This is a genomic window from Actinoplanes ianthinogenes, assembly GCF_018324205.1.
GTDB lineage: Bacteria > Actinomycetota > Actinomycetes > Mycobacteriales > Micromonosporaceae > Actinoplanes > Actinoplanes ianthinogenes.
In genome coordinates this window covers 5442512-5500182 of sequence record NZ_AP023356.1, presented here as the reverse complement: position 1 = coordinate 5500182, position 57671 = coordinate 5442512, and the positions used below count along the sequence as shown (strand labels likewise).

50 protein-coding genes and 1 riboswitch (2 of these 51 running past the window's edge) are annotated in these 57671 nt (G+C 71.6%); of the genes, 15 read left to right on the top strand and 35 right to left on the bottom strand.

Annotated features, from left to right (window positions below):
• The 4 genes from Aiant_RS24955 to Aiant_RS24940 all read right to left on the bottom strand — a co-directional run.
• Positions 1-402: the 5' portion of an NUDIX hydrolase gene (locus Aiant_RS24955; RefSeq protein WP_189329261.1), read on the bottom strand. Its footprint begins 489 nt before the window's first position; 402 of the gene's 891 nt are visible here — the first part of the coding sequence; the start codon lies at positions 400-402; its stop codon lies beyond the left edge, outside the window.
• 5 nt (positions 403-407) lie between these two features.
• Positions 408-1355 (bottom strand): NUDIX hydrolase, encoded by a 948-nt coding sequence (locus Aiant_RS24950; RefSeq protein WP_189329260.1) that lies wholly within the window; start codon positions 1353-1355, stop codon positions 408-410.
• 131 nt (positions 1356-1486) lie between these two features.
• Positions 1487-3034 (bottom strand): glutamine-hydrolyzing GMP synthase, encoded by a 1548-nt coding sequence (guaA, locus tag Aiant_RS24945; RefSeq protein ID WP_189329259.1) that lies wholly within the window; start codon positions 3032-3034, stop codon positions 1487-1489.
• A gap of 83 nt (positions 3035-3117) precedes the next feature.
• A complete protein-coding gene (locus Aiant_RS24940) occupies positions 3118-4950 on the bottom strand; it encodes a S8 family serine peptidase (RefSeq protein WP_189329258.1) in 1833 nt (610 codons plus the stop codon).
• Positions 4951-5094: 144 nt separating this feature from the next.
• Between Aiant_RS24940 and Aiant_RS24935 the strand changes: the two genes are divergently transcribed.
• Positions 5095-6207, top strand: a complete 1113-nt coding sequence (locus Aiant_RS24935) for an LCP family protein (protein WP_189329257.1) — start codon at positions 5095-5097, stop codon at positions 6205-6207.
• A gap of 27 nt (positions 6208-6234) precedes the next feature.
• Positions 6235-7623 (top strand): M1 family metallopeptidase, encoded by a 1389-nt coding sequence (locus Aiant_RS24930; protein WP_189329256.1) that lies wholly within the window; start codon positions 6235-6237, stop codon positions 7621-7623.
• Positions 7624-7780: 157 nt separating this feature from the next.
• Here Aiant_RS24930 and Aiant_RS24925 read toward each other — a convergent pair whose 3' ends face one another.
• Both Aiant_RS24925 and guaB read right to left on the bottom strand, forming a co-directional pair.
• Complete coding sequence (locus tag Aiant_RS24925; RefSeq protein WP_189329255.1) at positions 7781-8902, bottom strand: GuaB3 family IMP dehydrogenase-related protein; 1122 nt, start codon at positions 8900-8902, stop codon at positions 7781-7783.
• A gap of 16 nt (positions 8903-8918) precedes the next feature.
• Positions 8919-10406, bottom strand: coding sequence for an IMP dehydrogenase (gene guaB / locus Aiant_RS24920; protein ID WP_189329254.1), 1488 nt, complete (start codon positions 10404-10406; stop codon positions 8919-8921).
• Between the two features lie 119 nt (positions 10407-10525).
• Between guaB and Aiant_RS24915 the strand changes: the two genes are divergently transcribed.
• Complete coding sequence (locus Aiant_RS24915; RefSeq protein WP_189329253.1) at positions 10526-10924, top strand: DUF5319 domain-containing protein; 399 nt, start codon at positions 10526-10528, stop codon at positions 10922-10924.
• A gap of 279 nt (positions 10925-11203) precedes the next feature.
• Here the strand turns inward: Aiant_RS24915 and Aiant_RS24910 are convergent, their stop codons facing one another.
• Positions 11204-12049: a response regulator transcription factor gene (locus tag Aiant_RS24910; protein ID WP_189329252.1), complete on the bottom strand. Its 846-nt coding sequence runs from the start codon at positions 12047-12049 to the stop codon at positions 11204-11206.
• A gap of 232 nt (positions 12050-12281) precedes the next feature.
• On the opposite strand from Aiant_RS24910, the gene Aiant_RS24905 reads away from it, so the two are divergent.
• Entirely contained in the window at positions 12282-12668 is a 387-nt protein-coding gene (locus Aiant_RS24905) for a WhiB family transcriptional regulator (protein ID WP_185039520.1), read from the top strand.
• A 159-nt stretch (positions 12669-12827) separates the two neighbouring features.
• Here the strand turns inward: Aiant_RS24905 and Aiant_RS24900 are convergent, their stop codons facing one another.
• The 8 genes from Aiant_RS24900 to Aiant_RS24865 all read right to left on the bottom strand — a co-directional run bounded on the left by Aiant_RS24900 (position 12828) and on the right by Aiant_RS24865 (position 22520).
• Entirely contained in the window at positions 12828-14387 is a 1560-nt protein-coding gene (locus Aiant_RS24900; RefSeq protein ID WP_189329251.1) for a molybdopterin-dependent oxidoreductase, read from the bottom strand.
• Positions 14388-14465: 78 nt separating this feature from the next.
• Complete coding sequence (locus tag Aiant_RS24895; RefSeq protein WP_189329250.1) at positions 14466-15950, bottom strand: insulinase family protein; 1485 nt, start codon at positions 15948-15950, stop codon at positions 14466-14468.
• Positions 15951-15994: 44 nt separating this feature from the next.
• Positions 15995-17173 carry an ROK family transcriptional regulator gene (locus tag Aiant_RS24890; protein ID WP_189329249.1) on the bottom strand — a complete coding sequence of 393 codons (1179 nt, stop codon included), beginning with the start codon at positions 17171-17173 and terminating at the stop codon, positions 15995-15997.
• A gap of 2 nt (positions 17174-17175) precedes the next feature.
• Positions 17176-18435, bottom strand: coding sequence for a sugar ABC transporter permease (locus tag Aiant_RS24885; RefSeq protein WP_189329248.1), 1260 nt, complete (start codon positions 18433-18435; stop codon positions 17176-17178).
• Positions 18432-19235: an ATP-binding cassette domain-containing protein gene (locus Aiant_RS24880; RefSeq protein WP_189329247.1), complete on the bottom strand. Its 804-nt coding sequence runs from the start codon at positions 19233-19235 to the stop codon at positions 18432-18434. Before Aiant_RS24880 ends, Aiant_RS24885 begins: the two co-directional genes overlap by 4 nt.
• Positions 19236-19355: 120 nt before the next feature.
• Complete coding sequence (locus Aiant_RS24875; protein WP_189329246.1) at positions 19356-20462, bottom strand: sugar ABC transporter substrate-binding protein; 1107 nt, start codon at positions 20460-20462, stop codon at positions 19356-19358.
• A gap of 322 nt (positions 20463-20784) precedes the next feature.
• Positions 20785-21267: a Cys-tRNA(Pro) deacylase gene (ybaK, locus tag Aiant_RS24870; RefSeq protein WP_189329245.1), complete on the bottom strand. Its 483-nt coding sequence runs from the start codon at positions 21265-21267 to the stop codon at positions 20785-20787.
• Positions 21268-21341: 74 nt separating this feature from the next.
• On the bottom strand, positions 21342-22520 hold the full coding sequence (locus Aiant_RS24865) for a class I SAM-dependent methyltransferase (protein ID WP_189329244.1): 1179 nt from the start codon (positions 22518-22520) through the stop codon (positions 21342-21344).
• A gap of 217 nt (positions 22521-22737) precedes the next feature.
• Between Aiant_RS24865 and groES the strand changes: the two genes are divergently transcribed.
• The gene (gene groES, locus Aiant_RS24860; protein ID WP_014440794.1) at positions 22738-23052 is read left to right on the top strand and encodes a co-chaperone GroES; all 315 of its coding nucleotides are present in this window, start codon (positions 22738-22740) and stop codon (positions 23050-23052) included.
• Between the two features lie 75 nt (positions 23053-23127).
• Positions 23128-24777 carry a chaperonin GroEL gene (gene groL / locus Aiant_RS24855; RefSeq protein WP_189329243.1) on the top strand — a complete coding sequence of 550 codons (1650 nt, stop codon included), beginning with the start codon at positions 23128-23130 and terminating at the stop codon, positions 24775-24777.
• A gap of 11 nt (positions 24778-24788) precedes the next feature.
• Here the strand turns inward: groL and Aiant_RS24850 are convergent, their stop codons facing one another.
• From Aiant_RS24850 to Aiant_RS24795, 12 genes are all read right to left on the bottom strand, one after another.
• Positions 24789-26573 carry an ABC transporter ATP-binding protein gene (locus Aiant_RS24850; RefSeq protein WP_189329242.1) on the bottom strand — a complete coding sequence of 595 codons (1785 nt, stop codon included), beginning with the start codon at positions 26571-26573 and terminating at the stop codon, positions 24789-24791.
• Entirely contained in the window at positions 26570-28255 is a 1686-nt protein-coding gene (locus tag Aiant_RS24845; RefSeq protein WP_189329241.1) for an ABC transporter ATP-binding protein, read from the bottom strand. The genes Aiant_RS24850 and Aiant_RS24845 overlap by 4 nt, the downstream gene beginning before the upstream one ends.
• A gap of 43 nt (positions 28256-28298) precedes the next feature.
• On the bottom strand, positions 28299-28553 hold the full coding sequence (locus Aiant_RS24840; protein ID WP_189329240.1) for a hypothetical protein: 255 nt from the start codon (positions 28551-28553) through the stop codon (positions 28299-28301).
• 9 nt (positions 28554-28562) lie between these two features.
• Positions 28563-29615, bottom strand: a complete 1053-nt coding sequence (tsaD, locus tag Aiant_RS24835; RefSeq protein ID WP_189329239.1) for a tRNA (adenosine(37)-N6)-threonylcarbamoyltransferase complex transferase subunit TsaD — start codon at positions 29613-29615, stop codon at positions 28563-28565.
• On the bottom strand, positions 29608-30045 hold the full coding sequence (gene rimI / locus Aiant_RS24830) for a ribosomal protein S18-alanine N-acetyltransferase (RefSeq protein ID WP_189329238.1): 438 nt from the start codon (positions 30043-30045) through the stop codon (positions 29608-29610). Before rimI ends, tsaD begins: the two co-directional genes overlap by 8 nt.
• A complete protein-coding gene (gene tsaB / locus Aiant_RS24825) occupies positions 30045-30701 on the bottom strand; it encodes a tRNA (adenosine(37)-N6)-threonylcarbamoyltransferase complex dimerization subunit type 1 TsaB (protein ID WP_189329237.1) in 657 nt (218 codons plus the stop codon). The genes rimI and tsaB overlap by 1 nt, the downstream gene beginning before the upstream one ends.
• Positions 30702-30779: 78 nt before the next feature.
• Positions 30780-31463, bottom strand: a complete 684-nt coding sequence (gene ung / locus Aiant_RS24820; RefSeq protein ID WP_189329236.1) for a uracil-DNA glycosylase — start codon at positions 31461-31463, stop codon at positions 30780-30782.
• Positions 31460-31909, bottom strand: a complete 450-nt coding sequence (gene tsaE / locus Aiant_RS24815; RefSeq protein WP_189329235.1) for a tRNA (adenosine(37)-N6)-threonylcarbamoyltransferase complex ATPase subunit type 1 TsaE — start codon at positions 31907-31909, stop codon at positions 31460-31462. The genes ung and tsaE overlap by 4 nt, the downstream gene beginning before the upstream one ends.
• A complete protein-coding gene (locus Aiant_RS24810) occupies positions 31906-33060 on the bottom strand; it encodes an alpha/beta fold hydrolase (protein ID WP_189329234.1) in 1155 nt (384 codons plus the stop codon). Before Aiant_RS24810 ends, tsaE begins: the two co-directional genes overlap by 4 nt.
• 73 nt (positions 33061-33133) lie before the next feature.
• A complete protein-coding gene (alr, locus tag Aiant_RS24805) occupies positions 33134-34252 on the bottom strand; it encodes an alanine racemase (RefSeq protein ID WP_189329233.1) in 1119 nt (372 codons plus the stop codon).
• A 38-nt stretch (positions 34253-34290) separates the two neighbouring features.
• The gene (locus Aiant_RS24800) at positions 34291-35742 is read right to left on the bottom strand and encodes an NAD(P)H-hydrate dehydratase (RefSeq protein WP_189329232.1); all 1452 of its coding nucleotides are present in this window, start codon (positions 35740-35742) and stop codon (positions 34291-34293) included.
• Between the two features lie 16 nt (positions 35743-35758).
• Positions 35759-36127 carry a holo-ACP synthase gene (locus Aiant_RS24795; RefSeq protein ID WP_189329231.1) on the bottom strand — a complete coding sequence of 123 codons (369 nt, stop codon included), beginning with the start codon at positions 36125-36127 and terminating at the stop codon, positions 35759-35761.
• A gap of 131 nt (positions 36128-36258) precedes the next feature.
• Between Aiant_RS24795 and Aiant_RS24790 the strand changes: the two genes are divergently transcribed.
• Together Aiant_RS24790 and Aiant_RS24785 are read left to right on the top strand one after the other, a co-directional pair.
• On the top strand, positions 36259-36543 hold the full coding sequence (locus Aiant_RS24790) for a hypothetical protein (protein ID WP_189329230.1): 285 nt from the start codon (positions 36259-36261) through the stop codon (positions 36541-36543).
• Positions 36540-38036, top strand: a complete 1497-nt coding sequence (locus Aiant_RS24785) for an alpha/beta hydrolase (protein ID WP_189329229.1) — start codon at positions 36540-36542, stop codon at positions 38034-38036. The genes Aiant_RS24790 and Aiant_RS24785 overlap by 4 nt, the downstream gene beginning before the upstream one ends.
• A gap of 14 nt (positions 38037-38050) precedes the next feature.
• Here the strand turns inward: Aiant_RS24785 and glmS are convergent, their stop codons facing one another.
• Positions 38051-39934, bottom strand: coding sequence for a glutamine--fructose-6-phosphate transaminase (isomerizing) (gene glmS, locus Aiant_RS24780; protein ID WP_189329228.1), 1884 nt, complete (start codon positions 39932-39934; stop codon positions 38051-38053).
• 155 nt (positions 39935-40089) lie between these two features.
• On the opposite strand from glmS, the gene Aiant_RS24775 reads away from it, so the two are divergent.
• Both Aiant_RS24775 and Aiant_RS24770 read left to right on the top strand, forming a co-directional pair.
• Complete coding sequence (locus Aiant_RS24775) at positions 40090-40791, top strand: MmpS family transport accessory protein (RefSeq protein ID WP_189329227.1); 702 nt, start codon at positions 40090-40092, stop codon at positions 40789-40791.
• Between the two features lie 59 nt (positions 40792-40850).
• Positions 40851-41990, top strand: coding sequence for a pyridoxal phosphate-dependent aminotransferase (locus Aiant_RS24770; protein ID WP_229829930.1), 1140 nt, complete (start codon positions 40851-40853; stop codon positions 41988-41990).
• A 5-nt stretch (positions 41991-41995) separates the two neighbouring features.
• On the opposite strand, the gene glmM is transcribed toward Aiant_RS24770, so the two are convergent.
• The 3 genes from glmM to rplM all read right to left on the bottom strand — a co-directional run bounded on the left by glmM (position 41996) and on the right by rplM (position 44511).
• Positions 41996-43348, bottom strand: a complete 1353-nt coding sequence (gene glmM, locus Aiant_RS24765) for a phosphoglucosamine mutase (protein ID WP_189329225.1) — start codon at positions 43346-43348, stop codon at positions 41996-41998.
• Positions 43349-43531: 183 nt separating this feature from the next.
• Positions 43532-44047 carry a 30S ribosomal protein S9 gene (rpsI, locus tag Aiant_RS24760; protein ID WP_280528206.1) on the bottom strand — a complete coding sequence of 172 codons (516 nt, stop codon included), beginning with the start codon at positions 44045-44047 and terminating at the stop codon, positions 43532-43534.
• A gap of 20 nt (positions 44048-44067) precedes the next feature.
• Complete coding sequence (rplM, locus tag Aiant_RS24755; RefSeq protein WP_109598659.1) at positions 44068-44511, bottom strand: 50S ribosomal protein L13; 444 nt, start codon at positions 44509-44511, stop codon at positions 44068-44070.
• 637 nt (positions 44512-45148) lie between these two features.
• Here rplM and Aiant_RS24750 point away from each other — a divergent pair.
• Entirely contained in the window at positions 45149-46279 is a 1131-nt protein-coding gene (locus Aiant_RS24750; protein ID WP_189329224.1) for a uroporphyrinogen-III synthase, read from the top strand.
• A gap of 911 nt (positions 46280-47190) precedes the next feature.
• Here the strand turns inward: Aiant_RS24750 and Aiant_RS24745 are convergent.
• The 4 genes from Aiant_RS24745 to Aiant_RS24730 are packed head-to-tail and all read right to left on the bottom strand — an operon-like array spanning position 47191 to position 51296.
• On the bottom strand, positions 47191-47805 hold the full coding sequence (locus Aiant_RS24745; RefSeq protein WP_189329223.1) for a GTP-binding protein: 615 nt from the start codon (positions 47803-47805) through the stop codon (positions 47191-47193).
• A complete protein-coding gene (locus Aiant_RS24740) occupies positions 47786-48148 on the bottom strand; it encodes a DUF742 domain-containing protein (RefSeq protein WP_189329222.1) in 363 nt (120 codons plus the stop codon). Before Aiant_RS24740 ends, Aiant_RS24745 begins: the two co-directional genes overlap by 20 nt.
• A 44-nt stretch (positions 48149-48192) precedes the next feature.
• On the bottom strand, positions 48193-48582 hold the full coding sequence (locus tag Aiant_RS24735; protein ID WP_425322713.1) for a roadblock/LC7 domain-containing protein: 390 nt from the start codon (positions 48580-48582) through the stop codon (positions 48193-48195).
• A gap of 11 nt (positions 48583-48593) precedes the next feature.
• Positions 48594-51296 (bottom strand): sensor histidine kinase, encoded by a 2703-nt coding sequence (locus tag Aiant_RS24730; protein WP_189329220.1) that lies wholly within the window; start codon positions 51294-51296, stop codon positions 48594-48596.
• A gap of 542 nt (positions 51297-51838) precedes the next feature.
• Between Aiant_RS24730 and Aiant_RS24725 the strand changes: the two genes are divergently transcribed.
• The 4 genes from Aiant_RS24725 to Aiant_RS24710 form a co-directional block, all read left to right on the top strand.
• Entirely contained in the window at positions 51839-53248 is a 1410-nt protein-coding gene (locus tag Aiant_RS24725; RefSeq protein WP_189329219.1) for a hypothetical protein, read from the top strand.
• A 112-nt stretch (positions 53249-53360) separates the two neighbouring features.
• Positions 53361-53789, top strand: coding sequence for a ribonuclease domain-containing protein (locus Aiant_RS24720; RefSeq protein WP_189329218.1), 429 nt, complete (start codon positions 53361-53363; stop codon positions 53787-53789).
• Between the two features lie 254 nt (positions 53790-54043).
• Positions 54044-54118, top strand: a riboswitch (cyclic di-GMP riboswitch).
• A gap of 32 nt (positions 54119-54150) precedes the next feature.
• On the top strand, positions 54151-54564 hold the full coding sequence (locus Aiant_RS24715; protein ID WP_189329217.1) for a hypothetical protein: 414 nt from the start codon (positions 54151-54153) through the stop codon (positions 54562-54564).
• 200 nt (positions 54565-54764) lie between these two features.
• Positions 54765-57671, top strand: partial view of a DUF5305 family protein gene (locus Aiant_RS24710; protein WP_229829884.1) — the 5' portion only. 159 nt of this gene lie beyond the right edge of the window; the window shows 2907 of its 3066 coding nt (coding positions 1-2907); its start codon is at positions 54765-54767; its stop codon lies beyond the right edge, outside the window.

The following is a 57671-nucleotide window of genomic DNA, read 5'->3' as shown; positions in this document are numbered from 1 at the left end:
GACACCCAGCGCCCGCGCGGTGAACGGCAGCAGCGGCAGGCCGGCCACCGCGGCGGACGGCACCCACTCGGCCAGGTCGGTGGTGCCGTCCGTCTCCGGGCGCAGCTCACCGCCGGTGATCGTGACGTCGTAGAAGATCCGGTCGGTGTGCTCGGCCGGCCCGTCCGGATGGGCGACGACGTCGGCGGTCACGCCCCGGACACCGGTGACGCCGACGGTCAGGCCGGTCTCCTCGGCGAACTCCCGGACGACCGCGTCGGCCGGGTGCTCGCCGTGCTCCACCCCACCGCCGGGCAGCGACCAGACACCCGGGTACGAGCTGAGGTCCGATCCGCGGGTGAGCAGGACGCTGCCGTCGGCGGCACGGCACACGCCGTACGCCGCCACCCTCCTGATCTTCACGGGCCCTAGATTAGCCCGGCCGCCCGGAGCGCGTCGGCTGTCACCTCGGTGAGCTGGTCGGGGGCGAGCGCGGCGACGTCCTTGAGTGGCATCCAGCGGGCGTCGTCGGTGGATCCGCCGACGTCGTGGATGGTCACCTCGGTGGGGTGGTCCACCACGACCCGGTAGAACGCGCGGACGCCGTGCCAGTCGATCGGGTAGCCCTCCGGGCCCAGCGAGGCGGCGTCGCGGTGGCTGGCCACGCCGAGCAGCTCGATGATCCGGCCCTGCTGCCCGGTCTCCTCGACCAGCTCGCGGATCAGCGCCGGGCCGGGCTGCTCGCCGTAGTCGGTGCCGCCGCCGGGCAGGTGCCAGCGGCCACCGCCGGGGTAACCCGGGGCGATCCGGGTGAGCAGCAGGTTGTCGTGCGGGTCGGTGGCGATCGCGTACGCCGCGAAGCGCTGCGCCCGGTGCAGCCCGTCCGGCCCCTCGTAGGCATAGAAGGACGGGAAGGTCGGCGGCACGTCGGGGCGCAGGTCGGCGGAGGCGGCGCTGAGCCCGAGCGCCTCGGCGGCGAACGGGCGCAGTTTCAGCCGCTCGGCCTCGTCCAGGGTGTGCCAGCGCGCCAGGTCGGTGGGGTGGCCGACCCGGTCGATGAGGTTGCCGCCGCGGACCGACACGGAGTAGATCAGCCGGTCGGTGTGGATGGTGACGCCTCGGTGCGGCAGCGAGCGCATGTCGGCCAGGACGTCACGCAGCCCGGTGACCGCGACGGAGAGGCCGGTCTCCGCCGCGGTCTCGCGGACGACGGTGTGGTTGGGATCTTCGCCGTGGTCGACGGCGCCGCCGGGCAGCGACCAGACTCCGGGGGTCCCGGATTTGGCCGATGCCCGGACCAGGAGGACGCGGCCCTCGTCGTCGGTCGCGACGGCGTAGGCGGCGATCCTGCGGAGCGGTTCCAGTGCGGGGGTCACGAAGCGGCATTCTGCCCGGATTATGTTACTAATCCAGGCCGACTGTCGGGTTCCTGACAGTTGAATCGCGCTAAGTAACCGCAGCTCAGGGCAGATTTAGCCGCCCTGGGCGATTGATCCACTACTGGGCGTCACTCCCACTCGATGGTGCCCGGCGGCTTGCTCGTGACGTCCAGCACCACCCGGTTAATCTCCCGGACCTCGTTGGTGATCCGGTTCGAGATCGTGGCAATCACGTCGTACGGCAAGCGGGACCAGTCGGCGGTCATCGCGTCCTCCGAGGAGACCGGGCGCAGCACCACCGGGTGGCCGTAGGTGCGGCCGTCGCCCTGCACGCCGACGCTGCGCACGTCGGCCAGCAGGACCACCGGGAACTGCCAGACGTCGCGGTCGAGACCGGCGGCGGTCAGCTCCTCACGGGCGATCAGGTCGGCCTGGCGCAGGATGTCCAGCCGATCCCGGTCGACCGCGCCGATGATCCGGATGGCCAGGCCGGGACCCGGGAACGGGTGCCGCTGGACCATCGCCTCGGGCAGGCCGAGCTCGGCGCCGAGCGCGCGCACCTCGTCCTTGAACAGCGTGCGCAGCGGCTCGATCAGCGCGAACTGGAGGTCGTCGGGGAGACCGCCGACGTTGTGGTGCGACTTGATGTTGGCCGTGCCGGTGCCGCCGCCGGACTCCACCACGTCCGGGTACAGGGTGCCCTGCACCAGGAACTCGATGTGCCGCTCGGCGTCCAGGTCACGGGCCGCGGCCTCGAACGTCCGGATGAACTCGCGGCCGATGATCTTCCGCTTCTGCTCCGGGTCGGTGACGTCCTTGAGGTGCCCGAGGAACTGCTCCTCCGCGTCGACGACCACGAGCCGGATGCCGGTGGCGGCGACGTAGTCCTTCTCCACCTGCTCGCGCTCGCCCGCGCGCAGCAGGCCGTGGTCGACGAAGACGCAGGTGAGCTGGTCGCCGATCGCCTTGTGCACCAGGGCCGCGGCGACCGCCGAGTCGACGCCGCCGGAGAGACCGCAGATGACCTGCTTGTCCCCCACCTGCTCGCGGATCAGGGCGACCTGGTCCTCGATGATGTTGCCGGGCGTCCAGGTGGGCTCGATGCCGGCGATGTCGTACAGAAAGCGCTTGAGCATCTCCTGGCCCTGCTCGGTGTGCGCCACCTCGGGGTGGAACTGCACGCCGGCCCGCTTGGCGGTGAGGTCCTCGAAGGCGGCGACCGGGGCGCCCGGGGTGGACGCGGTGACCGCGAAGCCGGCCGGGGCCACCGCGACGCTGTCGCCGTGGCTCATCCAGACCGGCAGGTCGGCCGGGAGGTCGCGGAGCAGGGTGCCGCCCTGGGCGGCGAGCAGGGTCCGCCCGTACTCCCGGGAGCCGGTGTGCGCGACGGTGCCGCCGAGCGCCTGGGCCATCGCCTGGAAGCCGTAGCAGATGCCGAAGACCGGCACGTCGCTGTCGAAAAGCCCGGCCTCGAGCGTGGGCGCGCCCGGCTCGTAGACGCTGGACGGGCCGCCGGACAGGATGATCGCGGCGGGGTTCTTGGCCAGCATCTCGGCCACCGGCATCGAGTGCGGGACGATCTCGGAGTAGACGCGGGCCTCACGGACCCGGCGGGCGATCAGCTGGGCGTACTGGGCGCCGAAGTCGACGACGAGGACGGGACGCGGGGTACTCACCCGGCGAGTTTACCGACGGCCGCCGGGGCCGAATGCGATGAGGGGCCGGTCGTCACCGACCGGCCCCTCGATGTCGCGCAGCGTCAGGCGCGGGTGTACGTACGGATGGAGCTCGTCGTGTAGTTGCCCGCCTTGTCGTACACGCGGACCTTGACCTTCATGGTCTTCTTCTGCTTGCTGACCTTGAAGGTCAGCTTGTAGCCGGCCTTGTAGTCGGTCGCCACCACCTTGCCGTTGACCAGCAGCTGGACCTTGCTGATCCCGGAGGCGTCACTGGCCTTGGCCTTGACCGTGACGGTGCCCTTCACCTTCGCCTTGTTCTTCGGCCACGAGGTGACCGAGACCTTCGGCTTGATGTTGTCGGCCATCAGCGTGCGGGTGCCGGACCAGACGAAGTTGCCGCCCTTGTCCCAGACCCGCAGCTGGACGGTGATCGGACCGTTCTTGCCGGCGGTGTTCAGCTTCGGCGCGAACGACGGGCCGGTGTACGACCAGCTGTGGTACTGGCCACCGACGTAGAGCTGCACCGCGCCGATGCCGGACCAGTCGTCCTTGAGGCCGAGCGGCGTGATCGCGACCGTGCCGTGCACCTTGGCCCACTGCCCCGGCGAGATCCCGGTGACGGTCGGCTTGATGGTGTCGGTGCCGCGGGTCAGCGCGACGGCCGCGTCGACCAGGCCGTACTTCGTCCACTTGGTGCCGGACTGGACGGCCGAGCTGGTGATCGCCCGCTGCAGGCCCCAGCCGGTGTACTCCGGGTGCGCCGACTTGATCAGCCCGGCCACGCCGGCGACCAGCGGCGACGAGAACGAGGTGCCCTGCACCATGTACTGGCTGACGCCGTTGCGGTCGATGAACCGGCACGGGCCGGCGGTGTCGGTGGTGTCGTAGCAGTAGGTGCCGTCGCCCCACATGCCGGCCGTGATGGCCGGAGCCGCCACGTCCACCCAGTCGGTCGAGTAGTTCGAGAAGTAGACCCTCGAGTTGCCGCCGACCCGGGTGTTGGTGCCGCCGACCGAGAGCACGTCCGGGAGCGCCGCCGGGTACGACTTGCGCGCGGTGTTCTCGTTGCCGGCCGAGGCCACCACCAGCACCCCGCGGGCGTTGGCGTAGGCGACCGCGGAGGCGAGCACCTGGTCGTACTGGTAACCGCCGAGCGACATGTTGATGATCTGCGCGCCGTGGTTGACCGCGTACAGGATGCCCTGGGCGATGTCCGAGTCGTAGCCCGAGCCGTCCGCGCCCATCACCTTGACCGGCAGGATCCGGCACTTCCAGCAGACGCCGGCCAGGCCGGTGCCGTTGTCGGCGCTACCCGCGATCAGCGAGGAGACCACGGTGCCGTGCGGGAACTTCCCGTCGTCGGCCGGGTCGTTGTCGTAGTTGAAGAAGTCGAAGCCGGGGAGCACCTTGTCGGCCAGGTCGCCGACCGGGTTCACCCCGCTGTCCACCACCGCGATGGTGACCGCGTCCGAGCCGGTGGTGGCCTGCCAGGCGTCCGGCACCCTGATCTGGGCGAGCTCGGGCTGGTGCCCGTCGGCGTACAGGGTGTCGTTGGGGGCGGCGACCTCGGTGAGGTGCCGCTGGATGTCGACCTGCGCGTACGCCACCGCCGGGTCCCGCCGCAGCGCCGCGAGGGTCAGCTGCACCTGCGCGCTCGGCACGCTGAGGGACTTGGCCCCCAGTTCGGCCAGCAGCGAGTTGCGCGCGTGCCCCTTCGCCTCGGCGCCCTGCAGTCCGAGCTTGGCGAGCGTGGACATCCGGGCGGTGGCGTCATAGCCGGGCTTGAGCCCGACCAGAAGGCGTACCGGAAGGGAATCCGCCGCAGCCTCGGCCGTGCCGGCGACACCACCGGCGACCGTGATCAGAGCAGCGGAGAGAAGTCCGACGGTCCACCGCCGGGCTGTACGGTTCATGAGCAGTGCCTCCCCGTGGGCGATGCCGCGAACCGGCGAATCGCCCGGCCAGCGTACTGGTGATCTTTGATTTCGCAAGACCACTTCCAGTGGGCGAGATCTCGGGGCATTGAGCACGCCACAGCCGTCCTCTAGGGTTCCGCTATGCGGAACAGCAAGATCACATGGGCGGTGATCGCCGGGGTGGTGCTCGCCGTGCTCGCCGGCGTCGGCGTGGCCATCGCGGTCAATCGCGGCTCCACCAGCCCGGAGTCGGCCCCGACCGGCGCGGCCACGCCGTCCGGTTCGGCGCCGGTGCTGGAGACCACGCCCAGCCCGTCGACGCCCCCGGCGCCGTCACCCGGGGCGGACATCGACGGCCCGCTGGACCTGCTGCTGGTCGGGGTGGACACCCGGGTCAGCATCCCGGACTGGCAGACGCACTCCGACGCGATCATGCTGTTGCACGTGGAACCGGGCCTGAAGTCCGGTTACCTCTACTCGCTCCCCCGCGACCTGCGGGTGCAGATCCCGGCCTTCAAGAAGTCCGGCTTCCGCGGCGGCAAGTACAAGATCACCGAGGCGATGGCGTACGGCTCCCGGGTGCCGGGCAAGAAGACCAAGAACATCCCGAACGGGTACGAGCTGCTGGCCAAGACGATCAGCAACTACACCGGGATCAAGACGATCCAGGCCGGCGCCATCCTCAACTTCGGTGGCCTGGACAAGCTGGTCGACAAGCTCGGCGGGATCGACCTCACCATCGACCAGAAGGTGAAGTCGAAGCACCGCCGGCCGGACGGCACGGCGCGCAAGCTGGTCGGCAGCGACTACGTCGGCCCGCAAGCGGTGTACCTGCCGGGCAAGCGGCACCTGACCGGCTGGCAGGCGATCGACTACGCCCGGCAGCGCTACGGCCTGCCGAACGGGGACTACGACCGGCAGAGGCACCAGCGGCAGATGGTCAAGGCGATCCTCGCCAAGGCGCTCAGCGGGAACCTCAGCGACGCGGCCAAGCTGGAGTCGGTGATCACCGCGCTCGGCAAGATGCTGGTCACGGTGGGCGGGCGGCGGCCGGTGGAGTACGCGTACGCCCTGCGTGACCTGCAACCGGCCGGCCTCACCATGGTGCAGCTGAACGGCAGCGGGGTCGGCAGCGGCAGCGGCTACCTCGGTGAGCAGCTCGACGCGGAGGCTCGCGGCTTCCTCAGCGCGATCGCCAAGGGCAAGGCCGCCGCGTACCTGAAGGCACACCCGAAAATGGTCAACAAAGGCTGACCGGCGCGGCCGTCATAACCTCGGCGTATGACACGACGGGGTTTACTGCCGGCGCTCGCCCTGCTGCTGGTCACCGGGGCCTGCACAGCGGACTCCGCGCCGGGCTTCAAGCCCGGCGCGGATGGGGCCGGCGACCCGTATTTCCCCAGGTACGGCAACGGCGGGTACGACGTCGCCGGCTACGACCTCGACCTGCGTTACGACCCGGCGACCGGGCAGCTCGGCGGCCGCGCCACGATCACCGCGACGGCCACCCAGAACCTCTCCCGGCTGAATTTCGACCTGGCCCACCTGACCGCGTCGCGGATCACTGTGGACGGTGCGGCGGCGAGCGGCAGCGCCGACGGCGACGAGCTGGTCGTCACCCCGGCCACCGGCATCCCGGACGGGCGGCGCTTCACCGTCGTGGTGGACTACGCCGGCGTGCCGGGCCAGCTGGAGAACAAGGCGCTCGGCAACGGGGGCTGGATCAAGACCACCGACGGCGGGATCGCGCTCGGCCAGCCCGAGTCGGCCAGCACCTGGTACCCGGTCAACGACCACCCGTCCGACAAGGCCACCCTGAGCCTGGCGATGACCGTCCCGGACGGACTCGAGGTGCTCAGCAACGGGGTCCCCGGCAAGCGCGACACCAGGGACGGCTGGACGACCTGGCGGTGGGCCGAGCGCTCGCCGATGGCCAGCTATCTGTCCACCGTGGTGATCGGCCAGTACCGGATCAGCACCAGCACCCACAACGGCAAGCCGATGATCATCGCGGTGCCCGAGTCGATGCCGGCCACCGGCCCGGCGGCCCGGTCGCTGGCGATGACCGGGCAGATCACCGACTACCTGGCGAGCGTCTTCGGGCCCTACCCGTTCGACGCGAACGGCGGGGTGGTGGTCACCGACAACCGGATCGGGTACGCCCTGGAGACCCAGTCCCGCCCGGTGTACGGCCCCACGTTCTTCAACGGCGACGAGACCAACCCCGGGGTGGTCGCGCACGAGCTGGCCCACCAGTGGTTCGGCGACAGCGTGGCGCTGCACCGGTGGGAGGACATCTGGCTCAACGAGGGGTTCGCGACGTACGCCGAGTGGCTCTGGACCGAGCACTCGGGCGGGGAGAGTGTGCAGCGGCGGTTCGAGCAGTCGTACGCCTCGACCGACTGGCGGCAGCCGGCCGGCGACCCCGGGCCGGAACGCCTTTTCGGCGCGGCCGTCTACGAGCGCGGGGCACTGACCGTGCACGCGCTCCGCAAAACCATCGGCGACGACGCCTTCTTCACGCTGCTCAAGACCTGGACCACCGAACACCGAGACGGCAACGCCGACACCGCCGCCATGATCACCACCGCTGAACAACTGTCCGGAAAGGACCTCAACGACTTCTTCCAGTCCTGGCTCTACGGCACCACCAGGCCGCCGACCCCCTGACCGTCGCCCGGCCACCACGCCTCACCCCGTAGCCCGCAAAACGCCGCCGGTGACGAGGCAAGCGAGTTTCCGACGCCCGCGGGGTTTGCGGGTGGCGGAAACTCGCCTGCCTCGTCACCGGTTATCAGGCGTTTTGCCGCGGAGCGAAGCGGAGCAATTAAGCTCGGTCGAGGACCAGAGCGACCTTCTGGAACTCCTTGACGTCGCGGTAACCGCACTTGGCCATCGCCCGGCGCAGGCCACCGAACAGGTTCAGCTGCCCGTCCGGCCGGTCCGCCGGGCCGTAGAGCAACTGCTCCAGCGACCCGTCCGGCTCACCGGCGATGCAGAAACCACCGCGCGGCAGGGCCGGGTGGCTGGCCGCCGAGTGCCACCAGGCGCCACCGGCCGGCGCGCCCTCGGCCAGCGACAGCGGCTCGCCCAGCATCACCGCGTCGGCGCCGCAGCCGATCGCCTTGGCGATGTCGCCGGAGGTGGCGATGCCGCCGTCGGCGATCAGGTGCACGTAACGCCCACCGGTCTCGTCCAGGTAGTCCCGGCGGGCCGCGGCCGCGTCGGCGATCGCGGTGGCCATCGGCACCCGGATGCCGAGCACCGTGTCGGTGGTCGACCACTCGTCCGCGCCGACGCCGACGATCACGCCGGCCGCGCCGGTGCGCATCAGGTGCAGGGCGGTCTTGTAGTCGGTGCAGCCGCCGACGATGACCGGCAGGTCGAGGTCGGCGATGAACTCCTTGAGGTTCAGCGGCTCGTCGGTGGTGGAGACGTGCTCGGCCGAGACCAGGGTGCCCTGGATGACCAGCAGGTCCACCCCGGCGTCCAGGATCACCGGGGCGAGCGCCAGGGTGTGCTGCGGGGACACCCGGACCGCCACGGTGACACCACCCTCGCGGATCTGGCGGACCCGCTCGCCGATCAGCTCCGGCTTGATCGGCTCGGAGTAGACCTCCTGGAGCCGCTTGGTGGCGTCCGCCTCCTCGTCCAGCGAGGCGAGCTCCTCGAGGATCTTGGTCGGGTCCTCGTAGCGCGTCCACAGGCCCTCGGCGTTGAGCACCCCCAGGCCGCCGAGGCGGCCCAGGGCGATGACCGAGTCCGGGCTCTGGGTGGCATCCGAGGGATGCGCGACGCAGGGGATCTTGAACGGGTACGCGTCGAGCTTCCACTCGGTCGAGACGTCGTCGACGTCCCGGGTCCGGCGGCTCGGCACGATCGCGATGTCATCCAGGTGGTAACCGCGCTGGGCGGTCTTACCGAGGCCGATCTCCACTACGTCACGCATCGGGTTTCCAGGCTCTCTAACGGGAGTGGTAGTTGGGGGCCTCGACCGTCATCTGGATGTCGTGCGGGTGGCTCTCCTTGAGGCCCGCCGCCGTGATCCGAATGAGCTGTCCCCGCTCCTGAAGATCGGGGATGGTCTCCGCACCCACGTAGCCCATGGCCGCGCGCAACCCGCCGATGAGCTGGTGCGCCACCCTGGACAGAGGACCACGATAGGGCACCTGACCCTCGACGCCCTCGGGTACCAGCTTGTCCTCGTTCACATCCTGCTGGAAATAGCGGTCCTTGGAGTACGACTTGGCCTGACCGCGCGACTGCATCGCGCCGAGCGACCCCATCCCCCGGTACGACTTGAACTGCTTGCCGTTCATGAAGATCAGCTCGCCGGGGCTCTCCTCCGAGCCGGCCAGCAGGCTGCCCAGCATCACCGTGCTGGCACCGGCCACGATCGCCTTGGCGATGTCGCCGCTGTACTGGATGCCGCCGTCGCCGATCACCGGAACGCCGGCCGGGGCGCACGCCCGGGCCGCCTCCATGATCGCCGTTATCTGCGGCACACCGACGCCCGCGACGATCCGGGTGGTGCAGATGGCGCCCGGGCCGACACCCACCTTGACCGCGTCGGCGCCCGCCTCGACCAGGGCCTTGGCACCGGCGTAGGTCGCCACGTTGCCACCGACGATGTCGATCGCGACGTCCTTCTTCAGCCGGGCGACCATCTCCAGCACGGCGCGCTGGTGGCCGTGCGCGGTGTCCACGATGACCACGTCCACCCCGGCGTCGACCAGGGCGCGGGCGCGCTTGTAGGAGTCGTCGCCGACACCGACCGCGGCGGCCACCCGGAGCCGGCCCTGGGCGTCCTTGGCCGCGTTCGGGAACTGCTCGCTCTTGGTGAAGTCCTTCACGGTGATCAGGCCGCGCAGGTGGCCGCCCTCGTCGACCAGCGGCAGTTTCTCCACCTTGTGCTTGGCCAGCAGCTCGAGCGCCTGGTCCTTGGAGACGCCGACCGGGGCGGTGATCAGCGGCGCCTTGGTCATCACGTCGCGGACGTGAGCGTCCAAGTCGCTGACGAAGCGCATGTCCCGGTTGGTCACGATGCCGACCAGCACGCCCTGGGCGTCGACCACCGGGGCGCCGGAGATCCGGTAACGCCCGCAGAGCGCGTCGACCTGGCGCAGGGTGTCGTCCGGGCCACAGGTGATCGGGTTGGTGATCATGCCGGACTCGGAGCGTTTCACCAGGTCGACCTGGGTCGCCTGGTCCTCCACCGAGAGGTTGCGGTGCAGCACGCCGATGCCGCCCTGCCGGGCCATGGCGATCGCCATCCGCGCCTCGGTGACGGTGTCCATCCCCGCCGACAGCAGCGGGATGGACAGCTCGACGTTGCGGGTCAGTCGCGTGACCGTGTTGACCCGGCTGGGCACCACGTCGGACTCACCGGGCTGCAACAGCACGTCGTCGAACGTCAGACCGAGGGGAACAGTGCGAGCGCTGTCAGTTTCCACAGATCATCCCTAGAGAAGAGGCGGAGTTCATCATCCTACCCATCCCGGACGGGGCACCCGGGCGGCGGACAGAACGTGCGGGCCAGCACACACACGGAAGAGGTGAGTACGGTATGGGGGTGCAAGAAGAGCCGATCGACCCGTTCAACGGCGACCCCGCCGACCCGGCCGCGGAACTCGACGACCTCAACGAGGACGCCGAGACCGAACCGCTGTCCGAGGACGAGCGGCAGGACGTCCTGGAGGATCTCTCCGACCTGGAGATCTATCAGGCCCTGCTGAGCCCGACCGGCATCCGTGGGCTGGTCATCGAGTGTGAGGACTGCCACGAGCCGCACTACTTCGACTGGGACCTGCTCCGGGGCAACCTGCGCCACCTGTTGAGCAGCGGTCGCCCCCGCGTCCACGAGCCGGCCTACGACCCGGACCCGGATCACTACGTCACCTGGGAATATGCCCGCGGCTACGCCGACGGCGTCCACGACACCCTGACCGAGGGCAGCGACGATTCGGATTGATCGCAACAGCAATGAAGATCAAGTTCTTCATTGCCACGGTCCGCGCTGATAACTGATCGCCGCTCCCGCGGGGACCCTTCCGGGCTTCGCAGGGCGCTGGCGCGCCCAGAACGCGAAGCCCGCAAGGGCGACGTCCGCGGGTGGTTGCGACGTGTCAGATCAACCCCCGACGCGCTCGGAGGGCAGCGTGCTCAGGCCGTACCGAAAACCGGTCTTGAATCTGAATGTGCCTGTCGTCGGATGGATGCGGGGGCAGAAGGCTGCCCCCGCATTTCCGGCTTAAGCGACCAATCCGGCACGGAAACCCGCGGCGACCGCGTGGGCGCGGTCCCGGGCGCCCAATTTGCGGAACAAGCGGCGGGCGTGTGTTTTGACGGTGTCCTCGGAGACGAACAATTCACGCCCGATCTCGGCGTTGCTCTTGCCGTCCGCCATGCCGCGGAGCACCTGCAACTCGCGCTCGGTGAGCGTGAGCCGCCGGCCGGCGGGCTGCGCGTCGGTCATCCCGACCCCGGCCTCGTTGCCCGGCCAGGCCACCATCGGCCGCCCGGTGGCCGGGTCGATCGGTGCGTCGCCGCGCTGCGCCGGCACCATCGGCGAGTTCGGCAGCATGGCCGGCACCGCCGCGGCGTTCGGGGCGCCCATGCCCATCCCGTCGCGGTACTGCCCGCGGGCGGCGGGCGAGTTGTTGTTGCGCATGCCGCCGGCCACCCCGGCCGGCTGCGCGTTGCCGTTGATCGGCATGCCCTGCGGGCGCACCGGCAACAGCAGCAGGAGCAGCGCCTTGGCGACGACGCTGACCAGGTCGTGCTCGACGCCCCGGATCACGCCGCGGGCGCCGGCGGCGACGGCCGCCGCCGCCACCCGGGGATCTTCAGCCCCGAAGAGCACCACTTGCGCCTGGGGGGCACGGGCGAGCACGCGCCGGGTGAAGCCGACGCTGTCGGGTCGGGTAACGGCGGTGTCGGCAAGGACCACTTCGGCCGGCCGTTCCGCCAGTCGGATCATGGCCTCGGTCTCGCTGACCGCGGTCCGGACGACGCCGGTCATGCCGAGCCGGGCCGCGGTGGACGCGACGGTCTGGGCCGCCAGCGGGGTTCGGACGCACACGAGGACGGTACGCACAGTGATCCTCCTTCTCTCTCAGAGGAGATCACGCGAGGGCCGCAGCATTACGCGCTTTAGATGGAAAAAACGGGAAAGAAAGGTATGACTTGCCACCTCTTTGCCACACCGTCGGCAGAGACATCGACATGGTGCGTGTGAGCCGGCTGTCGCCGGGGTACACCCGCGTGAGGCCTGTCGCCAGGCCCCCATGTCGACCACTCCGCGGTGCCGCGCGGTGAGGAGGGTGTTGATGTCGAACGTTCGCAGGTTGCCCGGCCCCATTGCCGACCTGTGGGACTGGCAGCGGCTCGGACTCTGCCGGGGCCGGGACAGTGCGCAGTTCTTCCACCCGGACGGCGAGCGCGGTTCGTCCCGCAATCGCCGCGAGGCCAAGGCCAAGACCATGTGCGGCGCGTGCCCGGTGCGGGCCGAGTGCGCCGCCCACGCCCTCGCGGTGCGCGAGCCGTACGGGGTGTGGGGAGGGTTCAGCGAATCGGAGCGGCTGCGGCTGCTCGCGGTCGGCTGGGAGGATCTGGCCGATCGTCACGGACGGGTCGACCTGGTCCGGCTCGAGGCGCGCCTCGGCCGGCCCCACAAATCGGCAGTGCCCGCACAGCGGCAGGCACCGGCGGCCTGAGGGCGCCCGGCGCGCGGCATCACCACACGACTGGCGACACGGTCCTCCCCGGGGGGCCGTGTCGAGTGGTTCAACGGTTCTTCAACCGCATCGGTGGACATGCAACCCACCGTATGAGCGACTTGCGTTTTCGAGTCGGACCGAAAGTGCGGCTTTCGACTAGCCGACGGCGACGGCCACCTGATGCCATCCGGTCGCCCCGTCCGGGGCCGGATCGGCCAGGTCAGAGGTCTGGGTGTAGCCGTCGAGATCGGTCGCGCGCACCCGCAGCACGTGCTTGCCGGGCGCGGCCTGCCAGGTGTGCGTCCACTGCCGCCAGGTGTCGTCGGAGACCGCCGGAGCCAGCGTGGCCACCTCCCACGGACCGTCGTCGACCTGCACCTCGACCTTGGCGATCCCGCGGTGCTGCGCCCAGGCCACACCGGCCACCACGACCGGCCCGGCCTGGCGGGCGGCGCCGTCGCGGGGCGTGTCGATCCGCGACTGGGTCTTGATCGGGGCCTGCGCCGCCCAGCCGCGCGGCACCCAGTAGGCATCGAAGTCGGCGAATCGGGTCAGCTCGATCTCGGTGATCCACTTGCAGGCCGAGACGTAGCCGTAGAGACCGGGAACGACCATCCGGACCGGGAACCCGTGGTCGACCGGGAGCGGCTCGCCGTTCATCCCCACCGCCAGCAGCGCGTCCCGCCCGTCCCGCAGCACCGCGGTCGGCGTGCCGCAGGTCCAGCCGTCGCGGGACCGCTGCACCGCCTGGTCCGCCCCGGGCAGCGGATCGGCCTCGTCGAGCAGCGCCTTGATCGGCGTGCCCAGCCAGAGCGCGTTGCCGATCAGGTCGCCGCCCACCTCGTTGGAGACGCAGGCGAGCGTCACGTAGCGCTCGACCATCGGCCGTCGCAGCAGCTCGGCCCAGGTGACGGTGATCGGGTTACGGACCATCCCGTGGATCCGCAGCGTCCAGCTCGACGGGTCGACCTGCGGGGTGATCAGGGCGGTGTCGATCCGGTAGAAGTCCTTGTTCGGCGTCACGTAGGGCACCGCGCCGCCGACCTGCGCCGCGGCCGGGACCACCGGGGCCGGCTCGACCGGGGCCGGCAGGGTGACCGCGTCGCGGGCCTCGGTCACCGCGCCGCGCGAGGTCAGCCAGCGTCCGGCGGCGCCGCCGCCGGCGGCGACCGCCGCCACGATCCCCACCTGTTTGAGGAATCGCCGCCGGCTCTCCGCTTCGCCAGGTCCGTCTGCTTCCCGGTACGCCGTTCCGCCCGGCTTCTCGCCGAGCGTCCCCTCCGGCTTGTCGTCCGGTGTCAGCCTGATCAGGTGTCGCAGCACCGGCACGGCCAGCGCCGCCCCGAACAGCGCCGGGATCGCGGCACCGGCCCCCGCGCCCGGGCGGGTCAGCGCGGCAGCCGCCCCGATCAGCCCGAACAGCGCGATCCCGGCCACCGCCGGCGGCCACCGTCGCCGGGCCAGCACCCCGACACCGAACGCGTAGAGGCCGAGAAGGATCGCCGTCCCGGTCAGCAGCGCGGTCTTGTCGTGCACCCCGAAGACGGCGATCCCGGCGTCCTTGACCGCGGCCGGCACGTGATCGACCACCACCCCGCCGACCGCCACCAGCGGCGCGGAGCGCGGCCCGCCGAAGACGGCGAGCAACTCGGCGACGCCGAGCGCCGCCGCGGCCGCCGCCACCCCGGCCAGCCCGTCCCGGATCCAGATTCTCACCCCGCCATCCTGCGCCGCGCACCGCGCGACCGGCGACCTCGGCCGGCAGGCTTCCGCACCTCGTAAGGTTCCGCCGGGTCAGGCGCCGGAACGGAACCAGCGGGTGCGCGGCGGTCGGGGGATCGCGGCGGGCTCCCGCGCGGCGAGGTCGATCCGCCGGTCGGCCGGCACCCGGGCGTCGATCTCCGCGGTCACCCGGCCGGCCCGCCGGTACAGCGCCGGTTCGGCGCGCACCACGACGGCGTCCTCGCCGATCAGCTGACGTCCACCGTCCGGCCAGGCGAGCAGCGCGGCACAGGCGTCGTACCGGACCGACGCGATCGACTCGCCGTCGTCCACGCTCACCCCGTCGGGCCCGGCGACGAGCCGCAGCGCCCGGTTGCCCCGGCCGTGATGCACGCGGCCCGGCACCGTCTCGGCCGAGGCCGCCGGCGCCGCGGTGTATCCGGGCAGCTCGGTCCGGGTGCCGGCCGGCGTCATCAGCAGCCCGCTCCGGTACGCCCGCGCCGCCACCTCGGCCACGTCGTCCCGGGTCACCTCGCGCACCGCGGCCACCGCCTCGCCGAGGCTCTGCAGCGGGTGTCCGGTGAGCAGGTTGAAGGCCTGTCCGGGCAGGCGGGCGCCGCGCTGCCGGGCGGTCCGGAGTCCGTCGGCGGTCAGCTCGGTCACCGCGGCGACCTCCGCCTCGTCGATCTGGCCGCCGGCCAGCTCGTCCAGCAGACGCACCAGGGCGCCGAGGGCCGCCTCCGCGTCGTCCGGCCGCAGTTCGATGGTGGCGACGATCCGGGCCGTCCCGTCGGCGCGCGGCTCGTACCGGGTCCGGATCCGCTCGGCGTCGCCCGGCCCGGCCGGCAGCTCCCGGATCATCCGGCGTTCCAGCAGGTTCGCGAAGACCGCCGCGCGCGGGCCACGGGGCACCACGGTGTCCCAGCCCAGGTCCGTCTCGCCGGCGACGAAATAGGCCGGCGTCGACGGCAGCGTCGAGGACGGCGCCGGGGCCGGACGTCGCTCACCGCTGGGCAGATCGAGCTTGAGCCCCGCCGGAATCGCCTCACCGCCGACCCAGAGCGCGGCGTTCTCCCGGGTGAACCAGCGGGCCGCCCAGTCTCCCAGGTGCTCGGCGGTGAGCGCGTCGAGGCCGAGCTCGGGATAGCTCGGCATGCCGAAGTCCCGGGCACCGTGCCGCCACATCGGCATCCAGTCGGCCCGCCGGCCGGCCGCCTCGGCGCGCAGCGCGTCCCGCTCCGGCGCGATCCGATCGACCGGCAGGTCCCGCAGCCGGTCGCAGACCCCGGTCAGGAACGCGGCGATCTCCTCGTCCGTGCCCTGCGCGTGGAAGTAGACGTGCTCGGTCTCGGTCCGGCTGTCGCGATGGGTCCCGGATCGCGCCGTCCCCGGCGCCACGAGATGTTCCAGCAGGTGGGTGATCCCGCGGCGGGCCAGCGGCTCGTCCACCAGACCGACCCGGAAGACCAGGCCCGCGTGGGCCGGCCCGGTGACCGGCGCCAGTAGCACGGGGACACCGTCCACCTCGAGCGGTGCGTCAGGATCGCGGGGGGACATGCGCGGCAGCATAGATCTTCCGTGGTGATCTGCGCCTGCCGGGATCAGGAGACGAGCGGGTCGTCCAGCAGATGCTCGAAGGCGAGCTCGGCGGCGCCGATCAGCGCGGCGTCCGCGCCGAGTTCCGGGGTGCGCAGCCGGACGTGCTCGCGGCAGGCCGGCAGCCCGACCGAGTTGAGCCGGCTGCGGATCTGCGCGGCCGCGACCAGGTAGACGTCGCGCAGCGTGCCGCCGAAGATGACGACTTCCGGGTTGAAGATGTTGACCAGGTTGCCGACGCCGAAGCCGATCCAGTCGCCGACGTGCCGCAGCGCGTGCTGCGCCTGGCTGTCCCCGCGGACGGCGGCGTCGACCACCTCGAGCACCGCGTCCCGCCCGGTCTTGTCGGCCCGGCCGGAGAGACGGAGCAGCGCGTGCTCGCCGATCTCGGTCTCCCAGCAGCCACGGGAGCCGCAGTCGCACGGCCGGCCGTACGGGTTGACCACCATGTGGCCGACCTCGCCGCCGTACCCGCCGTGCCCGGTCACCCGGCGTCCTCCGGCCACGATCCCGGCGCCGACCCCGACGTCGCCGTACAGGTAGATGACGTTGTCGCTGCCCAGCGCCGCGCCCCGGGCGTGCTCGGCAAGCGCGCAGACGTCGGCGTGGTTGCCGATGCTCAGCGCGCCCGGGTCGCCCAGCTCGGCGCGCAGGGCCGCGCCCACCGGCTCCTCGACCCAGCCGATCGTCGGGGCGAGCCGGACCATGCCGTCCTCGCGGCGCACCATGCCGGCCACCGCGAGACCGCTGCCGACGCAGCGGGCATCGTCCGGTAGTTGGTCGTGCATCGCCCGGACGAACCGGGCGAGCGGCTCGACCGCCTCGTCGGCGCTCATGCCGGGCGGGCGGTCGGTCTCGTACTGCTCCAGGATCTGCCCGCCGAGCCCGACCCGGGCGGCCCGCAGCCGGTCCACCTCGATGCTCAGGGCGTAGGCGAAGACCCGGTCCGACTCGGGCCGGACGACCAGCGACGGTCGTCCGGCCCGGCCGGTCTCCTTGGGTACCGCCTCGCTGACCAGCCCTGCGCTGATCAGCTCGGCGGTGAGGGCCCCGATGGTGCTGCGGTTGAGGCCGAGCCGGCTGGTGAGTTCCGCCCGGGACGTGGCGCCGTGTACGTGGACGTACCTGAGCAGTGTCCCGAGATTGTGCCGGCGAACCTCTTCCTGGCTCGGGCCCGCGCGCATCGTTACCGGTTGCCCGTGGCGGCGGCCCGGCGCCGGGCCAGCGCGTCCACGCCCGCCGCGATCAGCAGGATGACACCGGTGGCCATGTACCGGCTGCCGGACGAGACGTCCATCAGGAACATGCCGTTGTCGATGACCGCGATCACCGCGCCACCGATCACCGCGTGGATGACCTTGCCCTTGCCGCCGAAGAGGCTGGTGCCACCGATCACCGCCGCGCCGACCGCGTAGAGCAGCGTGGTGCTGCCGCCGGTGTTCGGGTCGACCGAGCCGGCCCGGCTGACCAGCATGATGCCGCCGACCGCGGCCATGAACGAGCCGATCACGAAGACCGAGATGCGGATCAGGTCGACCGGGATACCCGCGCGGCGGGCGGCCTCGGCGTTGCCACCGACGGCGTAGACGTGCCGGCCGTAGGTGGTGCGGCCCAGCACGAACGTCCAGAGCACCAGGAAGCCGCCGATCACCGGCGCCGCGATCGGCACGCCCTTGAGGGAGGCGATGGCCGGGTTGATCGCCCGCTCCTGGGTCAGGATGGCGGTGCTGATCAGCAGCAGCGCGGCCAGACCGGCGATGCGCAGCGCCATGATGCCGATCGGCTCGGTGACCAGCTGCCGCTTGGCCCGGCCGCGGTGCCGCAGGAACTGCACCAGGGCGAAGACCGCCACCGCACCGATGGCCAGGATCCAGCTCCAGGCGACCGGCAGGCTGTCCTTGTTCAGCGACTTGATGAAGCCGTCCGGGATCGAGATGTTCTTGCCCTCGCCCAGCAGGTTCAGCAGCACGCCCTGGAAGGCCAGGAAGGCGGCCAGGGTGACGACGAAGGACGGGATGCCGACCTTGGCGACCAGGTAGCCGAGGAGCAGGCCGATGACCACGCCGGTGCCCAGCGCGGCGAGCAGCGCGAGCGGCTCGGAGACGCCGTGCTCGGTCAGCAGGATCGCCATCACGGCGCCGCACACGCCGGCGGCGAAACCGGCGGACAGGTCGATCTCGCCGAGCAGCAGGACGAAGATCAGGCCCATCGCGATCAGGATGACGCCGGCCGCCTGGTTGAACAGGTTCGCGAAGTTGCCGGCGCTGAAGAACGTGTCGGTCCGCGCGGTGCCGAAGATCAGGACCAGGATGATCAGGCCCAGTACGGCGGGCAGCGCGCCGAGGTCACCGCCGCGTACCCGGCCCCAGTAGTCCCGGATGTGACTGGCCACCGTCGGCTTGACGACCTTGACGCCGCCGGCGGTCTCGAGGGTTGAGGTGCTCACTGCTCGGCTCCCGGCATGATCTCGACGAAGTCGGTGGGCTTCTCCGGCGGGAGGCCCAGGTTGCCACTGCGCCCGCCGGTGATCAGCTCGACGACCTGCGCGTGGGTGACGTCGCTCGCCTTGACCTGGGCGGCCATCCGGCCGAGGTAGAGCGCGGCGATCCGGTCCGAGACCGCGAAGACGTCGTTCATGTTGTGCGAGATGAGGACCACGCCGAGGCCGTTGTCGGCGAGCCGGCGGACCAGCTCGAGGACCTGGGCGGTCTGCGCGACACCGAGGGCGGCGGTCGGCTCGTCCAGGATGACGACCTTGCTGTTCCAGAGCACCGCCTTGGCGATCGCCACGGTCTGCCGCTGGCCGCCGGAGAGGCTGGCGACGAGCTGGCGCAGCGACTTGACGGTGCGTACCGAGAGGCTGGCCAGGGTCTCCCCGGCCATCTGCTCCATGGTCGGCTCGTCGAGCACGATGCCGCGCTTCTTCTCCCGGCCGAGGAACATGTTCTGGACGATGTCCAGGTTGTCGCAGAGCGCGAGGTCCTGGTAGACGACCTCGATGCCCAGCTCCGAGGCGTCCCGGGGGCTGTGGATGGCGACCTGCTTGCCGTCGAAGGTCACCGTGCCCGCGTCGATCGGGTAGATGCCACTGATGCACTTGACCAGCGTCGACTTACCGGCGCCGTTGTCGCCCACCAGGGCGGTGACCTCGCCGGGGTACACGCTGAGCTCGACATCGTGGAGGACCTGGACAGGACCGAAACTCTTGTCGATCCCGCGCAGTTCCAAGAGGGGTGTCGCGGCCACGGATGTTTCTCCTTCGTTCGGTGACCGGCCGTTCGGGGGGTCCGCCGAACCGACTCAGGCGCCGCCCACGCGAAAACCGTGGGCGGCGCCGTCGCCGGATTCAGCAGGTGTGCTGACGAATCAGCTGATGCCCGCCTTGGTGCAGGCGTCCGCGAAGGCGGCCGTGCAGAGCTCGGCCTTGGTCACGAAGCCGTCGTCGACAACGGTCTTGACGTTCTCCTTGGTGATCGCCTCCGGCTTCAGCAGCACGGACTTGACCTCCTGCTTCGTCTCCGTGTCGGTCACCGTGCCGGTGGCCGTGGTCGGGGTCTGACCCTTGGCCAGCGCGACAGCCAGCTCGGCGGCCGCGTCGGCCTCCTTCTTGATCGCCTTGTAGACGGTCATGCACTGGTCGCCCGCGAGGATGTTCTGCAGACCCTGGACGGTCGCGTCCTGGCCGGTCACCGGGACCTTGCCGTTCAGCTTGTTCTTCTTCAGCACCTCGATCGCGGCGTTACCGAGACCGTCGTTCGCGGCGAGCACGCCGGCGATCTTCGGGTTCTTGGTGAGCTGCTGCTCGAATATGGTGCCGGCCTTGGCGTTGTCCCAGTCCGGAACCGCGTCGTCCGGGCCCTTGGTGTAGTCGCCCGAGTCGAACTTCGGCTGCAGGACGGAGACCGCGCCCTCCTTGAACAGGGTGGCGTTGTTGTCGGTCGGCGAGCCGTTGAGCAGCGACACGACCGGCTTGACGGCCTTGGCCGCGGTCAGGCAGTCCACCAGGCCCTGGCCCTGCAGCTTGCCGACCTCGGTGTTGTCGAAGGAGACGTAGTAGTTCGCGCCACCGCCGAGGGTGAGACGGTCGTAGTCGATCGTCGCGATGCCGGCCTTCTTGGCGTTCTCCAGGACGTTCTTACCGGTTCCGGAGTCCAGGTTGACGATCATCAGGACCTTGACGCCGCTCTGGATCATGCCGTCGGCGATGGTCTGGAACGAGTTCTTGTCGCCCTGAGCGTTCTTGATCTCAGCCTCGACGCCCGCGGCCTTGAAGGCCTCGGTCAGGTACTTGGTGTCCGCCGTCTCCCAGCGAGCCGAGCTCTTGGTGTCGGGCAGGATCACGCCCACCTTGCCGGCCTTCGCGGTCTCGCCGGAGCCGGTGCTGGTCTTGTCGTCGCTCTTGTCGCCACAGGCGGCCATGCTGCCGGTGGCCAGGAGGCCGACGGCGGCAAGGGCGAACAGTCCCTTACGCATTCCGTATGTCCTTTCGGGGGGTAAATCCGGAGCCTTCGTTCGGATTTTTCAGGGGTTGGTGCGTGCCTGGGAGTGTCGCTCCCCTGGGCGCCGATGGATCAGGAACCGGTTTGTTGTGCCCGGCAACGTATTCCGACGGTGGCCTGGAACACAAGTCACCGGGGTGATCTATCTCGTAACGAGGGATAACAATCCCGCAACGCGGCTGCCATCCAACCCGGACGAGACGCCTGGGAAGTCGCGAAACCCACCGCACAAGGTAACGCTAAGTAAGATCAACTCCGAAGGTTGAGGAAACCCGCAAGATTGCCGGAAAATTTCGTCACGTGCGGATCACCGCGACGGTTGCGCTGGTCAGCCGGATCAGATCGGCCGGGGCCAGGGCGACCTGAAGGCCGCGGCGGCCGGCCGAGACATACATCGAATCGAGACCTGCGGCCGACTCGTCGATCACCGTGGGCAGTCGCTTGCGCTGACCCAGCGGGCTGATCCCGCCGCGGACGTACCCACTGCTGCGCTCGGCGGCGGCCCGGTCGGCCAGCGCCGCCCGTTTGCCGCCGGCCGCCTGGGCGAGGGCTTTCAGGTCCAGATCGCCGGTGACCGGCACGACGCCGACCACGAGCCGGCCGTCCACCTCGGCCACCAGCGTCTTGAACATCCGCTCCGGCGCCACCCCGAGGGCCGCCGCGACCAGGGCGCCGTAGTTCGGGGCGTCCGGGGACACCTCGTACGGGTGCAGGGTGTGCGGCACCCGCTCCGCGGCCAGCAGCGCGGTGGCCGGGGTGCCGGCCGCTTTCTTCGGCATGCGCCGCACGCTACTCCGGGGGTGATCGACCCAAACATCCGATTCGGACCCGTTACGACGCTTCCGTTCCGTCGCTATGAGTGCGCGGTCAGCAGCGCGGTGGGCGCGCCGTCCACCCGGGTCAGCACCAACCCGGCCGCGTGCGGCCCGGCCAGCTTGAGGTCCTTGCGCAGCTGGTCGGGGACGAGGGCGGAGCCGCGCTTGCGGATCTCCAGCGTGCCGACGCCACGCTCGCGCAGCAGGGCACGCAGCCGCTTCAGCGAGAACGGCAGCACGTCGGTCACCGCCAGCCGCCGCGCGAACGGGGTGTCCACCGGGTCGTCGGTGTACACGTACGCGATCTCCGGGTCGGCCAGCCGCCCGCCGATCGTCGCGGCGAACTCGGCGACCAGGTGCGACCGGACCACCGCCGGGTCCGGGTCGTAGAACCAGGCGCCGACCGGCCCGACCGGAGCCCGTTCCACGCCGGTGCCGGTCAGCTCACCGCGCCCGACCAGGGAGGCCCGGCGCGGCGCCGACGCCAGCGGCCCGCACCAGAAGGCGGCCTCGACCAGGTCGCCGTCGACGCTGACCCACTCCCCCTCGGCGCCCGGCGGCAGCAGCCCGTGGTCGATGCCGGGGGCGAGCTTGAGCACCGTCCGCGGCACCCGCTCGGCCAGCCCGGCGACGAAGTCCCAGGGCGGCGAGTACGCCTTCGGGTCGAACACCCGCCCGCGCCCGGTCTGCCGGCGGGCCGGGTCGGCGAAGACCGCGTCGAACCCCTCCACCGCGACGGTGGTGGCGTCGGCACAGGTCACCGTGATCCGGTCGGCGAGCCCGGCGGCTTCGGCGTTCGCGGCGGCGAGCGCGGCGGTCGCCGGGTCGGCGTCCACGGCGTACACCGAAATCCCCTGACGGGCCGCGGCCAGCGCGTCGGACCCCAGCCCGCAGCCCAGATCGGCCAGGGTCGCGACGCCGCGCTCGGCGAGCCGGGCGGCCCGGCGCTCCGCGACCACCGCGCGGGTCGCCTGCTCCAGACCGTGCCGGGTGAAGAACATTCCGGAGGCGTCCGCCCCGAACTTCATCGCCGCCCGGCGGCGCAAACTAGCCTGGGTGAGTGCGGCGGCGGCCAGCTCCGCGCCGAAGCCCCGGGCCCGCATGGCCGAGGCCGCGGCGAGCGGCTCACCGTCACCGACCTCGGCCGCCACGGCCAGGGCACGGATCCCTTCCGGGGTCCGCAGGAGAGCAAGAAGTTCAGGGGTCACACCAGGCATTCTCCCCGGCGTGACAGGTTGGCACTCTGGTTGACGGAGTGCTAGTTCCGGCATAATCTCCGGTTAGCACTCTCATGATGAGGGTGCCAGCCGTCCCGGCCCGTCCGAGACGGTTAGGCACCAGGCGGACCGGCACCCGCGACGACGGCCCCGCCCGGTGGCATGAGGCATCTGACCGGCCTGTTTCATGGCCGGCGAAACCTGTACCCAGGAGGGTATGCCCGTGACTACCGCGACCAAGGTTGCGATCAAGCCGCTCGAGGACCGCATCGTGGTTCAGGCGAACGAGGCCGAGACCACCACGGCGTCGGGCATCGTGATCCCCGACACCGCGAAGGAGAAGCCGCAGGAGGGCACCGTCCTCGCCGTCGGCCCCGGCCGGATCGACGACAAGGGCAACCGCGTTCCGCTCGACGTCAAGGTCGGCGACGTGGTCCTCTACTCGAAGTACGGCGGCACCGAGGTCAAGTACGCCGGTGAGGAGTACCTGGTGCTCTCCGCCCGCGACGTCCTCGCGGTCATCGAGAAGTAAAGACCTAAACCGACTGTGCAGACGCCCTGTTCCGGATCTTCGGGGCAGGGCGTCGGTGCGTGAAGGGACCTATACATGGCGAAGATCCTCAGCTTCTCGGACGACGCCCGGCACCTGCTGGAGCACGGCGTCAACACGCTCGCCGACACGGTCAAGGTCACTCTCGGCCCGCGCGGCCGCAACGTCGTCCTGGACAAGAAGTTCGGCGCTCCGACGATCACCAACGACGGCGTCACCATCGCCAAGGAGATCGAGCTCACCGACCCGTACGAGAACCTTGGCGCGCAGCTGGTCAAGGAGGTGGCGACGAAGACCAACGACGTCGCCGGCGACGGGACCACCACCGCCACCGTGCTGGCGCAGGCGCTGGTCCGCGAGGGCCTGCGCAACGTCACCGCGGGCGCCAACCCGATCGGCCTCAAGCGGGGCATGGACCAGGCCGCCGAGGCCGTCTCCAAGGCGCTGCTGGGCAAGGCCGTCGAGGTCGCCGACCACAAGGCGATCGCGAACGTGGCCACCATCTCGGCCCAGGACTCCACCATCGGCGAGCTGATCGCCGAGGCGATGGACCGGGTCGGCCGCGACGGTGTGATCACCGTCGAGGAGGGCTCGGCCCTGCACACCGAGCTCGACGTCACCGAGGGTCTGCAGTTCGACAAGGGCTTCATCTCGCCGAACTTCGTGACCGACGCCGAGTCGCAGGAGGCGGTGCTGGAGGACGCGCACATCCTCCTCACCACGCAGAAGATCTCCAGCATCGAGGAGCTGCTGCCGCTGCTGGAGAAGGTTCTCCAGACCAGCAAGCCGCTGCTCATCGTGGCCGAGGACGTCGAGGGCCAGGCGCTCTCCACCCTGGTGGTCAACGCGCTGCGCAAGACCATCAAGGTCGCCGCGGTGAAGGCGCCCGGCTTCGGTGACCGCCGCAAGGCGATCCTGCAGGACCTGGCGATCGCCACCGGTGGCGAGCTGATCGCTCCCGAGCTGGGTTACAAGCTCGACCAGGTCGGCCTGGAGCAGCTGGGCAGCGCCCGGCGCATCGTGGTCGACAAGGAGAACACCACGATCGTCGACGGCGGCGGCAACTCGGCCGACATCGCCGACCGGGTCTCGCAGATCCGCAAGGAGATCGAGGCGTCGGACTCCGACTGGGACCGGGAGAAGCTCTCGGAGCGGCTGGCCAAGCTCTCCGGCGGCATCGCGGTGATCAAGGTCGGTGCGGCGACCGAGGTCGAGATGAAGGAGCGCAAGCACCGCATCGAGGACGCCATCGCGGCGACCAAGGCGGCCGTCGAGGAGGGCACCGTCCCCGGCGGCGGCGCCGCCCTCGCGCAGGTCGCCAAGGAGCTCGACGGCAGCCTGGGCCTGTCCGGCGAGGAGGCGATCGGCGTCTCGATCGTCCGCAAGGCGCTGGTCGAGCCGCTGCGCTGGATCGCGCAGAACGCCGGCCACGACGGCTACGTCGTGGTGGGCAAGGTGAACGAGCTCGGGTGGGGCCACGGCCTCAACGCGGCCACCGACGAGTACGTCGACCTGGCCGCGGCCGGCATCATCGACCCGGTGAAGGTGACCCGCAACGCGGTCTCCAACGCCGTCTCGATCGCCGGGCTGCTGCTGACCACCGAGAGCCTCGTGGTGGAGAAGCCGGCCGAGGCCGCGCCCGCCGCGGGCGGTGGCCACGGGCACAGCCACGGCGGCCACGGGCACCAGCACGGTCCGGGCTTCTGACCGGTCACCGGCTAGAAGGGCGCGTCCTGGCGGGGACGCGCCCTTTTGACGTCCGGGGCCTCGCCCTGCCACTCCCGCCACAGGGCCGCGTACGACCCGTTCGCCGCGACCAGCTCGTCGTGCGACCCCAGCTCGGTGATCCGCCCGTCCTCCACCACCGCGACCCGGTCCGCGTCGTGCGCCGAGAACAGCCGGTGCGCGATCGCCACCACCGTCCGCCCGTGCACCACGGCGGCCAGCGACCGCTCCAGATCCCGCGCCGCCCGGGGGTCCAGCAGCGCGGTGGCCTCGTCCAGCACCAGCGTGTGCGGGTCGGCCAGGATCAGCCGGGCCAGCGCCACCTGCTGCGCCTGCGCGGCGGTCAGCGGCAGCCCGCCGTCGCCGATCACCGTGTCCAGCCGGTCCGGCAGCCCGTCCGCCCACTCCAGGGCGTGCACCGCGGCCAGCGCGGTCCGGACGTCCGGCTCCGGCGCCCGCGGCCGGGCCATCGCCACGTTGTCCCGCAGCGTCCCGACGAAGACGTGGTGCTCCTGGCTGACCAGCGCCACCTCGGCCCGCAGCCGGTCCGGGGGGAGCGCGCCGAGCGGCACCCCGCCCACCGTCACGCTGCCCTCGGTGGGCTGGTGGATGCCGGCCAGCAGGCGGCCCAGGGTGGACTTCCCGGCGCCGGACGGGCCGACCACGGCGAGCCGCTCGCCCGGCCGCAGCGTCAGGTCGACGCCGTGCAGCACCTCGCGGCCCTCGACGTAGCCGAACCGCACGCCGCGTACCTCGAGTGACGTCCCGTCCGGCGGTGGCGCGTCCCGCCGGGGCGGTCGCGGCGCGTCGGCCACCCCGAGCAGCCGGGCCAGCGACGCCGCGCCCACCTGGAGCTCGTCCAGCCAGGAGAGCAACCGGTCCAGCGGGTGGATCAGCTGCTGGACGTAGACCACGGCCGCGGTCAGCTGGCCCAGGGTGACCGTGCCGCGCAGGTACATCCAGCCGCCGGTGAGCAGCGTGAGCACCATCGGGATCACGTAGCTGACCTCGATCACCGGCCACCAGACGGTCCGCAGGAACAGCGTGTACCGCTCGGCCCGCCAGGAGCGGTACAGGTCCCGGTCGGTACGCGCCACCCGCTGCTCCTGCCGCCCCAGCGCCTCCACCGTCCGGGCTCCCTCGACCGTCTCGGTCAGCCCGTCGGTCACCTCCGAGTAGGCCGCGTTCTGCCGCAGGTAACCGGACGGGGCCTTGCGCACGTACCACCGGGTGCCGGCCACCGTGATCGGCACCCCGACCAGCAGCGGGGCGGCCAGCACCGGGTCCACGGCGACCAGCGCGACCACCACCAGCCCGCCGGTGAGCAGCGCGATCGTGGTCTCCGGCACGGCCAGCCGGACGCATTTGGAGAGCGCGTCCACGTCCCGGGTGGTACGCGTCAGCAGATCCCCGGTCCCCGCCGACTCCACCGTGCCCAGCGGCAGCGTCAGCACCCGGGCGATGAACTCCTCCCGCAACTGGGCCAGCACCTGCTCGCCGAGCCGGGCCGAGGCCAGGTACGCGTACCGGATCAGCACCGCCTGCACCAGCACGAACCCGGCCAGCGCGGCAGCCAGCCGGTCCAGCTGGGTGTAGTCCGTCCCGACCTGCACCGCCTGCACCAGGTCGCCGAGCAGCCGCGGACCGGCCAGCCCGGCGAGCGCGGCGAGCAGGTGCAGTCCCACGGTGGTGCGGAACATGCCGGGGTGGTCGCGGAACAACGATCGGGCGTAGCGCCAGGCCTGGGAGCGGCTGGCGACCGGTAGCGCATGGGTCACGACTGCTCCTCACGGAGCACCACGCGGGCGTACCGCGGCTCGGCTTCCAGCAGCTCGTGATGGGTGCCGGCGGCGACCACCCGGCCCTGCTCCAGATAGAGCACCCGGTCGGCGTGGCCGAGCACGAGCGGGCTGGAGGTGCAGACGACGGTGGTGCGCCCGGCCCGGATCGCGCTGATCCGCTCGGCGATCCGGGCCTCGGTGTGCGCGTCGACCGCGTTGGTCGGCTCGACCAGGATCAGGATGTCCGGGTCGGCGACCAGCGCCCGGGCCAGCCGCAGGCGTTGCTGCTGGCCGCCGGAGAACGACCGGCCCCGCTCGGCGACCACACTGTCCAGGCCGTGCGGCAGACCGTCCACGATGTCCTGTGCCGCCGAGGCCTCCAGGGCGGCCGGGAGCCGGCCACCGCCGCCCGGGTCCAGATCGGACCGCAGCCGTCCGGAGAAGAGCCGGGCGTCGTTGTCGGCCACCAGGATCCGGCGGCGCACCACGGCCAGCGGCAGGTCGGCGAGCGGCACACCGCCCAGGGTGGCGCCGTCGGCGTACCGCCCGAGCCGGTCGGCGATCTGCGCGGCGTCGTCCGGGTCCTCGGCCACGATCGCGGTCAGCCGGCCGGTCGCGACGCGGACCCCGGACTCCGGGTCGGCCAGGTCGCCGTCCGGCGCCGGCAACGGGTCGGGCGGGTCGACCGGCGTCCGCGGCAGCCGCAGCATGCCGACCACCCGGCGGGCCGAGACGTGCCCCCGGGTCAGCTTGTCCAGCGAGTCGGTGAGCTGCCGCAGCGGGGCGACGAGGAAGGCGGCGTAGGCGTAGAACGAGACCAGCTGGCCGATGGTGATCAGGTCGGCCGCGGCGAACCGGGCGCCCAGCCAGGTGACCAGGACCAGGAAGATGCCGGGGAGCAGGACCTGGGCGGCCTCCAGCAGGGACTCGACGGCGGCGGTGCGTACCCCGGCGGCGCGCAGCGCCTGCGACTCGTCGCGGTACCGCTCCACCATGACGCCCTCCCCGCCCACGCCGCGCAGCACGCGCAGCCCGGTGACCAGGTCGGCGGCCCGCCCGGTGAGCCGGCCCTGCTGCTCGCGGTACGCCTGCTGGCGCCGGTGCAGCGGCTGGATCAGTCCACCCACGACGGCCATCAGCCCCGGCACGCCGATCAGCACCACCAGCCCGAGCGGGACCGAGGTGTGCAGCAGCAGCACCGTGACCGTGGTGACCGCGAGCAGCGCGCCGGTGCCGCGGGCGGCGACGTCGACCGCGCCGCCGATGTGGTTGATGTCCGAGGTGCCGATCGCGACCACCTCGCCGGCCTTGAGCCGGCCGGGCAGCGCCGAGCCGAGCCGGTTCGCCTGGCGCACGGTGACCTGCACGGTACGGAATCCGGCCCCGAGCCAGTTCGCCACCGAGTACCGGTGCCGGGTGATACCCGTCAGCGCCTGCACGACGCCGATGCCGAACAGTGCCAGTCCCCAGGCGAGCAACGCCTGCCCGTTCTTGTCCGCGGCGGCGTCGATGGCCTTGCCGACCATCGCGGGAACCAGCGACTGACAGCCCATCCAGGCCACCGAGAGCGCGATCGCCGTGATGATCGTCATACGGGAACGCCGGACCAGCCAGCTGAGGTATCGGGTGGCGGACCGGGCGTCGGGCAGGCCGGGATCGGCCACGGGCAGTCTGCGCATCAGGCTCCCGACGGTAAGGCCGGAATGCCCGGGCTGCGACCGCTCAGCGATCGACGGGAGTGAAATCCCAGACGTGTGGAGCGCGTGCTACCAGCTTCTCCGGTGGCGCGGGCAGGCTCTCCGGGGTGTTTCGCCATTTGGTGATGACGACGATGCGATGATCCGTGGACGAATAGACGTCACTCGACACATGTTGTGGCAGCACCTCCAGCGAGGGCACCGCCGTGTCGCAGACCCAGCTCAGCAGCTCGTCGAAGCCGCTGCGCGAGGCCCGCACCTCCCACATCCGCGCGATCATGAAGGCTTCCTACCCCGGCACGCTGACCGTGGTCAAACTCATCGAGGAATCCGCCGGCAGATCGAGCCGGCTCGGCGCGACGCCGGCGGCGACCAGGTGCGAGCCGAGCGCCGCCACCATCGCCCCGTTGTCGGTGCACAGCTGCGGCCGCGGCACCCGCACCGTGATGCCGTGCTGGGCCGCGCGCTGCTCGGCGAGCACCCGCAGCCGCGAGTTCGCCGCCACCCCGCCGCCGATCACCAGCGTGCGCACGCCGCTGGTCCGGCAGGCGTCGATCGCCTTGGCGGTGAGCACGTCGCAGACCGCCTCCTGGAAGCTGGCCGAGACGTCGGCGACCGGCACCGGCTCGCCGGCCCGCTCGCGCGCCTCCACCCAGCGGGCCACCGCCGTCTTCAGGCCGGAGAAGGAGAAGTCGAACCGGTGCGCGGCCTGGTCTTTCGGCGCGGTCAGGCCGCGCGGGAACACGATCGACCCGGGGTCGCCGTCGCGCGCCGAGCGGTCGATGATCGGGCCGCCCGGGAAGCCCAGCCCGAGCAGCCGGGCCACCTTGTCGAAGGCCTCGCCGGCCGCGTCGTCGATGGTCGCGCCGAGCGGAGTGACGCCCGCGGTCAGGTCGTCGACCAGCAGCAGCGACGAGTGCCCGCCGGAGACCAGCATGGCCACCGCCGGCTCGGGCAGCGGACCGTGCTCCAGGGTGTCCACCGCGACGTGTGCGGCCAGGTGGTTCACCCCGTAGATCGGCTTCTCGGCGGCCAGCGCGTAGCCCTTGGCCGCGGCCACCCCGACCAGCAGCGCACCGGCCAGGCCGGGACCGCTGGTCACCGCGATCGCGTCGATGTCGGCCAGCGTGACGCCGGCGTCGTCGAGCGCCCGCTGCATGGTCGGGACCAGCGCCTCCAGGTGCGCGCGGCTGGCCACCTCGGGCACCACGCCGCCGAACCGGGCGTGCTGCTCCACACTGGACGCCAGCGCGTCGGCGAGCAGGGTGTGCCCGCGCACGATGCCGACACCGGTCTCGTCGCAGGAGGTCTCGATCCCGAGGACCAGGGGCTCGTCACGCATCTCGCATCATCACCAGGGCGTCCGTGTTGCTGGGTTGGTAGTAGCCGCGCCGGATGCCGACCGGCTCGAAATCGTAGGTGGCGTAAAGCTTTTGAGCCGGGTGGTTGTCGACGGCCACCTCGAGCAGGGTCCGCTGCACGTCCTGCCGCGCGACCTCGGCGAGCAGGTCCTCCAGCAGGGCGCGGCCGATCCCGAGGCGCTGGGCGTCGCGCCGGACCGCGATGTTCTGCACCCAGGACTCTTCCTTGTCCACGATGGACAGGCCGGCGTAGCCCGCGACGGCGTCGCCGTCCAGGGCGACGACGTAGTAGTTGCGCTGGGCCAGCTCGTTCCAGAACATCGCGGCCGACCACTTCTCCGCGCCGAAGAGGTCCTCCTCGAGCGGGAGGATCTCCTCGATGTGCCACCAGCGGAGCCGCTCGATCCGCATCAGGTCAGCACCGGCTTGCGCCCGGCCGGTTCGACGGCGTCCGGCCGGCGCAGATAGAGCGGGGTGAGGATCTCGCCGGGCGCCCCGGCCCGGATCCGGTCGGCCGCGATCGCCACCAGGGCCGCACCCGGCGGATAGAGCAGGTGCTCCTCCACCGGCAGCCCGAAGACGTCACCGTATTTCAGCGCGCCCTCACCCGCCGCCCTGTCCGCATTTATCGTGACATCCGCGGGCTTCGCAACATCAGGACCGGTTTCCCGTACGCCATCAGCATACGTCCCGTAATACACCTCACGCCGCCGCGCGTCCGTGGCGATCAGCACCCGCCCCGGCCCGGCCGCCCGGCCCAGCGCGTCCAGCGAACACACCCCGTAGGCCGGGATCCCGAGCGCCTGACCCATGCTCGCCGCCGTGGCCAGCCCCACCCGCAGACCGGTGAACGGTCCCGGGCCCAGGCCGGCCACGATGGCGCCCAGGTCACGGGGGCGCAGCCCGGCCTCGGCGAGCACCGCCGCGATCTCCGGCGCCAGCTTCTCCCCGTGCGCGCGGGGGTCGACGGTCCGGCTTTCCGCCACCCCGAACAAACCGTCCGCGGTGACCTCCACGAGCGCGGCCGTCGAAGCCGGCGTCGCGGTGTCCAGAGCAAGAACGAGCACGCCTGAACCTTATCCCCCGGCCCCGGACGCCCACCCGAAGCTCGCCCGCTCCCGCGACCCGCCTCGCGCCGGCGACCGTTACGCCGCCGGGCGCGGGTCCCAGTTGATGACCGGCCGGCCGCCGTCGGCGAGCGCCTTGTTCGCCGCGCTGAACGGCCGCGAGCCGAGGAACCCGGCCGGGTTCATCGGGCTCGGGTGCCCGGCCTCCAGCACCGCGTGCACCGGGTTGGTGATCAGCCCGGCCTTCTTTTTCGCGTAGTTGCCCCAGAGCAGGAAGACGATCCGCTCGTTCCGCTCGTTGAGCGCGCGGATGGTGGCGTCGGTGAACGTCTCCCAGCCCTTGTTCGCGTGCGAGGCGGCCTTGCCGGCCCGGACGGTGAGCACCGCGTTGAGCAGCAGCACCCCCTGCTCCGCCCACCCGGTGAGGTTCCCGCTTTTCGGCGGGGCGATGTTGACGTCCTCGGCCAGCTCCTTGAAGACGTTGCGCAGCGAGGGGGGCACCCGGACGCCGTCGCGCACGCTGAAGCTCAGGCCGTGCGCCTGCCCCGCGCCGTGGTAGGGGTCCTGCCCCAGGATCAGCACCCGGGTCTGCTCCGGCAGGCACAGCCGGTACGCCGAGAACAGGTCCTCCACCGGCGGGTACACGGTGTGCTCGGCGTACTCCGCGGCGACGAACTCGCCCAGCGCGGCGGTCGCCTTCTCGTCCAGGAACGGGGCGAGCTCGGCACGCCACTCGGCGGGAAGCAGCTCGGTCAGGTTCACATTCTCTCCAGTCGTCGGGCCCAGTCGCCGCCGTGCGGCACCAGTTCGATCACTCGGGTGTCGTCGTCCAGCCGGTCGATACGGACCAGCAGATACTCGTCGTTCAGCTGCTCGACCAGACCGGCGCCCCACTCCACCACGGTGACCGCCTCCTCGGCGGCGGCGTCCAGGTCCAGGTCGTCGATCTCGGCGCGCGGATCGGGCCGGTCGCCCAGCCGGTACGCGTCCGCGTGCACCAGCGGCACCGGCCCCCGATGCACCCGGGCGATCACGAAGGTGGGCGAGGTGATCGGCCCCTGCACGCCCAGCCCCGCGCCGATGCCCTGCACCAGCGCGGTCTTGCCGGCCCCCAGCGGGCCGGCGAGCAGCACCAGGTCGCCCGGGCGCAGCACGGCGGCGAGCCGGCGGCCGAAGGCCTGGGTCTGCTCGACGGTGGTCAGCTTCACGAGATCTTCTCCAGGAAGGGGATCAGGGCGGCGTTGACCTCGTCGGCTTTCTCCAGCATCACCACGTGTCCGCTGTTCTCCACCTTGAGCAGCTCGGCCTCGGGCAGCTGCTGGATGATCTCCTCGGAGTGGGTCACCGGCGTCAGGTAGTCCCGGTCTCCCACGATCACCAGCACCGGCACCCCGCGCAGCGCGGAGAGCGCCGGCAGGCGGCTGTGCCGGTAGAGCGTGTTGAGGTACTTGGTGAGCGTCTCCACCGAGGTCTTGGAGTTCATGCTCTCCACGAAGGTGACCAGCGACGGGCTGGGTTTCGCCTCGCCGAACCCGTAACGCCGGGTGAGCAGCCAGGCCAGGTCGGAGGAGGCCACCCGGGCCCGGTCGATGGTGCCGCCGCCCAGCTTGGCCGCCTTGTCCCAGAGCGGGAAGAACGGCGCGCTGACCCGGGCCACCACATTGGTCACCCCGAGAGTGGCCTTGTCGAACAGACCGGCCGAAGTGGACATCAGCACCACGCCGGTGACCCGGTTGCCGAACCACTCCGGGAACTGCTCCGCGAACGCCATGATCGTCATGCCGCCCATCGAGTGGCCGACCAGGATGATGTGCCCGTCCGGCACGGTCGCGTCGAGCACCGCCGCCAGCGACCTGCCGAGCGCGGCGATGTCATACGTCCCGGACTGCAGTTTCGAGGAGCGGCCGTGACCGGGCTGGTCGTAGAAGACCAGCCGATACTCCCCCAGCTCGGCGAGCGCCTTGCGCTGGAAGTAGAAGGTCCCCATGTCCAGGGCGAACCCGTGCACGAAGACGATCGTCGGCTTGCCGCCCGTGACCACGCCGTCCGACTTCCCGGGTTTTCTGCGGCCCAGCCAGCGCCGTGGCGCCGGCGGCGCGGCGGGCGCCTCCGGCTCCGGCCGCACCCGCGGATTCACGATCTCGACATGCAGGTCGGTCCCGTCCGCCGCGGTGACCGTCAGCGACTCGTCGAACGGCTGATCCCCGAACGGCTCGTCCACATAGGGATCACCGGGCTTGTTGACCGAACGCCGCACCAGCGCCCGCTCCACGGCGAACGCGGTCGCCAGCCCGGCCGCCGCGACACCGACGACAGCCCCGGCGATCCCGGCCCGCTTGGCCGCCCGCGACGGGCTCATGCCGTCACCTCCGCTGCGCTCCGGCGCCGCCATGAGTCGAAGGCTGAGCCGACCGATTCACGCGCGAGCTCGCTCATGCGAGCTCCCCGGTGTAGACCCGGGGCACCCGGCTGCTCCCGAACCGCGTGACGATCTCGTAGTTGATGGTCCCGGTGGCCGCCGCCCAATCGTCGGCCGTCGGCCCGCCGTCGTCCCCCGGCCCGAAGAGCGTCGCCACATCCCCGGCCGTCACCGGCGCATCCCCGACGTCGACGACCACCTGGTCCATGCAGACCCGCCCGGCGATCCGCGCGGTCACGTCACCGATCCGCACCGGACCGGCGCTGGACGCGTGCCGCGGCACCCCGTCGCCGTAACCCAGCGGGACCACGGCCAGGGTGGTCTCGGCGGCGGTGTGATAGGTCAACCCGTACGAAACGCCCTGCCCCGCGGGCACCCGCTTGGTCAGGGTGACCCGGGCCCGGGCGGTCATCGCCGGCCGCAGGCCGAAGGTCTCGCCGGCGATCGGGGACAGCCCGTAGGCCGCGATGCCGACCCGGACCAGGTCGAAGTGCGCGTCCGGCCGGGTCAGGGTGGCCGCCGAGTTGGCGATGTGCCGATATCGCGGGGCCAGGCCGAACTGCCCGGCCAGGGCGAGCCCGTCGGCGAAGACCGCGAGCTGCCGGTCGACCGACTCGTGACCCGGCTCGTCGGCGCAGGCGAAGTGGCTCCACACCCCGACGATCTCGACGTCCCCGCCGGCCTGCGCCTTGGCCGCCGCCTCGAACAGCGCGGGCCACTCGTCCGGCACGGCGCCGCCCCGGGACAGCCCGGTGTCCAGCTTGAGGTGCACCCGGGCCGGCTGCCCGGCCCGCCGCGCGGCGGTGACCAGCTCGTCGAGCAGGGCCGGGGTGGCGGCGCTGAGGTCGATGCCCGCCGCGATCCCCTCGTGCAGCGGGAGACCGGGAGCGATCAGCCAGGCCAGCACCCGCGCCTCGATCCCGGCCCGGCGCAGCTCCAGCGCCTCGTCGAGGGTGGCCACGCCGAGCCAGGTCGCGCCGCCGGCCACCGCCGCGCGGGCGGACGGGACCATGCCGTGCCCATAACCGTCCGCCTTGACCGCGACCAGCACCTCGGCGGAGGTGCCGGCGCGCAGGGTCGCGACGTTGTCCCGGATGGCGTCCAGATCGACGCGGACTTCGGCCTGCCACATGTCATCCACCCTACTGAGGGGTATGACAATTCCCCGGTTCAGCCCAGCAGATCGGCGACCACCGGGCGCACCGCGGCGGCCACGTCCGGCGCCGTCACCGGCCCGTCCAGCGCCGCCCGGCGCCCGGCGAGGCCGTGCACGTACGCCGCCGCCACCGCGGCCCGGACCGCCGGCAGCCCGGCCGCGAGCAGCGACCCGAGCAGCCCGGCCAGCACGTCGCCGCTGCCCGCGGTGGCCAGCGCCGCGGTGCCGGTGGGATTGGCCCAGATCTCGCCGCCGGGTGTCGCCACGATCGTCCGGTCGCCCTTGAGCAGCACCACCGCGTTGGTCCAGGCGGCCAGTTTGGCCGCGGCGGCCATCCGGTCGCTGCCCGGCGCCTCCCCGGCCAGCCGCTTGAACTCGCCGTCGTGCGGGGTCAGCACCAGCGGCGCGTCCCGGCGCAGGTCCTCGGCGTGCTCGCCGCCGACCAGCATGGTGATCGCGTCGGCGTCCAGCACCACCGGCAGCGGGGTGGCCAGCACGCTGCGCAGCTCGGTGCGGGCCTGGTCACCGGTGCCCAGCCCGGAGCCGCAGACCCAGGCCTGCACGCGGCCCGCGTCGGCCACCCGGGGAGCGGCCACCACCGACGGGTGGGCGCGGACCACCTCGCGGTGGGCGCTGCCGGCGTACCGGACCATCCCGGTCGGGCCGGCCAGCGCGCCGGAGGTGGAGAGCAGGGCCGCGCCCGGGTACGCCGCCGAGCCGGTGGCCAGGCCGACCACGCCACGGGTGTACTTGTCCGAGGTCGCTCCGGGCGTCGGCCACCAGGCCGCGATGTCGGCGGCCTCGGCCACCCGCACCGCCGGGTCGGCGACCAGCGCCGGGCCGAGTCCGATGTCGACCAGCTCGATCTGCCCGCAGCGGGGCGCGGCGGGACCGGCCACGTGCGCCGGTTTCAGGCAGCCGAAAGTCACCGTGACGTCCGCGGTGACCGCCTCGCCGGGCACGTCGCCGGTGTCCACACGCACCCCGCTGGGCACGTCGACGGCCACCACGACGGCCCGCTCGCCGGTCCGCCCGCGCAGGTCACCGAGGCGGCGCACGATCGCGGCCGCGTCCGGGCGCAGCCCGCCGGTGGCGCCGATCCCGACGATCCCGTCCAGCACCAGGTCCGCCCGGGGCGGCAGGTCGGTGGTGGTGAACCCACCGGCCCGGCGCAGCGCGGCGAGCCCGGCCAGATGCACCCGTTCCGGGGTGAGCAGCAGCGCCCGCACCTGCGCGCCGCGTGCGGCCAGCGCGGCGCCGGCATAGAGCGTGTCCCCGCCGTTGTCACCGCTGCCGACCAGCAGCAGCACCCGGGCGCCGTAGACCCCGCCGGTGTCGCCGAGCAGCAGCGCGCATCGCCGGGCCAGGCCGGCCGCGGCCCGCTGCATCAGCGTGCCCTCCGGCAGCGTCGCCATCAGCGCCTTCTCCGCCGCGCGCACGTCGGCCACCCGCCATGCCTGCCGCATCCGTCCTCCCCCAGTCCTAGGCCTCGGCCACCACCATCGCGGACGCGATCCCGCCGTCGTGCGACAGCGACAGGTGCCACCGGTTGATCCCGCGCTCGGACGCGGCGGCGGCGACCGTACCGGAAACGGTCAACCACGGCCGTCCGTCCGGATCGGTGACGATCTCGCAGTCGTGCCAGCGCAGCCCGGCCGGTGCGCCGAGCGCCTTGGCCACCGCCTCCTTCGCGGCGAACCGGGCGGCCAGCGACTCGGGCGACCGCGGGTTGCCCGACCCGGTCAGGCGCTCCGCCTCGGTGAACAGCCGGTCCCCGAGCAGCGGGGTCCGGTCCAGCGCACGGGCGAAGCGGTCCACCAGGACGACGTCGATGCCGACAGACACGATCACAACGGACAACCCTAGTCCTCGCCGAACGCCCTGTGGACGAGCCGCGAGCGTTGTCCACAGGGCGGTCACGGGCCTCCCGGAATCGGCCTACCGTGGCGCATCCGTCCCCCGGAGCGCAGGAGGCTGCCGCCATGAATCCCGATCTCGACGTCGACGCCACGGAGCTGCGCCGGGCCGCCTCCGCGATCCTCGCGACGGCGTCCCGGGTGCGGGCCGCCGCCTCGGCGCCACCGCCCGTGCCCGGCCCACGCTGGGCGTCGTCCGGCGCCACGTCCACCGCCGCGGACGCGGCCGAGCAGGGCTTGCTCACGGTCGGCGCGGATCTCACGACCGCGGCGGATCAGATCGAGACGACCCTTGCGGCGTACGGCGACGCCGACCACCGTGCCGCCACCCGCCTGCGGGCCGTGCGATGACCGACGTCGCCGCCCGGGTGACCTACACCCGGCTCCGGGCCACCGACCCGGCCCGCTGGTCCGCCACGGCGCTCGCCTGGCGGCGCTGGGCCGCGCTGCTCGGCGTGCTCTGCGGCGAGTTCGGCCCGCTGGCCGCCAAGGTGCGCGCGGCCTGGTCCGGCACCGCCGCCGAGGCCGCGGCCACCCGGCTCGGACGGCTCCGCCACCGGCTCGTGCTGGTCCGGCTGCTGTGCTGGCGGGCCGACCAGATCCTCAGCGAGTTCGCCGCGGCGCTGGCCCGGGCCCGGGCGCTGCTCGACCGGGCGCGGGCCACGGCGCGGGCCGGTGGCCTGACCATCGACGACACCGGCCGGGTCACACCCGGCCGGGCACCACAGCTACCGGCAGCTGAGCAGGCCACGGCTGAGCTGGCCACGGCGCTGCGGGTGGCCGGGTCGGCCGACCGGAGCGCCACCGCCCGGCTGGCCGAGCTGGCCGTCACCCCGATCCCGCCGCCCGGCCCGGACCGGCCGGACTGCACGGCGACCCCGGCCCAGGTCCATCGATGGTGGGCCGGCCTGTCCCCGGCCGAGCGGATGTCCCTGCTGGCCACCGAGCCGGGCGCGGTCGCCGGGCTGGACGGTGTGCCGGTGGCCGACCGAGACCTGGCCAACCGGCTGCTGCTCGCCGACCGCCGCGACCGTCTGCTGCACTCCGGTGGCACCCCGGACGCGGGCAAGCTGCGCGGGCTGGACCGGCTCAGCGACCGGCTGGCCGACGATCGCGGCCCCCGGGCGTACCTGCTCGGGCTGGACGTCTCCGGCGACGGCCGGGCCGTGGTGGCCCTCGGCGACCCGGACCACGCGGCGAACGTGCTGACCCACGTGCCGGGGATGACCTCCGACCTGGCCTCGCTCGGCGGCGAGCTGACCCGGGCCGAGCGGGTCGCGGCCCGGGCCGGCGAGCTCGGGCCGGAGGCGGCGACCAGCTCGGTGCTGTGGCTGGACTACGACGCGCCGGACTTCCTGCACGAGGCCTGGTCGGCGAAACAGGCCGAGGCCGGGTCGGACGGGCTGCGGCGCTTCCAGGACGGCCTGCGGGCCACCCACGACGGCCCGGCGGCGCGGCAGACCGTGCTCGGGCACAGCTACGGGTCACTGGTGGTCGGCAAGGCCGCGACCGGCGGGCTGGACGCGGACCGGGTGGTGTTCGTCGGCTCACCGGGCGTCGGCGTCGACTCGGTGCGGCAGCTCGGGATCCCGGCCGACCGGGTCTTCGCCTCGACCTCGATCAGCGACCCGATCCAGTACCTCGCGGTCGCGCCGGGCCGGCCGGGGCTCGGGCCACCGCTGACACCGACCGAGCATCTGTGGTTCGGCCACGACCCGAGCGATCCGCGGTTCGGCGCGCGGGTCTTCGGCACCCAGTGGAACGGCGGCCACGTCGGTTACTGGGACCAGGGCAAGCCGGCCCTCGACGCCCTCGCCCGGATCACGCTGGGCGGGGCGCCATGAGGGCCGGCGGCGGACTACTCGACGGTGACCGACTTGGCCAGGTTCCGCGGCTGGTCCACGTCGTTGCCGCGGGCGGCGGCGATCTCGCAGGCCAGGATCTGCAGCGGCACCGTGGTCATCAGCGGGGCCAGCAGGGTCGGGGTCGGCGGCACGGTGATCAGGTGGTCGGCGAAGGCGGCGACGCCCTCGTCGCCCTCCTCGGCGATCACGATGGTCCGGGCGCCACGGGCGCGGACCTCCTGAATGTTGGAGACCACCTTGTCGCGCATCACGCCGCGGCCGGCCGGCGACGGCACGATGCAGACCACCGGGGTGCCGTCGTCGATCAGCGAGATCGGGCCGTGCTTGAGCTCGCCGGCCGCGAAGCCCTCGGCGTGCATGTACGCGAGCTCCTTGAGCTTCAGCGCGCCCTCCAGCGCCACCGGGAAGCCGACGTGCCGCCCGATGAACAGGATCGTCGACGCGGTCCGCAGGTCGCGGGCCAGGGCCCGGACGTCCTCCATCCCGTCCAGCAGGGTGCGCAGGCTGTCCGGGGTGTTCTGGAGCTTCTCCACCACGGCGGCGACCTCGTCGGCGTACATCACGCCGCGGATCTGGGCCAGGTGCAGGCCGATCAGGTAACAGGCGACCAGCTGGGTGAGGAACGCCTTGGTGGAGGCGACGGCGATCTCCGGGCCACCGTGGGTGTAAAGCACCGCGTCCGACTCGCGCGGGATGGTGGAGCCGTTGGTGTTGCAGATCGCGAGCACCCGGGCCTTCTGCTCCTTGGCGTGCCGCAGCGCCATGAGGGTGTCCATGGTCTCGCCGGACTGGCTGATCACGATCACCAGCGTGGAGCGGTCCAGGATCGGGTCGCGGTAGCGGAACTCGCTGGCCAGCTCCACCTCGCAGGGGATGCGCACCCAGTGCTCGATGGCGTACTTGGCGACCATGCCGGCGTGGTACGACGTGCCGCACGCCACGATGAACACCTTGTCCACGTCCCGCAGGTCCTGGTCGGTGAGCCGCACCTCGTCGAGGATGATCTCGCCACGGTCGCTCAGCCGGCCGAGCAGGGTGTCGGCGATGGCCTGCGGCTGCTCGGCGATCTCCTTGAGCATGAAGTACTCGTAGCCGCCCTTCTCCGCGGCGGACAGGTCCCAGTCGACGTGGAACTCCTGCCCGGTCGCCGGGGCGCCGTCGAAGTCGGTGATCTCGATGCCCTCGGGGGTGATCAGGACGACCTGGTCCTGCCCGAGCTCGATCGCCTCCCGGGTGTGCTCGATGAACGCCGAGACGTCGCTGGCGAGGAAGTTCTCCCCGTTGCCGCGACCGACCACCAGGGGCGAGTTGCGCCGCGCGGCGACCACCGCGCCGGGCACCTCGACGTCGACGGCGAGCAGCGTGAACGCACCCTCCAGCCGGCGCACCACGCGTCGCATGCCCTCGGCGAGCAGCGCCGGGCCGCTCACCGCGCCGGACTCGCGCAGCGCCCGCACCTCGGCGGCGAGCAGGTGCGCCGCGCACTCGGTGTCGGTGTCGCTGCGGAACTCGACGCCGTCGGCCTCCAGCTCGGCGCGCAGCCGGGCGAAGTTCTCGATGATGCCGTTGTGGATGACGGCGACCCGGCCGTCGGCGGAGAGGTGCGGGTGGGCGTTACGGTCGGTCGGCCCGCCGTGTGTGGCCCACCGGGTGTGCCCGATGCCCGTGCTGCCCGCGGCGATCCCGTCGGCGGCACGCTCGGCCAGCGCCTTCTCCAGGTTGGCCAGCTTGCCGGCCCGCTTCTCGGTGCGAACCTCGTCATTGTCGATGACGGCGACGCCCGCGGAGTCGTATCCGCGGTACTCCAGCCGCCGAAGACCATCGAGAACGATGCTCAGGGCCGGACGATTGCCTACGTAACCCACGATCCCACACATGCCGGGCAGCGTAGCCGACTTTCGCTCAAACGTCATGCTCGAGAAGCACCGTTACGAGCATGGTACGTGATCGGAAACATAGACCTGCTGGTGGGGCGCTGCCGCCGGGGTGCGCCTTTGGCGTACCGTCGGCAATCGGCTACCTGGAGGGAAAGATGAGCGATCACCGCGAGCCACCACGGCCGCCGGATTTCACTCCGGGCCAAGCCCCGTTGCCGCCCTACGAGCCGCCCTCGGAGTACCCGCCCACTTCGGCGTTCCCTCCGGTCGGCTACCCGCCCCAGCCCGGCTATCCGCCCCAGCCCGGCTATCCGCCGCCGGGTTATCCGGCGCCACCCGGATACCCGCCTTACCAACCTCCGCCGCGCCGCAGCAACGTCCCGCTGATCGCCGTCGTGCTCGCCGTCGCCCTTCTGCTCTGCGGCGGCGTGGTCACCACCAGCGTGCTGCTCGTCCAGCGCGCCGCCGACAAGGCGAAAGAGGCCGCCGAGAAGCTGCCCGACGCGCTCCCGACGGCGGCGCCGACCACCCTGCCGAGTGACCTGCCGGATGTGCCGGGCCTCACCGACGGCGACCCGGTCACCGTCAAGTACGAGGTGACCGGGACCGGAAAGGCGACGATCATCTACACCGAAAAGCTCGGCGAACTGCCCATCACGATCAAAAAGACGAAACTCCCGTGGAAGCTGACGCTGACCATGGAGGGGGCGTCGTTCGCCTCGGTGACCGCGATCCGCGAGTCCCTGGAGGACGGCAGCATCGGTTGCAAAGTGATCATTGACGGCGCATCGGTCGCCGAGCACACCGCGTCCGGGCCGGCCGCCACCGCCACCTGCAACAAACTGGTCTTCAACTGACCGACCCGCCGAGAGCGACCCTGAGGAGCCTGGTGAGCACGGACCCGCTGGTCGAACGGATGCGCCCGTTCGGGACCACGATCTTCACCGAGATGTCCGCGCTCGCGCTCCGCACCGGCGCGGTCAATCTCGGACAGGGATTCCCGGACACCGACGGCCCGGCCGAGATGCTCGCGGCCGCGGCCGAGGCGCTGCGCGGTGGCGCCAATCAGTACCCGCCGCTGGCCGGCATACCCGCGCTGCGGCACGCGATCGTCGCGCACGAGCAACGGTTCTGGGGGCTGACCCGGGACCCGGACACCGAGGTCGCGGTCACCGCCGGCGCCACCGAGGCGATCGCGGCGGCCATCCTGGCGCTCTGCGAGCGGGACGACGAGGTGGTCTGCTTCGAGCCGTACTACGACTCGTACGCCGCCTCGATCACCCTGGCGGGCGCGGTCCGGCGGCCGGTCACGCTGCGTCCCGGCCCGGACGGGCGGTACGGGTTCGACGAGGCGGAGCTGCGCGCCGCGTTCGGGCCGCGTACCCGGCTGGTGCTGCTGAACACCCCGCACAACCCGACCGGCAAGGTGTTCACCCCGGCCGAGCTGGCCCTGATCGCCGAGCTGTGCCAGGAGCACGACACCTACGCGGTCACCGACGAGGTCTACGAGCACCTGGTCTTCGAGGGCGTCCACGTCCCGCTGGCCGGCCTGCCCGGCATGCGCGAGCGCACGCTGCGCGTCTCGTCGGCGGGCAAGACCTTCTCCTGCACCGGGTGGAAGGTGGGCTGGGCCACCGGCCCGGCCCGGCTCGTCTCCGCGCTGCTGCGGGTCAAGCAGTTCCTGACCTTCGTCAACGCGGCGCCGCTGCAACCGGCCGTCGCCGTCGCCCTGGGCCTGCCGGACTCCTATTTCACAGGCTTCACCGCGAGCCTCAAGGCCAACCGGGATCGCCTGGTGGCGGGCCTGACCACGGCCGGGTTCGGCGTGCTGCACGCCGAGGGGACATATTTCGTGACCGCCGACATCCGGCCGCTGGGTGGGACCGACGGCGTCGCGTTCTGCCGCGAGCTGCCCGGGCGCAGCGGCGTGGTGGCGGTACCCACCCAGGTCTTCTACGACCACCGGGACGAGGGCCGGCACCTGATCCGGTTCGCGTTCTGCAAGCGCCCCGAGGTGATCGACGAAGCGGTCGACCACCTCAAGGCACTCGGCTAGCGGGTCTAGGCGGGGCTCGCGGCCCGCACCTCGTCCGCGATCCGGGTGGCGACGGCGAGCGCCTGCTCCTCGGTCGCGGCCTCGACCATCACCCGGACCAGCGGCTCGGTCCCGGACGGGCGCAGCAGCACCCGGCCGGTCTCGCCCAGCTCCGCCTCGGCCAGCGCCACCGCGGCCTGCACGGTCGGCGCGGCCGCCCCGGCCTCCCGGTCGCCGACCTTCACGTTGATCAGCTGCTGGGGCAGCTTGTGCACCACGGCGGCCAGGTCGGCGAGCGACTTGCCGCTGGACGCGAGCTGCGCCATCAGGTGCAGGCCGGTCAGCACGCCGTCGCCGGTGGTGGCGAAGGCCGGCATCACGATGTGCCCGCTCTGCTCGCCGCCCAGGGCCAGCCCGTTGCTCTGCAGGTGCTCCAGCACGTAGCGGTCACCGACCTTGGTCTCGACCAGCTTGATCCCGGACTGCTTCATCGCGATCCGCAGACCCAGGTTGCTCATCACGGTCGCGACCAGGGTGTCGTCGGTCAGCGTGCCGGCGTCGCGCATGGCCAGCGCCAGGATCGCCATGATCTGGTCGCCGTCCACCTCCTCGCCGGAGGCGGTCACGGCCAGGCAGCGGTCGGCGTCGCCGTCGTGCGCCAGGCCCAGGTCCGCGCCGTGCTCCAGCACCGCCTCGCGGACCTTGTCGAGGTGCGTGGAGCCGCACTCCTCGTTGATGTTCAGCCCGTCCGGCTCGGCGTGGATCGCGATCACCTCGGCGCCGGCCTCCCGGTACGCCACCGGCCCGACCTCACTGGCCGCCCCGTTCGCGCAGTCCACCACGACCTTGATGCCCTCGAGCCGGTGCGGGATCGACTCGACCAGGTGCTTGATGTAGTGCTCGGCGCCGTCCAGCAGGTCGTGCACCCGCCCGATCGCGGCGCCGGTGGGCCGGCCGATCAGCCCGTGCCCGTCCTCGATCGCCTTCTCGATGCGCGCCTCGAGCTCGTCGGGCAGCTTCGTGCCGCCGGCGGCGAAGAGCTTGATGCCGTTGTCCGGCATGGGGTTGTGCGACGCGGAGAGCATCACACCCAGGTCGGCGCCGGTCTGCCCCACCAGGTACGCGACCGCGGGCGTCGGCAGCACGCCGACCCGGACCACGTTGGCCCCCGCGCTGGTCAGACCGGCGACGACCGCCGCCTCCAGCATCTCGCCGCTGGCCCGCGGGTCGCGGCCCACGATCGCGAGCGGCTGGTGGCTGCTGTCGGTCTCGACCAGGACCCGGGCAGCCGCGACGGCGACCGAGAGGGCCAGTTCCGGGGTGAGCAGATCGCCGTTCGCGAGACCGCGAACGCCGTCGGTGCCGAAGAGACGCCCCATGGCGGCTTCCTTTCGCCGGTGACACGTGCCCTCAAGCGTGCAACAGCAGACAGCCAGGGCAGGAGTACCGAAACGGCTAGTTGGGGGGAGGGGATGATGCCGGGAGATCATGGTGCCGGGAAAACCACGACGGCCGAGCACGCACCCGGAAAACCGGGAGCGCACTCGGCCGTCGGTGAAAAATCAGCGCTTCGAGTACTGCGGCGCCTTACGGGCCTTCTTGAGACCGTACTTCTTGCTCTCCTTGACCCGGGCGTCACGGGTCAGGAAGCCGGCCTTCTTCAGGGCCGGGCGGTCGTCGGGCTCGCTGGAGATCAGCGCCCGGGCGATGGCCAGACGCAGCGCACCGGCCTGGCCGGTGATGCCGCCGCCACGCAGGTTCGCGAAGACGTCGAACTGCTCGGCGCGCTCGACGGTGCCCAGCGGCTCGCGGATCAGCTGCTGGTGGACCTTGCTCGGGAAGTACTCCTCGAGGTCACGGCCGTTGCAGGTGATCTTGCCGGTGCCGGGGACGAGACGCACCCGGACGATGGCCTCCTTGCGGCGGCCGACGGTCTGCACCGGGCGGTCGCCGGGCCGCGGCGCGCGGACCGGGGCCGGAGCGGGGGTCTCGACGACCACAACCGTCTCAGCGGGCTCCTCGACGGTCTCGACGACAGCCTCGGTCTCGACGGCCTCGGGCTCGATGATGTCGGTCATGCTGCTGCCTTCTCCCGCGCTCACTGCGCGATCTGCTTGATTTCGAACGGCTGCGGCTGCTGCGCGGCGTGCGGGTGCTCAGCGCCGGGGTAGACCTTCAGCTTCTTGATGATCTGACGCGCGAGCTTGTTGTGCGGCAGCATGCCCTTGACGGCCAGCTCGATCGCCTTCTCGGGGCGCTTGGTCAGCAGCTCCTCGTAACCGACCTGCTTCAGACCACCCGGGTAGCCGGAGTGGCGGTAAGCCACCTTGGTCTGCCGCTTGTTGCCGGTCAGGGCGACCTTGCCGGCGTTGATGATCACCACGAAGTCGCCGGTGTCGACGTGCGGGGCGAACGTCGGCTTGTGCTTGCCGCGCAGGAGGGTCGCGGTGTGGGTAGCCAGGCGGCCCAGAACGACGTCAGAAGCGTCGATAATGTGCCACTGACGCTCGATCTCACCCGGCTTCGGGCTGTACGTACGCACAGAATTACCTTGTCTCGTCGTCGGTCTGGGGGCGCGCGCTGATCATGTCGAACAGGGAGTCGACACGAACTTCAAGCACACCCCAGGGGGAGCGCTCGCAGCTATCGCACAACAGCAGGCAACAATACCCGGCCGCGCGGCGCGTGGTCAAAACAGGCTGCCCCTGGGTGAATGGCCCGAGGCGGGACCTCAAACGGTATCCAGCATACTCGGTCTCTGGACGCGCCCAGCCGCGGGTTCCGTAACTGGAGCCGGGCGGCTCTTAGCAGGCTCGAAACAAAAGGGACGCCCGGCCGAAATTCCTCACCGGCACGCTTCCAGACATGCCCAACGGTGCGGACCCCCGGACGACGCGGCTCGGCATTGGCCGACCCGGCGTGTCGGGGCGCACCATGGAGAGACCACCGTCAGGGTTGAGGACGGACCTGACGGTGTTCACCACACCGGTTCGCCGGCGTGGTGAGGAGAAGTCGCGGCGTGCCCCGGACGGAGGCATGGCGAGGACCGTAAGCGTGACATGGGAGCGGGTCGACGCTGAGGACGACGGTTCTCGAGCGTGCCCTTCGGTGGACCGCCCGGCCACGCCGCGACTTCTCGACCTCGTCCCAGCCGTCCCCGGCGGCGGGATCGCCGCCGGATGACCGGCCGGATCCCGGGTGCCCGGCGGCCCGCCCTGGCCGAGCCCGCCGCGACTCTCGCCGGTTACACGATCGGCGTGACGGCCGACCGCCGCCGCGACGAGCTGGCCGGCCTGCTGGAGAGCCGCGGCGCCCGCGTCGTGCTGGCCCCCGCGCTGCGCATCGTCCCGATCGCCGACGACGCCGAGCTGCGCGCCGCGACCCGCGCCTGCCTCGACGATCCCCCGGACATCGTGCTGGTCAACACCGGGATCGGCATGCGCGGCTGGCTGGAGGCCGCGGAGGGCTGGGGCCTGGCCGAGCCGCTGCGCGCCGTGCTGAGCGACGCCTACCTGGTCGCCCGCGGCCCCAAGGCACGCGCCGCGGTGCGCACCGCCGGCCTGCAAGAACAGTGGACTCCGGACGGCGAGGGCTCGGCCGAGGTCGTCGAGCACCTGACCAGCCGGGGCGTGGCCGGGCTCACCGTCGCGCTGCAACTGCACGGCGAGAGCCAGCCGGAGTACACCGAGGCTCTCGAAGCGGCCGGCGCCCGGGTGATCGAGGTGCCGGTCTATCGCTGGGCGCCACCCACCGACCCGGCCCCGCTGCACCGCCTGGTGGATCTCATCACCGGCAAGCTCGTCGATGCCGTGACGTTCACCTCGGCGGCCGCGGTGCACGCCCTGCTGCGCGCCGCCGGTCCGGCCACCGATCCGCTGCTCGACGCGCTCCGCACCGACGTGCTGGCCGCCTGTGTGGGCCCGGTCACCGCCGCTCCGCTGCGCCGCCACGACGTCCCGGTCTCCACGCCGAACCGGGCCCGGCTCAGCGCCCTGGTCCGCACCCTGGTCGAGGAGCTCCCCCAACGCGCCGTGACGATCGAGGTCAACGGCCACGCGATCACCCTGCGCGGACACGCCGCGGTCGTCGACGGCGAACTCCGCCAGCTCGCCCCCGGCCCGATGGCAGTCCTGCGCGCCCTGGCCAACTCGCCGGGCCGCGTCCTCTCCCGCGCGGCGCTCCTGCAGGCCCTCCCCCGCCACGCCGACGAACACGCCGTCGAGATGGCCGTCGCGCGCCTCCGTGCCGCCCTCGCCCTCCCCGGCGTCATCCAGACCGTCGTCAAACGCGGCTACCGCATTCCCGTCTAGCTTTGCTTCGCTTCGCTCCGCGCACAAAACGCCTTGTAACCGGTGAGATGGGCGCGTCTTTTCCGCCGCCGCAAACCCCGCGGCGTCGGAAAAGCCGAGCCCATCTCACCGGCGGCGTTTCGTGAGAAACCTAGGGGGCCTGAGCACGTTCCGGGGTTCGGTGAGCACCGCGGACAGCGAAGACATCCCCTGCGCCAGTGGTGTCAAGCGGCTTGACCCGATCCCGCGTCCGCCCAGGGCGCTGAGGGCCAGCCGGAGAGTGTCGGGCTGGCCCTGACGGCCCTAACCGGGCACGGGAAAGGGCGCTGAGGACCAGCCGGAGAGTGTCGAGCTGGCCCCGATGGCCCTAACCGAGCACGGGAAAGGGCGCTGAGGACCAGCCGGAGAGTGTCGAGCTGGCCCTGATGGCCCTATCCAGGCACGAGACAGGGCGCTGAGGACCAGCCGGCGAGTGTCGAGCTGGCCCTGGTGGCCCTTTCCGGGCATGGGATAGGGCGCTGAGGACCAGCCGGAGAGTGTCGAGCTGGCCCTGACGGCTCTACCCGGGCACGGGAAAGGGCGCTGAGGACCAGCCGGCGAGTGTCGAGCTGGCCCTGACGGCTCTACCCGGGCACGGGAAAGGGCGCTGAGGACCAGCCGGCGAGTGTCGAGCTGGCCCTGACGGCCCTATCCAGGCACGAGACAGGGCGCTGAGGACCAGCCGAGGGGTGTCGGGCTGGTGCTGGTGGCCCTATCTGGGGATGGGATAGGGCGCTGGGGGGTGATCTCCGGGAGCAGCGGCGGACAGTGAAGGAGGTGGCGATTGGTTTGGACGCGCCAGCGGCCAGATCGCCACCTCCGGCCCGCGCGGGAGCATGCGGTCCGCACCCCGGCGGACCCGCGTATATGAAGATCTTGAAGTTGATCGTGGATCAGCCGACGACCACGCCACGTTCGTGCTCGGCGACCAAGGTGGTCATGGCGTGTTCGACGACGCCGATCAGGACCGACTTGACCGACTCGCGGTGCCGGGCGTCACACATGATCAGCGGGACGCGTTCCGGGATGGCGAGGGCCTCGCGCACCTCGGCCGGCTCGTAGCGGGGCGCGCCGTCGAAGCAGTTCACCGCCACCAGGTAGGGCAGGTGCCGGTTCTCGAAGTAGTCGAGCGGCGCGAACGCGTCGGTCAGCCGGCGGGTGTCGACCATCACGGCGGCGCCGACCGCGCCCCGGATCAGCTCGTCCCACATGAACCAGAAGCGGGTCTGACCGGGCGTGCCGAACAGGTAGAGGATCAGGTCCTCGGCCATGGTGATCCGGCCGAAGTCCATCGCCACCGTGGTGGTGCCCTTCTCCGGCACCTTGGACGCGTCGTCGATCCCGGCGCCGGCCGCGGTCATCACGGCCTCGGTCGTCAGCGGCTCGATCTCGGAGACCGCGCCGACCAGCGTCGTCTTGCCGACGCCGAAACCACCGGCGACGACGATCTTCGCCGAAACGATCTCCGATGAAGGCGCCCCCGCCCGCTCAGAGCTTGCGAAGTCCACTCAAAACCCTTCCCAGCAGGTCCATCCGCTCCGTGAAACCCTTCTTGGGAGCGGCGCTGTGCAACGCGAGCAGTCCGTCGGCGACCATGTCGGCGACGAGCACCCGGGCCACCCCGAGGGGCAACCGGGTGAGCGCCGCCAGCTCGGCCAGCGACAGAGCCTTCGGCTCACACAGCACGGCGATGCGGTACTTGTCATGTCCGGCGAAACGCGATTCCTGAACGGCCGCCGGGCTGGCGACCAGGACCGCTTCGATCGGGATGTCCCGGATCGGCTCGGTCCGGCCGCGGGTCACCGCGTACGGCCGCACCAGGTTGCCCCGGGGATCGTGCGGCTCTGTCATGTCGCGGTCACCTCATCTCCGCCGGGGTACGGCAACCCCGGCGCCTAGTGGCTGACGGCCTCGCGTGCCGCCGGCGACAGTGCGGCGCCGACGCGCTCCACCAGCAGAGCCATCTCGTAGCCGACCTGGCCGACATCGCAGCTGCGCGCCGCCAGCACGGCCATCGACGAACCGTCGCTGATGGACATCAGGAAAAGATAGCCGCTGTCCATTTCGATGATGGTCTGCATCACCTTCCCGGCGGTGAACATCCGGGACGCGCCGTCGGTCAGGCTGACCACCCCGGAGGTGATCGCGGCCAGCTGGTCCGCCCGGTCCGCTGGCAGATCCCGCGAGGATGCCAGCAACAACCCGTCGGCGGAGACCGCCACCACGTGCGCGATGCCCGCGATGCTGTCGGCGAAATTGTTGAGCAGCCAGCCCATGTCCTGCATGGTGGGCCTGATCACTGATCGTTCTCCTTAGGAGCCTGGTCGGCGGAACCGTCGGTCCGCCCGCGCAGCACCCCACTGGTGTATGCGGAGAGAAGCCCGCGTACGTCGTCGGGGCTGCGACGATTCTGTGCCCGGGGCTTCTCCAGCACCCCGCCCGGGACGAGTTGCGCCTGCGGGATCCTTTTCGGCAGGCCGGAGCGGGTGGTGCCGGCGTCCTTGGGGGCGGCGGCGGCCATCGCGCGTTCCCAGCCCTCGTCGGCGGCGGTCCGCCAGCGATCGTCGTCGTCGGGGGCGGGGCGGGGTCGGGGGACCTGGTGCGGCGGCGCCGGCGGGGGCGCGGGGGGCGCCGGGGCCGGCGGGGTGCTCGCGGGGATCGCCGAGACCGGCGCCGGGGCGTATCCGGCGGTCGGCATGCCCTGCATCTCCGGCAGTTCCGACTCGGCGGCGAACCAGGTGTGCTGCATCTCCATGTGGATCGAGGCCGGCTGCGCCGGAACCGGTCGCGCCGAAGCCGGCGGGAACAGCGGGGCGGATACCGGATCCACAGTGGGCTTGGGCACCCGGGTCGGCAGCGGCGGACGGTCCGGGGTCGGCCTCAGGTCCAGCTCGGCGGGCTGCTCCGCGGCCGGTGGCGCCCAGCGCGGCGTACCCGACGCCGGCATCGGCGCGGACCGCACCGGCATCCGGATCTCCGGGGTACGCCCACCACCCGCGACCGGCTGCGGCGCCGGACCGGGCCGGGTCCAGCTCGCCGCCCGCCCGGGAGCCGCCGGCGCCCCGGGCAGCACCACGATGTCGGCCGGCAGGGTCACCTCGGCGACCGTCCCGCCCTCCCGGCTGGGCAGCAGTCGCACCCCGATGCCGTGCCGGGCCGCGAGCCGGGCGATCACCGCGAACCCCATCAGCCGGAAGGCGCTGGCGTCGACCTCGGCCGGCTCGGTCAGCCGCCGGTTGATCTGTTCCAGCTGCTCCGGGGTGATGCCCAGGCCGCGGTCCTCGATCTGGAGCACCGCGTGGTCGCCGGACCGCCGCCCGTGCGCCACCACCAGGGTGGTCGGCGGGGAGAACCGGGTGGCGTTGTCGAGCAGCTCGGCGACCAGCCGGACCACGTCGTTGACCGCGGCCGCGGCCACCGAGACGTCGGTGTCGATGGCGCCGAACTCGATCCGGTGATACATCTCCACTTCGGACTGTGCGGCCCGCAGCGCGTCGATCAGCAGCGCGTCCTCGCGGCGCGGGGTGCCCACGTCGGCGCCGGCCAGCACCAGCAGGTTCTCGTCGTTGCGGCGCATCCGGGTGGCGAGGTGGTCCAGGTCGAAGAGCTTGGCCAGCCGCTTCGGGTCCTCCTCGGTGCGCTCGATGTGGTCCAGTTCGCCGATCATCCGGTCGACCAGCGCCTGACTGCGCCGGGCCAGGCTGAGGAACATCGCGGAGACGCTGGTGCGCAGCGCGGCCTGCTCGGCGGCGACCCGGATGGCCTCCCGGTGCACCATGTTGAACGCCTCGGCGACCTGCCCGAACTCGTCCCGCTCGGCGAGCCGGATCGGGTCCCGGGTCTGCGCGATGACCCGGTCGACGCCGCCCTCGCCGAGGCTGTCCACGTCCTGCAACCGGTGCACCGCGTCGGGCAGGTCCCGGTTGGCCACCGCGAGCGCGCCCTCCCGGAGCCGGCGGACCGACAGGTGCAGGGTGCGGGCCAGATAGACGCCGAGCGCGATGGCGGCGAGCAGGACCAGCAGCACCACCACGAACTCGGCGGTGGCGCGCCGGGCGGTGCCGGCGCTGTCGTCCTTGGCGACCCGCACGACGTCCGCCTCCAGCCCGAGGCCGGTGGTCCGCAGCCGGTCGAGGACCTTTCCGTACGTCTCGGTCAGGTCGGCGACCTCCACCGCCGCGGGCCCGGTCAGCCGGGTGACCAGGCTGTCCGCCTGGGCCACCGTGGCGTCCGCGAGGGTGGCCTCGATCCGGCTGGTCTGGTCGGCGGTGGCGATCTGCCGGAAGTCGTCGAGCGCCTCCTGCCGGGCCGCCTGCGCGCCGATCAGCTCCTGCTGCCACGTTCCGCTGAGCAGGCCGGTCATCTTGACCGTGTACGCGGCCGCCTCCTGGTCGGCGGCGGCCGCCTCGATCCGGCTGTACGCGGCGAGCGCGCGCAGCCCGTCGGCGACCATGCCGGGCTCGGCGACCTGGCTCAGCGACTCGTCATAATCGGACAAGCCGTCGAGGATCACGCCGTACCGCTGGACCGCGGTGGCCATCGTCAGCTTCTCCCGGGCGGACACCTCGTCGCGGGTGTCGGGCAGCGCGGCGAGCCGGTCCTGGATCAGCTGGAGCCGGTCACGGACCCGGGCCGGCACCTCGTCGGCCGCGCCGCGGTGCGCGCGGAACGTCTGGATCTGCGCGTCGACCGCCGCCGACACCTGCCGGTACGCGTCCGGTGACGTCTTCGGCGCGGCCAGGTAGGCGGCCGCCGCCATCCGTTCCCGGTGCAGGAGCCGGGCCAGTTCGGAGACGTCGTTGCCGAGCACGGTGAGGTCGGCGACCCGGCCGGCGTCGGTGGCCCGGCCGCGGACGTCCGTCAGGCGTACCGAGGCCAGGACCAGCACCGCGGTGATCGGGATGATCAGCAGGCCGGCGAGCTTGGCGCGGATGCCCGCGTCCCGGAGCCGGGCGAAAGGACCACGTCGCACAGCCAGGGCCGAGGATCCCGTGCTCACGACATCTCCTTCGCGGACGCCGGCGCGATGCCGTTCGAGGTGTGCGGTCCGGCCCCGTCCGATGCCCGCAGCAAGGTCCGTGCCGAATGCGGCACGGCGGCGATTTCATCAGAACCCCGGGCGGTTTGGGAAGCCTGGAACCTCCCGGAAACCGACCGCCTGTCCGAGTGACAACCGCACTCGCGAGCGCGTCCCGCGCATCGCCGATGCGTTGACGTGCACGAATGTCTCATCGGCGGCAGCCCGCGCGGTCACGGCCACCGAACACCATCACGATTCCAACCACTATGTGAGAGCCCCGTCCCGCCCGCTGACCGAATCATGGCTTCTGAGCAGGGCTCTCACGTTCGCAAGGATTGACACGACGCGACGGACTCGTTGTCCGTGCCGGACAGTGTCCACTCTGGAGGATAGAAATGGCAACTCGCCGTTACGTCGCCCTGACGACACGGAGAGTGACTGCAATTCTCAGACTTTAGGCTGTCTTAAGAAGCCGACTCCCCACTGGCGGATCGGCCACCGCATTCCGTAACGTGCCCGGCATGGCATTTCGGAGCTGGGTGAAGTTGCTGGCCACCACCGCCACGGCAGCAGCGGTGATCGGAGCCGGCCAACTCGGCATCGCCTACGGACTCGGCATCGTGCGACTGGACCGGGTGCTCGACATCACTGCGCGTAACAATTGGACCGCGCAGCTCGCCTGGGTCGCCTGGATCACCACGACCGCCGCGGCGCTCGGCGCCCTGATCGCCACCGGCATGCGCCCGCGCTGGCGGCCCCGTCCGGTCGGCCCGGGCGGCGCCCTCGCGATGGGCATCGCGGCCGGCGTCGGCGCGCTGGCCGTCCTCCCCCTGACCATGCAGCCGGCCCGGGCCGCGCAGGTCGCCGGCGTGCAGCCGGTCTTCGTGATCGGCGCCGCCGTCGGGCTCGGCGCGGCGGCCGGCATCTTCGCCGCGTGGGCCACCGCCGCCAAGCCGGTCGCCCGCTGGAGCGCGGCGACGCTGAGCGTGCTGATCTGGCTGGTCGCGCTGATCTCGATCGGCCCGTCGCTGCTGCCCGGCCGCACCCCGATCGCGATCCGGCTGGGCGTGCTCAACGGCAGCCTGATCCCGCCCGCCGTCGCCGGGCACACCGCGTTCCTCACCATGCCGACGCTGGCGCTGCTCGCCGGCCTGGTGGTCGGCTGGGTCGCCCGCGGGCGCAAGCTGTCCACCCTCGCCGTCGGCCTGTCCGGGCTGGCCGGCCCGGCGCTGCTGACCATGGCGTACCTGATCTCCGGCCCGGAGACCGGCGGCACCGGCTTCCAGTCGGACCCGTACTGGGCCGCGATGACCGCGTGCGGCGCCGGCGTGCTCGGCTCGGTGCTGGCCGCGATCGTCCGCAGCGCCCCGGGCACCGACACCGCGGCCGAGACCGCCGCCGACCCGGCACCGGCGCCGCTGCCGAAGCGGGACGCCCCGGCGGCGTCGGCGATCGCGCAGGCCGCGGCGGCCGCCGCGCAGCGCCCCGAGGAGCAGTTGCGGCCGTCCGACACCGGGGTGCTCCCGGTCCCCGGCACGCCGAACAACCCGTTCTCGGCCGGCACCGGCAGCCCGTTCCGGTCCGGCGCGCCGTTCCCGGCCGAGCCGATCCCGACCCAGGCCCGCCCGCAGGCGCCCGCACCGACGCAGACCGCGCCGCAGGCGCCGCCGCCCGGCAACCCGCCGCGCTTCTCCGGCCAGCAGCCGAAGCCCGCCCCCGGTGGACGGAGCGGCTGGCGGTCCCAGCGCTCGTCCGCCCCCGCACCGGCTCCGGCGCCGGCCGCGGAGCGGTTCGACGGGTTCGCCGCGGGCCAGCCGGTCACCGCGTCGCACGGGCCGCTCGTGGAGCCCACGTCGATCAGCGGACCGGCCCGCCGACCAGGATCGGAAACGGACTATGTCGATTGGGTAAGCGGGCTCGGCGGGCAGTAAAACATTCGTAAACTCCGATGAAATGATGCGGTCGGGAGGTACCGCGGCGCGGCTCGGACAGTAACGATGGCCGATATCCGAGCCCCATCCCCCGACGCATCGGAGTCCGACCATGAGCCGTCCCCTGCCCCGCGTCCGCAAACTGCTCCTCAGCCTGGCCCTCATCGTCGGCCTGGCCGGCACCGCGCTCGTCGCCCCCGCCGTGGTCGCCCCGACGCACACCGCGGCCGCGCAGGCCGCCGTCTACTCGTCGTGCACGATCAGCCGCTGCTCGGCCGCCCGCACGGCGTACACCGGCTGGCAGTCGCTCGGCTGGCCGCTCAGCTCCGGCTGGTACTCCTGGCCGTACGGCAACTACAACTACACCGGTGGCACCTTCCAGAACCGCGAGGGCTACCTGCCGTCGGCCACCTACAACGAATACGACGTGTACTCCCGCGCGAAGGGCGCCTCGCGCGACGCGTACCGCATCGTGGTCAATCGCAGCACCAAGGTCGCGTACTTCACCCCGGATCACTACGTGACCTTCTACAAACTCTGACCCCATTTTTCGTACGCCCTGAGCACGTCCCGTGGCAGCCGTCTCCGAACGGCTGCCACGCCGCTTTCCCACCCGCTTCGGCGGCGGTGTCGCATTTCCCGCCCCCATTGGCAACCGCCGAGCACCCGTTAGCACCCGAGGCCCGCTAAGGCAGAAGTTTCCAAAAAGTCTGAGTGGCCGAAGTCGCTGCCAATGCTTACCCGCTCCCCGCCGCAGCCGAATCAACCTGCTGCCAGGGGATAACGAAGTCCGCTCGGCGAGAAGGGCAAACCCGGCGCGAGCCGGGGACGCAAAGCCACAGGACCCACGAGGTCGGCTGGGCTACCACCGAACGAACAGGGGAACGATTCATATGCGCGCAATGCTTCAGCTCATGGGTGGTGTCGCCGTTGCCGGTGCCGTTGCTGCCGGCAGCACCGCCTTCACCGCGAACGGCATCAGCGTCACCAACCTTCCTTCCCAGATCGTCGCGGGCGGCGAGACGGCCAGCATCAGCGTCGTCGGCGCATCGCTGGAGAACATCCAGATCGTCAATGACGTCTCTGCGCCGACCGAGTACGCCGCCATCAAGCTGACGCTCAAGGACGACACCACCGCCGCGCTCACGTCCGGCACCGTCAAGGTGAAGGTCACCGGCACCACTGGAACTAGCGCGCCGACGGGTGCCGGAAGCCCGGTGACCTGCACTCACACGAGCGCCGGCGTCTGGAACTGCCCGGCGGGCTCGAGCAAGACCTGGACCGCCATTTCGGCGCTTGCGGTCACCGTGTCGTAGTAATCTGCCCGAGCGGAGGGACCTGATCTCTCGGAATCTCCAGCTCTCGGAGCACTTACGTTTCTGACGGAGTCGTCATACAGCGTAATGTCAGACGTCTGGCCATGGCCGTCATCCTAGGGATGGCGGCCATTGGCACATGGGCCGTAAGTACACACCGAATCTCATACGTCATCACACACGGGATCAGCATGAATCCCGTGTACTACGCCGGCGATCTGGTCGTGGTCGCCAAATCTGATTCCTACGAAGTAGGGCAGATTGCCGCCTACCATGGTGGAGGCGGGCGAGTCGAGGTGCTTCATCGCATCATCGGCGGCAACGCAGTGACGGGATATGTCTTCAAAGGGGACAACAACCCTAATATCGATGGCGTCAACCCGACCGCTGACCAATTAATTGGCCGTGCGGTGGTTCACATTCCCAAGGGCGGGATCTGGCTCAAGCCCGTGCTCAGCCCCACGGGCCTGGGCATGCTCGGGTTCCTGGTGGTCAGTGGCGGAACGGCCGCAGCCAAGACGCGTAGGGGCATTCCACGCGGATCTCGTAAGAAGAGAGCGAAGGGCATGGCTGGCGGAGGTGGCTCCTGGGCAGCGGCCGTGGTCGTAGTCAAGGCCGTCAGCCGTCTTCATCCCGGCCTCCGACTCCTCGCCCTGCTGACCGCGATGTTCGTGGGCATCGGCTTGATTCTGGGCGTCCTCGGGTGGATGAAGCCGGCCACTCAGTCAACACCGAGCAGGCTGGCAGCCGGTGAGTCGATGACATTCTCGTACTCTGCCAAGGTCAAGCCGTCGGCCGCCTACGACGGAACCGTCGCCTACTCTCCCGATCCGATATACAGAAGCCTTGCCGACTTCGTCGACTTGCAACTGCAATATCGGGGAGACCCAGGTCGGATCAATATCAATGCTCGGCTGTCGTCCGCCGCCGGCTGGCACTCGACGATGCAACTCTCGCAAGCACGGCAATTCTCGGCCGAGCGTTACACCAGTACCGTGCTACTCGACCTCGGTGGCATAGAAGATCGCGTGCAGGATGCGGCCAAGGCAATCGGTGCCGACCTTGGTCAGATCACCATCGTGGTCACGGCACACGTTGAACACAGCGACGGCACTGTCTTCGAGCCCCAGCTGTCCCTCGCGTTCAGCCAGCTTCAACTGGCCCTGACCAATGGGCCCGAGAGTCTGGTGGTCGACGAATCCGGCAAGACCACCGGTGGTGGGGTCTACCCGCGACAGATCAGTGTGCTCGGGCGGGATCTGATGACGGCGGCGGCGGCTCGGACGTATGCGATCCGCCTGCTGCTCATCGCCGTCGTGGGGATCATCGGCATCGGGTTGACCGCTCTGAGGAGTGTGCCGCTGGCTACTCGGGCGCAGATCCAGCGGCGGTACGGGCATCTGCTGGTGCCGATCGAGCCGGTGGGGAAGCAGAGCGAGCCGGTGGTGACGGTGGCTACGTTTCCGGCGCTGGTGAAGTTGGCGGAGAAGTACGGGCAGATGATCCTGACCTGGACCCGGCCGGACGGGGCCGATGACTTCGTGGTCCGGGATGACGGGGTCGTCTATCGGTTCCGGATCGTTCCGGCGCGGCCGGCTGCCGCGAAGCCGCCGCTCTCCGGGATGCCGCATCCCGCGCGTCGTGCGCAGAAGTCGGCCGCCCTCGGCATCGCGTCGGTGATCAACACGCCCGGTCCGGCGGCGGAGGCGTCCGCCGACAAGGTGAAGCCGGTCAAGGAGGCCGCGGCTCACAAGGCCGACCAAGGGGAAGCCTCACCGGCTGCCGAAGCGACGGAGGCGGAAGTCCAGGAGGAGACGGCGCACGTTCCGGAGATCGCTCAGGTTCGGCCGCCGGAGTTGGCTGATCAAAAGCCGACACGAGAGCCTTCCAGCGACCTCGGGTCCGCGGCTGGGCAGGCCGACGAGGTGCCGATTCCCGAGCCGGACCAGCAACCGAAGCCGACGCTTGCCCTGGTCGGCCGGACCGCGAAGCCCGAGCGAGCCACCGAGGTCTCGCCCGTCCCCGAGGAGAATGCCGGGGAGACAACGGCCGCGCGCTCCGCGGAGGATCAGTCGGCCGCTGTCGCGGAAGAGACGGTCGCCGCTGAGGTGACAACGGAGGCTGAAGCCCCGGCCGAACCGGAGACCGCCACTCAGGCAGAGGTCGAGGCCGAACCGGGGACCGCGATCCCGGAGGAAGATGGGACCGGGCCGGAGAGCACAACCCAGGCGGAGGGCGAAGCCGAGGCCGCCACCCCGGTGAAGGAAAAGACCGAGCCGGAGGCCGCCGCCCAGGCGAAAGACGAGACCGAGCCGGAGGCCGCCGCCCAGGCGAAAGACGAGACCGAGCCGGAGGCCGCCGTCCAGGCGAAAGACGAGCCCGAGCAGGAGGCCGCCGTCCAGGCGGAAAAGAAGGCCGAGCCGGACGCTGCCATCACCGAAAACGAAGCCGAGCCGGAGAGCATTCCGGAGCCGGGAGAAGCGCCGAAGGCCGCCGGGACTGCGAGGAAGGCGACGACCTCGACGCGAGCGAAGACCCCGCGAAAGGCCGCGCCGGCGAAGGCCGCAACCGCTCAGGAACATGCCGCCGCACCGGAATCCTCAGAGACGGAAGGTGGCGCGACGGAGCGGCCGGCTCGACGTTCGCCGAGGCGGCGGCAGAAGGTGGCGCCGGAGGCTGAGCCGGTCGAGGACGCACCGAGCGGGACGCCGGCGGTGGAGCTTCGGGCGGCGGCTCCGGACGTACCGAAAGAGGATGTGGCGGAGTCGGCGGCGAACAGCGATGCGGAGCCGGCGAAGACCGCTCCCCGGAAGCGGGCAGCGAGCCGCAAGCCCCGCGCTCGCAAGGCAGCGGCCCCGGAGGCCGGGGCCCAGCCGCAAGCCAAGGCCGACAACGAAACGACCGTCGGGCCCGGGCCGAAAGCCGAGACCGCGAAGACGACCGGGACCACGATCCCCGAGGCCGCCGAACCGGTGGCGGAGACCACGGAGACGACCGGAACCGAGAGCAGGACCGCGGAGACGCCCGAGGCAAAGGGTGACACCGAGGCGGCAGAGGGGAAGAGTGCGCAGGACATGGCAGCGGAGCGGAAGGCGGCCGAGGAGCTC

Coding starts and splice junctions, on each gene's coding strand:
- Aiant_RS24770 (WP_229829930.1), top strand. CDS start 40,851: ATGCGCCCGTTCGGGACCACGATCTTCACCGAGATGTCCGCGCTCGCG.
- rpsI (WP_280528206.1), bottom strand. CDS start 44,047: ATGACCGACATCATCGAGCCCGAGGCCGTCGAGACCGAGGCTGTCGTC.
- Aiant_RS24865 (WP_189329244.1), bottom strand. CDS start 22,520: ATGCCTGGTGTGACCCCTGAACTTCTTGCTCTCCTGCGGACCCCGGAA.
- alr (WP_189329233.1), bottom strand. CDS start 34,252: ATGTGGCAGGCCGAAGTCCGCGTCGATCTGGACGCCATCCGGGACAAC.
- Aiant_RS24840 (WP_189329240.1), bottom strand. CDS start 28,553: ATGATCGCGCGGATGTGGGAGGTGCGGGCCTCGCGCAGCGGCTTCGAC.
- glmS (WP_189329228.1), bottom strand. CDS start 39,934: ATGTGTGGGATCGTGGGTTACGTAGGCAATCGTCCGGCCCTGAGCATC.
- Aiant_RS24750 (WP_189329224.1), top strand. CDS start 45,149: ATGACCGGCCGGATCCCGGGTGCCCGGCGGCCCGCCCTGGCCGAGCCC.
- Aiant_RS24845 (WP_189329241.1), bottom strand. CDS start 28,255: ATGCGCAGACTGCCCGTGGCCGATCCCGGCCTGCCCGACGCCCGGTCC.
- tsaD (WP_189329239.1), bottom strand. CDS start 29,615: ATGCGTGACGAGCCCCTGGTCCTCGGGATCGAGACCTCCTGCGACGAG.
- Aiant_RS24715 (WP_189329217.1), top strand. CDS start 54,151: ATGCTTCAGCTCATGGGTGGTGTCGCCGTTGCCGGTGCCGTTGCTGCC.
- Aiant_RS24875 (WP_189329246.1), bottom strand. CDS start 20,462: ATGCGTAAGGGACTGTTCGCCCTTGCCGCCGTCGGCCTCCTGGCCACC.
- Aiant_RS24925 (WP_189329255.1), bottom strand. CDS start 8,902: ATGCGTGACGTAGTGGAGATCGGCCTCGGTAAGACCGCCCAGCGCGGT.
- Aiant_RS24935 (WP_189329257.1), top strand. CDS start 5,095: ATGCGGAACAGCAAGATCACATGGGCGGTGATCGCCGGGGTGGTGCTC.
- Aiant_RS24890 (WP_189329249.1), bottom strand. CDS start 17,173: ATGCGCGCGGGCCCGAGCCAGGAAGAGGTTCGCCGGCACAATCTCGGG.
- groL (WP_189329243.1), top strand. CDS start 23,128: ATGGCGAAGATCCTCAGCTTCTCGGACGACGCCCGGCACCTGCTGGAG.
- Aiant_RS24790 (WP_189329230.1), top strand. CDS start 36,259: ATGAATCCCGATCTCGACGTCGACGCCACGGAGCTGCGCCGGGCCGCC.
- Aiant_RS24800 (WP_189329232.1), bottom strand. CDS start 35,742: ATGCGGCAGGCATGGCGGGTGGCCGACGTGCGCGCGGCGGAGAAGGCG.
- Aiant_RS24735 (WP_425322713.1), bottom strand. CDS start 48,582: ATGCAGGACATGGGCTGGCTGCTCAACAATTTCGCCGACAGCATCGCG.
- Aiant_RS24810 (WP_189329234.1), bottom strand. CDS start 33,060: ATGAGCCCGTCGCGGGCGGCCAAGCGGGCCGGGATCGCCGGGGCTGTC.
- Aiant_RS24785 (WP_189329229.1), top strand. CDS start 36,540: ATGACCGACGTCGCCGCCCGGGTGACCTACACCCGGCTCCGGGCCACC.
- Aiant_RS24895 (WP_189329250.1), bottom strand. CDS start 15,950: ATGTCCCCCCGCGATCCTGACGCACCGCTCGAGGTGGACGGTGTCCCC.
- Aiant_RS24905 (WP_185039520.1), top strand. CDS start 12,282: ATGTCGAACGTTCGCAGGTTGCCCGGCCCCATTGCCGACCTGTGGGAC.
- rimI (WP_189329238.1), bottom strand. CDS start 30,045: ATGCGGATCGAGCGGCTCCGCTGGTGGCACATCGAGGAGATCCTCCCG.
- Aiant_RS24775 (WP_189329227.1), top strand. CDS start 40,090: ATGAGCGATCACCGCGAGCCACCACGGCCGCCGGATTTCACTCCGGGC.
- Aiant_RS24940 (WP_189329258.1), bottom strand. CDS start 4,950: ATGAACCGTACAGCCCGGCGGTGGACCGTCGGACTTCTCTCCGCTGCT.
- Aiant_RS24725 (WP_189329219.1), top strand. CDS start 51,839: ATGGCATTTCGGAGCTGGGTGAAGTTGCTGGCCACCACCGCCACGGCA.
- Aiant_RS24930 (WP_189329256.1), top strand. CDS start 6,235: ATGACACGACGGGGTTTACTGCCGGCGCTCGCCCTGCTGCTGGTCACC.
- ybaK (WP_189329245.1), bottom strand. CDS start 21,267: ATGCCGAAGAAAGCGGCCGGCACCCCGGCCACCGCGCTGCTGGCCGCG.
- Aiant_RS24740 (WP_189329222.1), bottom strand. CDS start 48,148: ATGACAGAGCCGCACGATCCCCGGGGCAACCTGGTGCGGCCGTACGCG.
- glmM (WP_189329225.1), bottom strand. CDS start 43,348: ATGGGGCGTCTCTTCGGCACCGACGGCGTTCGCGGTCTCGCGAACGGC.
- Aiant_RS24720 (WP_189329218.1), top strand. CDS start 53,361: ATGAGCCGTCCCCTGCCCCGCGTCCGCAAACTGCTCCTCAGCCTGGCC.
- groES (WP_014440794.1), top strand. CDS start 22,738: ATGCCCGTGACTACCGCGACCAAGGTTGCGATCAAGCCGCTCGAGGAC.